We start from the raw sequence: 57,248 nt of genomic DNA on the forward strand, positions 1-57,248 counted from the left end.
GTTTATCTTTTAAGTATGAARTAGTTCTTTCACTTGGCTTATTTTCTAACGCTAGTTTTCTACAATTCTCAATTCGTTCACCTAAATTTGAAATTGATACATTCAAGTCAGAATACATTTTATCTTCTATATCCGCTTTTGCAAAAAACGGCAAAAATATCAATAAAAAACCCAAAAACAAAACATTTCTCATAGTTTACACCCATCAGAAATAGCTTTCCAAAATCTGTATTGCTTCCTATCAGAAGTGTGAATTACAGCCTGATATGTTGCTATATCATATATTTGCTTTAACTTAATCGTTTTAAGTTCACGGTTGGATTTTTTATTTAATCTTATACATCAAGGTTTTAAACACAGATATTCTCCTGATATAAACTTTAAATAAATTTCAATCAAACACATTGAATATAAAAGTACTACATTGCTCTCTAATTAATATATTTCATTAATGAAAAGTATATATTCAAGATCTCACATCAAAAACGACACCTACGATAGCTGGACACCTTTCCATTTAATATATCCTCCATGAATTTTGAAGATAATATGTTACTACACTTTAAAGGCGATTATTTATTAATAAATGCGAGTGCGATCGTAAATGCACTTTATTGCATAATTTGCCTATCAACCACCAGTTACCTGACCAACAAGCCACACTGTGTGGCTTGTTGCGTTTTCTACGCGCAACAAAACGTTGACTTACTTTGACAATCAAACTAAATTGATTTTCAAATATTTTGACTATCAAACAAATGGATTTTCTTTTATGTCTGCTTGCTCTCAAAGCCACCGATTTACCACACACAATCAACAAGGTGAAAAACGCACGTTTTATGTCCTTTTACTCACTCTTTTTACTATGGTGGCGGAAATCGTTGCAGGTACCCTTTACGGCTCCATGGCACTACTGGCTGACGGTTGGCACATGGGGACGCACGCGGCAGCCTTTTGCATCACCCTCTTTGCGTATCGGTATGCGAAAAACACGCGCACAGCGCTCGTTTCTCTTTTGGCACGGGTAAAGTCAGCGTGCTTGGTGGCTTTACCAGCGCGATTGCTTTAGGAATCGTCGCGTTGCTGATGGTGGTGGAATCTGTTCACCGCCTATTTAATCCTGAAAGTATTCAATTTAATGAAGCGATCTTGGTGGCGGTGGTTGGATTATCAGTGAATGTCGCCAGTATGTTCTTGCTGCATGATCACCATCATCACGACCACGGCGATCATCATCATGACCATCACCACGAAAATGAACATGAGCATGAGCACCATCACGACCACAATTTGCGTGCCGCTTATCTTCATGTACTGGCGGATGCCCTCACTTCAATCTTGGCTATTGTGGCTCTCATCATTGGGAAGTTCTATGGTTGGATTTGGCTCGATGCATTGATGGGCATCGTCGGTGCACTGGTGATCGGTAAATGGACCTTCGGACTGGTGAAACAGACCGCACCTATTTTACTTGATGAAAGCATTGAATCGAATTATCTCGAACAGCTTAACCAAACGTTAAGCCCTTATGCCACGGTGACCGATTTACATGTTTGGCGAATCAGCGCCCACCATTACGGCGCGATCATCAGCTTGGTGGATCACAGCGAAACCTCGTATGAGGAATATAAACACATGCTGGAAAAATTTGATAAGATTCACCACCTCACGTTGGAACTGCAACCGGCCAAGTAATGCGAAATTTAGAAAAACTCAATCAAACTCTGACTGAATTCTACGACAAGATGTCTTCGTGGGAGCAATCGGTGGTGAAAGAAACCGGTTACTCATTGGCGCAAATTCACACCATTGAAGTGCTCGGCTGTCACGGTGCGTTGCGAATGAAGGAACTGGCAGAAAAGCTTGGCATCACAACCGGTACGCTAACGGTGCAGATAGAAAAACTGGTCAAAGCAGAGTTGATTGAGCGCTGTGCACTTCCAGAGGATCGACGTGCCATCGTCGTCAAGCTAACAGAAGCGGGACAAGTGATTCATCGCCAGCATAATCAATTGCATCTTGATTTGGTTCGTGAGCTCACACGCCATATCGACGAAGAGCAGCAAGCGTTGCTGCTCTCTTGCCTTGAGAAGATGAATCAAGAGTTCTGAGGTTTTAACTCAACCGTATTCCCCTCAGGATCGGAGAGATAAATGGAACGGCCAAACCCTTGTGCGCCATAGCGATTGGCGAAATCTTCCACCTGCACCCCGTGAAGAGTCAGAAAATCGAGAATCTCTTGCTCATCTTTAGGGATGATTTGCAAACAGAAATGATCCAGATTTCGCCCTTCTTGCTCGGGTGCTCTGCCGCCTTGTTGCCCAAGCTTGCTGTCCACCGTGACCAGATCGATCAGTGCACTGCCTGCTCGCAACTGAGTTAAGCCAAACTCGGCCACTTCACGCTCAACAACACAGCCTAAAATATCGCAATAAAATGCTAACATCTTGGGCAGATCCACCACCCTCAGCACAATGTGATCAATCGCTTGCAATTGAATCAGCCTTGCCTTCTCCATGACGTTTCTCTCCTTTCGGTTATTTTTAGTTATAGCGTGTAATCGTTTTTCAGATCACTTTCCTGACTAAAGTACTCAACAAATTCGAACTGGAAACCATGATCTTCGAGATAGTAAACGCTCTTGCGATGTGGATGATCGCCACCCCAATGATCTAACGCGTAGCCCGCCAACGCGAGTCGCTCGACCACCGCATCCACATTGGGTACCACAATGCCAATGTGCTTTACCCCTGTGAAAGCCGTTGTCCAATTCGCGGCATCCCCCTCACCGCCAGTGCTGATGGCGATATAACTCTGTTCATCGCCAACATGGAACCACTCAATCGCGCGGCCAAACCAGTTGTCTAGCTTGCCCCCGCCACGTACTCGCCATTCGGGAATCGCACTGGTTAAGAAATGAATGGTTTTCTGCGCATCAACCACCGACATGTTGGCGTGTTCTACATAACTTTTCATCATTTTGCTCCTTGCACTTAACTAACAAGGAGCAGCCTAAAACCTCAAGTTAAATTGAGGTAAAGGGGGAAATTAAAGACGAAAACAGAAAAGAGAGCTTGATCACACAAAGATTCCCAAATGACGGATTTCGAGAAAGGAGAATTATCGGTTGAAGTCCCCCCTTAAAAGCCTCAGAATGTCGCACTTTTGGCCGATAGCGAAATCGTCGGCCCTGACTTTACCAACATAGAGAATCATACATGGGTTTTACCTCCTTAGGTCTGTCTGCACCAATCCTTAAAGCTATTCAGGAAAAAGGCTATGACACCCCTTCTCCCATCCAATTGCAGGCCATCCCTGCTATTTTAGAAGGCAAAGATGTCATGGCGGCGGCACAGACAGGAACAGGTAAAACTGCGGGCTTCACGCTGCCTATTCTTGAACGTCTGGCGAAGGGGCCACGTGTGCGTGCAAACCACATTCGTGCGCTTATCTTAACGCCGACCCGCGAATTAGCCGCGCAAGTACAAGAAAACGTCTTTATGTACAGCCGTCATTTGGATTTAAACAGTGCAGTGGTGTTTGGTGGTGTGAAAATCAACCCACAAATGCTGCGCCTGCGTAAAGGCGCTGATGTGTTGGTGGCAACACCAGGCCGCTTGATGGACTTGTACAGCCAAAATGCGGTGAAGTTTGATCAGCTTGAAGTGCTAGTACTGGACGAAGCCGACCGCATGTTGGATATGGGTTTCATTCGCGATATCCGCAAGATTTTGGCTTTGCTGCCAGCAAAACGCCAAAACCTGCTGTTCTCAGCCACGTTTTCTGACGAAATTCGCGAACTGGCAAAAGGCTTGGTGAATAACCCTATCGAGATATCGGTTAACCCAGCCAACTCGACGGCTCGCACCGTAGAGCAGAGCATCTACCCAGCAGACGTAAAGAAAAAGCCAGCGATGCTTGCAAAGCTGATTGAAGACGGTGACTGGCGACAAGTACTGGTGTTTACTCGCACCAAGCATGGCGCAAACCGCCTCGCGGCTTTCCTTACCGATCAAGGCCTGACTGCCGCTGCTATCCACGGCAACAAGAGCCAAGGTGCTCGTACCAAAGCGTTGGCGGATTTTAAATCAGGCGACGTTCGCGTATTGGTAGCAACCGACATCGCCGCGCGCGGTATCGATATTCCTCAGCTTCCTCAAGTCGTGAACTTTGAGCTTCCAAAAGTGGCGGAAGATTATGTACACCGTATTGGCCGTACTGGTCGCGCCGGTGAAACGGGTAAGGCAATTTCTCTAGTCTGTGCGCTCGAAGCGCCTGAACTGTTTGCCATTGAGCGTTTGATTCAAGAAGTGCTACCTCGTAAAGCACTGGAAGGTTACGCGCCAACCAACGCAGTACCAGAATCTAAACTGGATACGCGCCCAATTAAGCCGAAAAAACCGAAGAAGCCAAAGAAACCGAAAGCTCCGAATGCGGAAGCAACTGGTAGTGAGGCGAACAGCAAAGGCAGCCAAAAGGCGAAAGCGGCAGACAAACCTCAAGGGCAGAACCGTGGTAATGGTAATGGCAAAGCCAAACGTCAGTTCTCTGCGCCAAAAGAAGGTAACAATGATTCAGCCAACAAAGGTAAGAGACCAAATACAAAAGGCTCGAAACCTGCGAACAACGCAAATGGCAAAACACACGGCAAGCCAAACAACGCGAAAACTGGCAACAACAAGCCAGCTAATGGCAAGCCTTCGGCTCAACGTCGTAAGCCACGTCCACAAAGCGCTTAACGGTTAAAACGACAAGAGCCACACATTGTGGCTCTTCTCTTATTCCTCTCCGCGTCATCCCAGCTTACAAACCCTCAGCAGAAAAGCGTGCACTCCTTGCTTGTGATAAGCTGCAGTGCGTTTGCGACATCAACTCCGCCAAGGTAATCGCCGGATTTTCCATCACCAAACGCTGTAATTTGTCTTCCAGTGGTTCCAGCTTCTCGCTGTGTGAAGCCAACGCCAATTGCATTTTTTTGACCAAGTAGCTGGCTGAGTCCCCTTCCAAGCGCCTTACTTGATCATAAAACGCCTGCAGTGCCAAAGCTTCACCAGAAATTTGCCAATGGCGAGATCGACGAACGCGCTTAAGTTCACAACCATGATCCGCCGCCACGCTTTTCAAGTGCTTTGTCAGCTCCCCACCAATACGATGAATCAAGGACGGCAAAGCAATCACTACGAGTTGTTCATTCACGGGCTTAGCTTTCATGTTTTAGGATCCTTGATCGGCTCACAGTGGCACCATTATCGGCTTTGCTTCCACCACAAATACAAACCTTCAATATCTGCCGAGCACATCAAGGCCATGCATCGGCCAAGCTGTTCATCTGACCATTGCCACCATTGCATTTCCTGCAGCATCTCAATCTCTTGGGGAGAAAAGCGGAATTTGATGTGTTTAGCGGGGTTTGAACCCACAACCTCATAAGGTGCCACATCTTTGGTCACCACCGCGCGACTGGCGATTATCGCGCCATCTCCAAGCGTCACACCTGGCATGATCATCGCTTCCGAGCCAATCCATACATCGTGACCAATGCGCGTATCCCCAGCTCTTACAAAGCCATCTTTCGCTTCTGAAAAGTTAGGATTTTGTTGGTAGAAGAAAGGAAAAGTGCTGACCCAATCCGTTCTATGGCCTTGGTTTCCTGCCATCATGAACACCGCGCCTGAGCCAACTGAGCAAAAGCTACCGATGATCAGCTTGTCCACATCATTTCGCTCTGGATTAAGGTAACGCACGCAATCATCGAAACCGTGGCCATGATAATAGCCAGAGTAGTAGCTATGCCGCCCAACGATGATATTAGGATTGGTAATTTGCTCTTGGATTGGCTTACCCGAAAATGGGCTGTCAAAGTAGTTCATCTTGTTCTCGTTATTTCATCTCACTGCGGTATTCGCTAAGTTGGTAGCTTACCTTACCCGCTTCATTCAGCGTAAAAATCCAGACACTGTTGTCCGACTCAAACCGATATTGGTTTGCGGTTTCTAAAGGCTGTAACTGGCTAAGAAACTGCCCCATTTCTTTCTCTGCAATGAGAAACGAACCTTGAGAGGTATCGTTGTCCAGATCATTGGCCACTTCAATTTGCGTGGTCGACACAGGCAGAACATCTGGCAGCCACCCTCTTTCAAAGAGTTGATCCGCTTGAGCCTGTTGGTAATTGTCATAGTGGCTTTGAACTATATCAGAGCAGCCCGTTAAAACGAGGAGCAAAAGAAGAAAACGCGCTTTCATTGGTCTATCCATTTATTTCAGTGATAACAAGCGAGCAAAAATCGCTAAAACATTCAGCGAAATTGTATAAGAAAAACGACTTGGCGTTTGTACCGCTCTGTCAAAGATTGGTAAGAACTAAACTGCTTTTCTCTATTAGTAAGAAGGCGTACAGTGCCAACGCATTTAAAAACAATGAGGAAGATTAACATGGCGCTATTGTGTGAAACCGAGCGTTTGATTGTTCGCCATTTTGAGCTGAGTGACAGCGATTTCATCATCCAACTGCTCAACCAAGCGTCGTTTATTCGCTATATTGCTGATAAAAACGTGCGCACCACCGAAGATGCGATTCAATACCTCACCAACGGTCCCATCGCCAGCTACCAACACTACGGTTTTGGTTTAAGTATGGTAGCGCTCAAAGCATGTGGCACGCCTGTTGGTATGTGCGGCGTGCTAAAACGACCAGAGTTGGAACACCCAGATCTCGGCTACGCGTTTTTAGAAAAACATTGGCGCCAAGGCTACGCTGAAGAAGCGGCTAAAGCCTTATTGGCAAACGCTTTTGAACGTTATCTGTTGGAGCAGATTTTGGCCGTCACTCTACCAGACAACCAAGCCTCCAATGGGTTATTGCAAAAGCTCGGCTTTAGCCAACTTGGCACCAAAGAACTCTATGGTATGGAGAATAATTTGTACGGTATTGCGGGTGAGAGTCTGCGTTGAGCCATGCCATCATAACCATTTCATCTTATCCCCTTTAGAAAATTAGAGGGCTTAACGACATGCTTATGGCCTTCTGATTTGCTTGTCTTGCCAAGGAACAAAGATCACAATTATTTAACATTTATCCGCAAACACACTTCTGTCATCCATATTTAACGTGTGAGTAATATTTATAAATAAGAATAATCGCTCTAACCTAACTTATGGATAAGAAAGATGAAAATAACGCAGTGGAGTCTGATCCTTACAGGCTTAATCGCAATGCCTGCTCTGGCGGATACCGACGTTTACCTTACGAACAACTCTGATCAACCGTTGACCATTCAAGTCAAACACGATGGCAACGACTTACTCAAATATGGTGATGAGTGGCAACAGCATGTGCAAACTCTTGGCCCTTGGGAAACCAAATCAGTTCTTAGCTTTAACCGCTGGGACGGCGTGAAAACCAATCATACCTACCGCTTTGAAACCGTGGTCTCTAACCCGAAAGGCGAAAGTATTTCCCTCAATCAGGTAATGAGGGGGCACTGGTATAACTCTTCGATTCAATATGGGGTTAGCGCAGCCGACGTCAATTTGTCTCTTAAAGATGACCGCAATGTTCATCGCTCGCCGACGTTGGCGTTTGGTGAGCGTGAAGTGGAGTTAGCGTTTAAATCCTCGGCCACCGCTCGTTATGACGATCTTCACTACACCATCACACCAAACAAGGTCGATGAGGTGGTCGATGACAACGATCAGCATCTTAAGATCATGACTTACAACATCTGGGCTCTGCCTGCTATTGCGTCCCATATTGGTGAACGTTTTGAACTCATCCCAGACTATGTCAAAGGCTATGATTTGCTCGCATTACAAGAAGTTTTTGCCAATGGCCGCGATGCTTTTTTGCGTGAACTGGCCAAAGAGTACCCTTATCAAACCAAAATGTTGGATAAAAATGGCTTTAATATTTATGACGGCGGCGTGATCATTGTTAGCCGCTATCCGATTGTGAATCAGGCGCAGTTTGTCTTTCCTGATTGCACAGGTACCGATTGTTTTGCCGATAAAGGGGTAAACTACGCTGAAGTAATTAAAGGCGGTGAAGCCTATCATGTGTTTGCTACACACACCGCGTCATACGATACCGATACTGCGCGCGACTACCGCCAGCGTCAGTTCAAACAGATGCGCTCCCTCGCTCAGTCATTAAAGATTCCGGCCAATGAAACCGTGGTATACAGCGGCGACTTCAACGTCAATAAGCGTAAGTTCCCAGGCGACTATCAGCAGATGATCGCCAACTTAAGCGCGATTGAACCGCACTACTCAGGCTACACCGAATCAACATTTGATCCTCGTATCAACAATTTTGCAGGCGAGCCTCTCTCTGGTGGCGAGAACGTGGAATATCTCGACTACGTGATGGTGAGTAACGAGTACGCTGTGAAAGGCGACAACAACAACCGTGTAGACATCCCTCGCTCAACGGCAGAAAGCTTATGGAAACACTATAACCTTTCAGACCACTTCCCGGTTTCTACCGTGATCAAGCCATGATGCGTACCATCATCCTTGTTTTTGTCATCACCCTGTCCGCGCTTGCCGCGGGCATGGGTTTTATCACGCTGTTCTCTGGTAACGAGAGTAATGTCGCCACTTCTGCTCAACGAGTGGAGGCCACATCATCTCAGAGTGTAGACAACATTGATCATCAACCAACAGACACGATGGTTGCCACTAATGTAAATAGCGTTTCAGCGCGAAAGCAAACCGACAAAACATCGTCAAGCGAGTTACTGGCGGAAAGCCTCCAACAAGCTCAAGGTCGAGAATTGATTGCTGAACTTGACGCCTTTTGGCGCGAATGCCAACCAGAGAAACAATGCGAAGAACAATTGATGGCGGTATCGCCTTATCTCTCGGCAGAATTGTTTACGCTACTCTCTCAATACCCAGAATTGAACGCACAATGGCAACGCCATTTAGGCGATCTGCAATTTGACGAACAGCAAGCCTTAAGCGCTCGAATCGAACAACTTAAAGCACAAGCGAGGGAGATTTGGGGTGAGTTGGCAGATATTCTGTTTGCCGATGAGTTCGCGCTTTACGATTTCAGTCTCGACAGCGAATCCCTTAGCCAAAGCAAACCCGAAGAATTTGTAGCCAATTTTCAACGTTTGATGGTGCAGTGGCAAAACCGCGCACAATCGTTTGGGCTAGTGAGCGATAGTGCCAAATATGAACGAGGTATTTCGCTCATACCAAGTCATTTCAGCGATGCAGAGCAATCCACTATTCGCCAAACTTTGGAGCAAACTTATCTGTCCAAAGAAGAGCGTGCCAACCTTCAAACTCGTGAGCAAACGGTCGCCAAGCAACAGCAGCAAGTACAAGACTACCAAGCCGCCCTTGCTGAGCTGCAATCACGCCTTAACAAGCAAAGAGCCACCAGCCATGCAGAATGGCCAGAATCTGACTGGCAAAATTACTACCAACAGCAAGTCAGTGAATTTCGCCGCTCGTTTTTCTCTTCCTAAGCCAATCAAAAAGCAAAAAGGCACTTCGTAGCTTAACGTCGTGCCTTTTAACTCAACTGTAAGGGCTCTTATGAGCGCTTTGCCAAAGGCTTCCTTAAACCAATTCGGCTATGCCCCGCTGGGAAATCTTCAAAGCGTGTGAATTCTTCAAATCCCAAGCTTTGATAAAACTGCGGAGCCTGCCAACTTTGTGTCCAGAGCCACAAGCCAGATAGCGAATGTTGTTTCGCGTACTCTTCTGCTTGAGCCATCAGCTTTTTGCCCATTCCCGTGCCTCGGCATGCCTCATCAACCCAAAGCTCATCAATGTAGAGCCAATCCCAGAGTAAGTTCGCCGTTAACGCCGCGATGAGGTTGCCGTGCTCATCTTCCACCGTCCAGTTAAAACGTTCTTTTTGGTAAGGCGGTGCCAATTGCGTTTCGCTGTGAGATTCAAACCCAGCACTAAGTTGACGCTGCTTACCTTCATCTAAAGGACCTGTCGTGAAATCAATCTTCATCTTTTTCTCGTTTCTGTTTACCCGCTATTGAGCGCAGAGTATCGCACGGCAGCCGATGAAACCTTTAATTTTATTAATACCAAAATACTTGGAGTTGCAGGTAGGCGGCAAGTGCGTTCATCACCATGAGCATAGGCAGGCTATGTGATTAGCGGGAAGGAACGAAGCCAACACCGCGACAGCTTCAAGTAGGAAGGGGGATCACACTGTTAACTCAACTTGTTTTGCCCCAGCACCTCCCACTTTCATGTATGAAAACAATCGAAACATAGAAAACTTCATTCATATTGATTAGAATGGCACGACAAATTTGTGTTACTCCCATTGAGCAGCACAACAATCTGGATTTTTCTATGCCGCCCTGACTTTTGTTGGGGCGGTATTGCGTTTAGGAGGAATAAAATGTCCAACACTGAATCGATCTGCGTATCAACGCTAGACATGGATCGTATTAGCGCACTTCTTGAAAAGATGGCGAACTTATCACCAGAATTGGAGAAGCTGGAAAATGAGTTAGATAGAGCCAACGTGCTCGCGCCACAACAGATGCCCGACAACATCGTTACCATGAACTCAACGGTGCGTTTTACGTTTGTCGGCAGTGACAAAGTCATGGAGAAAACATTGGTCTATCCAGACCAAGTTCGTAACCCAGATGACGTTTCTATTTTTGCCCCAGTTGGCAGCGCGTTGCTTGGCCTTTCTGTCGGCCAGCAGCTCACATGGCCAATGCCCGGCGGCGCAGAAAAAACCATCGAAATTCTCGAAGTAACTTACCAGCCAGAGCGCATGGGCGAGTTTCATTTGTAATGCTTAAGACAAGAGCCGCAAAAGCGGCTCTTAATGGTAATGGTGTATGATTTTCGAGGTATCACATTACTTATCTTGACCAAATGGCTGTTGTACCGCTTTCAGTTGAATGAAGGCAAACTCGCCACGACGCTTTCACTGCCCCACCGAGAATCTCCCCTGAAGTGCATTCATCACTAGCACTCCGGCCCTGTTAGAGCGATAATCCCGCCCTTTGTGAGCACCCAGCTCAACGATAGCAATACAGAAGTAGAAAGACAGCGATGACAACTGAGCCAACAGTCATAATTGGACTGCACAATCCCAAAAGCCCCACCAATGTCGGCGCAGTGATGCGCGCAGCAGGTTGCTACAACGCCACTCAGGTGCGCTACAACGGCACCCGTTATAGCCGAGCGGCAAGGTTTCAGACCGATACACAAAATAGTCATGAGCGGATTGATTTAGTGGAGATGGAAGACCTCACTGCCAGCCTTGACGGCGATGTCGAGATTGTTTGTGTCGAGTTGGTGGTCGGCGCCACTGCGCTGCCGCATTTTGCCCATCCTGAAAAAGCCATTTATCTGTTTGGCCCGGAAGATGGTTCACTGCCACAAGAGGTGGTCGACAAAGCACATCATGTTGTTTATATCCCCACTCACGGCTGCATGAATCTCGCAGCGACAGTCAATGTGGTGATGTACGATCGCTTAGCAAAAACACTCGACTCGATAGACGACCACGCGCAAGTTATCGCCAATCGCGATAACAAAAACCGTTTGCGAGTTAAAGAGAACTTAGATTTATAAACTCGGCGGTGGCTTTATTGTCAGATTCATCTGAACACATCTCGTTTTTGGGGCTCATTAATCCACGACGGCTTAAGCCAGAGAAAACGTCTCATAAGTCATAAAAGACGCAATAAATACTATTTGATATGAAAGCATAATGATATCCTTCCAACTCATTGAATATTTAAGAGTTGGCGTTCGTGTTTCAACTCACAACGCTGTTTTAGTTTGGAATTATTAACCGTATATGGAAGTACACCAGCACCCAACTCGACCAGCCCAATATGTGGGAAGAAAGTCTATTTACCAAGCAGTAGGCGGCACGTACTTGGTTGATATGAATGGGCGTCTGTCCATCAACCACGTTCAACGATTACCAAACAAGTTAGCAGTCGTGTTTGGCAACTCGACGGTTGAAGTATCAGAACAAGATATAAAAGTAATTGGCCGCGTAGCGGTGACATTAAGAAAAGAATAACAAGTATTAATTTTAATAATAATTAAATCATCAAAAAAGGTTCGACATGTTTTCACAAGGCTATATGACATACTTCACGGTTGAGCAATGCGGTCTTTATCAATACAGCAAAGACGAATGTTTGGCGTTGGGGCTAGGAGAAACTTTTGACCACATCCTAAAGTGGGTCGACGGGCGTTCCCTTGCTGCAACTATTCCATGGGATCCAACCAAGACTAGAGACAATAAATCCAGAGTATATTGTAAACACCTTTACAAAGACCCAAAGACTGGACACTTTTTACTTGTTCTTTGGAAGTCTGATCAGCACAGTTCAGGCACCATGCTTGGTGTAGAAGAAAATGAGACCACTGGGTCTAAGAAAATTGTAAAAACTAGCTCTAACCACAAAGGTAAAAACGTAATTTGGGGCAGACCTTGCTACTACTGGATTATTCCTGAATACAATACCGTTGTTTCGATTAAGTTTGAACACTCTCTATGCGATGCTGACTTATTTAGAGAATTTGTTCGCTGTGCGATTACAAATCGTGTAAAGCATGACGGTCGTATAAAAATGTCAAATGACGGGCATACAGTTCTAACTCATTCGGCCGACAAAGAAACTAAATGTCTATATCGTTTCAATCTTAAAACTAAAAGTCTAGATTCAAGAGGAGCAAGTTTCCAAAAACTGGTAAGTCGAATCACACACATTGTAACAAGAGACACTATTTTAGTTTCGGGTAAAGACAATCGCTCCCATTGGGTCAATGATTTCAACAAATTGTTCCCTGTAGCTGCGAAAGGTAGCGCTGGCTTAAAAACCAAGAAAATAGAAGTTCGCTCTGAAGCTAAGCCAACTCCCAAAGAAGTGAAGGAGATTATTGAACAGTATGCCAAAGATCAGCGTAAAACCAGCGAGTGGAATAATGTTGGTTTTGTAACGGACACAGGGACATTTTGGGTTGATAAATATCGCTTGAGGGAAGAGATTCGTATAGATGGTGTAGCAGACTCATATCTGCCCGCAGACATGTTATACTCCTCGATAGCTGGCAACTTAAATCGCTATTTGAACCCTCTCGTAAAAGAGAAAAATCACCCCCCGAGAAGAGCGTAATATGGTACAATACATCTTTAAATATTCAGTTATTTTTGTATTGTTTTACTTTACATTCAGATATTTCAATGTCGTTGTATCCTACGATAGTTCTAAGGATTTCTTCAGTAATATGCTAGTAGTTTCTACTATGGTATTTACTCTTATGGCTATTTGGATAGCATACCTTTATCCAGACGCTTTAGATAAAATAAGAGATCAAGAAAAACTAGAAATTGCTGATTTTTCAGAGGCTAAGTCCAAACTAAAACGTTTAGAGTTCATTGTTGCTAGTGTACTAAAATCTGCTTCTGTATCTATTGTTATTATAGCAATTTACCTCGGAAAGGCTTTGTTTGAAAGCATCTCGTATGTATTTGTAATTAAAGAAGCAGGGTATTTATTAGCACCAACTATGATAACTTTGTTTTGGTTACAGTCTGAAGCAATATTTAGTGTTATGAAAGCAAACGTAACTTTTATTAATGAATTGCATACTCGGAAAGAACATAAAGAAGAAGACGAGGATATATAAACATCAATGAAGCTCCATTAAGGAGCTTCATTTCTACTTTCTGTTATTCTTCTTACTAATTCGTTTTGTATAACATTTCGAACAATGCCTTCACTTCCAATTAGAGCTTTAGCTAAATCATCTATTTCTTGATCAGGTTGCTCTCTTTGCACTACACCGTAAAACCTTAACAATCGACAAGTTATTATAGTAAACTCTCCTTTATTGGTTAATGGCCTATAAAAACTTCCCGGTACGACAGCGTTTATGTGCTCTCCATAAATGTCAAAGTGAGGATGAACAATTTTATAATCTCTACTATTAGTTGGAAAACGCCGGCGATTAGGGTTTTCTAGAACGTTTTTTGAACTCTTTGCGCCATTGCAATCTTTACACGCTACGCACAAGTTCCTAGGTTCAAACATAAACTGAACCTTATTATCTTTAGAGATTATATGTTCGATATCCCAAGCCATACCATGAGTCACTGGGTAAGTAACTGCACAGTATGGACACTTATATTCTTGTACGGATTTATAATTAGCCTTTATATTAGCCTTTATTTCAGTAAATTCTTCGCTGTTCCAATCTGTGCTACTTTTATTATCCCTCGCTTTAAACCCTTCAACTATTCTAGATTCTTCATTATTATACTCGATCGGAATTTCAATCATTATTAATAGCCTCTAAGACTCTTTCAATTGTTGTAATTAAAGAATAAACAGGATCTTCATCTTCTAACTTTTCTTTCAATGATATTAAAGTCATAGACCTATCTAAAACTTCTCTTCCGATATCTCCAGGTTTAGAAAGAGTGTTTAAAATATCCAAACTTTCATTGATTAAATACTCATTCTTGAAACCTGGCGACTTAAACAATGTAGCCAACTTATAATCAGAAGAGTAATTATATCGTTCTAAAGTATTAAATAGTTTATTTTCATCTAAGTCTAGAATATAACAATTACTTCCGGTTAACTTTGAAATCAATAATGGGGAGTGTGTTGCAATTAAAAAATGACAACCTGTATAGTTAGAAAATAAGCTCTCTAGTAATGGAATAAACTCTTCCTGCCACTCGGGGTGCAAACTTATTTCTGGCTCATCAATACAGATGAGAGAGCCATCTTCTATTTGACTTGCTATACCTAACAACATTAGTGCTAAACATTGCTCCCCAGAACTCGCACTCGTAAAATCAACAAACTTCCGATTATCATCCGCACGAGATAGCTTAAGACTTTTGATAGAAAATAAATTATTTTGGGATAAAACTTGTATAGCTTTAATATAACTATCTTCAAGTAAGTTTGTTTTTGATAGATTTATCGGAACACTATAAGTTGTCTTCCATTTATTACTTGAAGAAGTTAACGTTTTTATATTTCTGTAGATATCATCTATAGACTGCTCCCATCCCCTTTCATTAATGAGGTACTTATCGAATAATGGTGTATCTTTCTTTTTTAGCATCTCCGATACATTTGCTCTGGATAAGTTGTTAAAATCTAGTTTGAAGTTGGAACGATACGATACTAGAATCCTGTTTCCATAACCGAGGTAAGAAAGTGTTTTTTTTATTACTTCTACATTACTCTCAATGTTTTCTGGAACTTTAAACATACTATCTAGCACATTAGATATTAGTGATACAACTGAACTACTTCGCTTACTATTTTTCATTCCGATATATGAGTAAATGCTGTTTGAATGTGCAGTTTTAGAAGAGTTCAAAGGGAAACGATCAAATGGGCTCGTAGACAAACAAATCAACTTTCTCGGAAAGACATCATGGCGATTTTCTATATACTCCGGAGTTTTAAACACACTGGCCATTCTTGCTTCTATCCTTTGCATAGAACATTCCGTAGTACCTGTTTGATATTGGACTTGGTTGTTACTGTAATCCAAAGTTATTGCATTGAAACGCTTACTCCAGTTTTCGGGATGCTCCATTAAAAAATTGTCACTTACGAGAAAATTTGATGCTATAAACTCCAAAATGCGACTTTTACCAGCTCCATTTTTCCCAGTCATGACACTAATCAAGTTTTTTCTACCGGTGGTAGGTTGAGCTAACTCGTACTCGACTCCATCTAGAGTTACTTTATTTATCTGAAATATCATTGCTATTATCTTAACCAAAGTTTGTCACTGATCATATTCCATCTTTTTTAGTGAAACCATGAAGTAAAGCATTGTTTCGACGGTAGTGACGTACTTAAAGTGATCACAAACACAATGCGTTATCCCATTATGTCTATTCGGAAATTTAAAGACCGCAGTAAAAAGCGCTTGCTTTGTGAATGCCTACCACAACAAGGCAGTACTGGTAAACAAATACGTAAACACTTTATCTCCAAAGAGCGGCTACAGATTTTGAGCTGCATGTAAGGCTTGAGAACATATAGTTTTCAAGTTTTTCTTGCTAACTTTCATTTAACACATTCATTTTCCGAAATGACAAATACTTCGTGAAGCCAGTTGAAATGATAGCTTTATTATTGGGAGATATGCCAACGTGACCAACAACTATCACGTCCGAGCCATCGAGCTCACCAACATCTTTAATCTTAAAGTTTCTCAGTAGCTGATCTTTTAACTCTGGTCTAAGACTTATGCTGGGTTCCGTTCTGTAGTCACCATAGTTCAGCCAAAGGACTCCATTCTTATCTATATTCAAGTTGTTTATTGGACCCCAAAATATATATTCCTTTCCTGTGTGCTTATCACTTGCCTCTGATATAGGAACTAAGAAGTCTGAGAGTTGACCTTTAATAATTTCTCTTCCGCCATCCGTCACAATGTTAATCGTCTGTCCCTTATCCGCATAATTCGGGTTACGGCAGAGGTTTGTTAACAACGCCCTCAACGATTTGTTTAGTGGGAAACCTGAGCCAGAACCAACTCCAGATGCAGGTCTTGCTGTTACTCGTGTTGATTCTTCTTCACCGTGCTTGCCGTTGTCTTGAGATACATACAGTGAGTTGTTGTTGGCTTTATCTAGATCAACGCGAATATCAGAAGATAAATCCCCTTCTCCAGCAGATTCATCTTCACCATCAGGTTTCATTAACACCGTCGATGCGTCACAACCCGTAGCATGACGAGCACCAAAACAAGCCATACGGTCGATTTTTTCTGTTTTGTAGCCCTTCACAAACCAAGCTTTTTCTCCACAAACTTTGCAATCAATTAGTCCTCGATACTTACCCGGATCGTATTCATACATTTCTGTTGTACAATCTGAACCGTCTTCCCTATAGGCACAAACAAGCATACTCACCTCGGCACATAACACATACTGCTAGTTCTGATTTATCAGTAATTTGTGAGTTGGTCAATCCATAGTCGACGCTTTGAGATGTGGAGCGTACTCATTCTTGTTCGTCCACTATCGGCTTAAACATTGCAAAATCCACAACACCGAAATACTGTGTATAAAAACATGCCAATTTATATCCCTATGACGATACGAAACCTTAAAGACGGCAGTAAGAAACCATGGCTCTGTGAGTGCTACCCAAACGGTCGCACTGATAAACGTATTCGCAAGAAGTTTGCAACTAAAGGTGAAGCGACTACGTATGAACTTCACTTAATGAAAGAGGTGGATGATAAACCGTGGATGGGGAGCAAACCTGATAGCCGCCGTTTGTCTGACATCATTGCCCTATGGTATTCACACTATGGCTGCACATTAGTGAATGGTGATGTGGTCATTCAGAAGTTTCGCCATATGGTACAAGCGATGGGCAACCCTGTCGCATCTGCGTTCTCTTCTAAAATGTATTCCGATTTCCGCAGTAAAAGGATGTCAGGGGACTTGGTGTTTGTTGATGAATCGCCCTGGAATCGTGGCAAGCCGAGTGTATCGACACTCAACTCTGAGTTAGCTCGTTTTAAGGCGGTGTCTACGTTTTGCTGTCGGTTTGCTCTATTTTGCGGTAAGTGTACCTGTAAACGCTTCATACGGTAGGCGCGGAGGAATGGATTCCCGCGTGCGCGAGAATGACGACAAGTGATGTGACTCGGTATAGTTGCTGCTGTCAGTTTGCAATTGCTCAAACGGTACCGAGTTCCCTTCTTTTGACAGACCAGTGTTCTGCATTTAGGCACAGATATTTAGACTCAAAAAGTAAGCCAAGTAGCGCAACTCTGGGCTATACATTAACGAAGACCAGAAAAAACCGCCCCAATCATTAAGCCAACCTCAGGTACTTTGTTTGAAGAGAGCTACACGCTGTTTTGCTACATATTGAAGAACAAACTCGGTATTACCCTAGCATCTGTCGCCATTTACCCTTGTTGTCGTAAAAAAAGAGCCGCAAAAAGCGGCTCTAGATAGTTTGTAATTTTTGAAGTATCGGCTTACTTCTCTTTACCAAACACGTTGTTCTCTTGCTCAAGAACGCGGATGAACGTAGTGCGTTTGGTGAGCTCGCGAAGCTCTGCCGCGCCTACGTAGGTACAAGTTGAGCGCACGCCGCCAAGGATGTCTTGAATGGTGCTGTGGACACTGCCGCGGTATGGCAATAGTACGGTTTTTCCTTCCGCTGCGCGGTAGCCTGCAACGCCGCCAGAGTGCTTGTCCATCGCGCTCTTTGAAGACATGCCGTAGAACTTCATGTAGCTCTCGCCGTCTTTTAGAACGATTTCACCGCCTGATTCTTCGTGACCAGCGAGCATGCCGCCTAGCATCACGAAATCTGCACCACCGCCGAAGGCTTTCGCTACATCGCCTGCACACGCACAGCCACCGTCACCGATAATACGGCCACCAAGACCGTGCGCGGCATCGGCACACTCGATGATGGCAGAAAGCTGAGGGTAACCAACGCCTGTTTTCACGCGAGTAGTACACACAGAGCCAGGGCCAATGCCCACTTTAACAATGTCTGCACCAGCAAGGATCAGCTCTTCTACCATATCGCCAGTGACGACGTTACCTGCTGAGATCACTTTGTCTGGGAACGCGGCGCGAACTTGCTGAACGTATTGTACTAGGTGCTCTGAATAGCCGTTGGCGATATCGATACAGATGAAAATCAGCTCATCGGAAAGCGCCATGACATCTTTGGTTTTTTGGAAATCAGCTTCCGATGTGCCGGTTGAAACCATTACTTTGTTCAAGGTTTCGCTGTCAGCGTCTTTGACGAAATCGGCCCAATCTTGAACGGTGTAGTGTTTGTGGATGGCGGTCATTACACCATGCTGAGAAAGTGCTTTCGCCATGTCGAAGCTGCCCACAGAGTCCATATTGGCGGCAATGACAGGGACGCCAGACCATTGACGACCACTATGTTTGAATGTAAACTCGCGGGTTAAATTTACTTGAGAACGGCTTTTCAGGATAGAACGTTTCGGGCGAAACAGGACATCTTTAAAACCTAACTTAAGTTCTTGTTCGATACGCATTGTGTAATTCCTTGATTCATAACTTGTATGTGTCATCGCAGAGTGCGTAGTAACCAAGTTGGCAGACGAGGTTACTGTTCTTCGGACACAAAAAAACCGGAGCGTTGGCAGACGCTCCGGTTTTCAGCATTATAGGTCGCGATTTTTTTTCGACAAGTCTGATTTTTTAAATTTTTTTGTGCTACCATCGCAGAGATTCCATACCCACTCCCCTCGATTTTCCCCTTAGTTTCTTTTTTATCTTTTAATTCATGCCGTTAGTAAAGAAATCGTTCGCAAACGCTTGCGCAATGCTTTGGCTATTTGCTCACCCATGTCCGTTTTTTTCTCAAGATGTGACCTAAACAAGGTGGTCGCTGCCGATCAACCTTCTCACTTTTTTGTTAACCCGCCTAAACTTTTACTATGAAAAGCGGACTGTTTTTTGCTTAGTAAGGTATTAAGGAATAAACAAGGAACACGTTTGCCGCTCGGCAAATGAACAACAAAGGCAGTGTCGATAATGAAAAAACTCTCTTTAATCACTCTTGCATTCGTGACTACGCTTCCTGCTGCGGCATACGCAAAAGGGGAAATGGGCTCCATGTACACCAACGTGGGGGCAACGATGGTAAGCAACGGCAACGAGGAAGAACTCGCTTACTTTTTCCAAGTCGGCTACAACCACCGCATTACTGATTTTCTTTCCGCTGACGTGAGTTATAAAAAGGTAGAGACGGTAAACAACAGTGTGGCGGCCAACTCGAAAGATTTTGTACAAACTTATAACGCGTACGGCGTGGGCTTAAGGGTCGATCAACATCTTGGCGCGCTCAGTATCTACGGAAAAGCTGGGGCAAGTTACATTGAATCGGAGTTGACGAAGTGGGACACGGTGACGTCTGCGGAAAAAACCACCACGGATGACAGCTTTAAACCATATGCAAGTGCAGGGGTGAGCTTAGCCTCTCCGTTTGATCAACGCTTAACGCTAGATGCCGCTGTCACTTATCAGATGCTGCCGAATGATGAGCACGCCACCTCAGTGAGTGCTGGCGTGAAGTTCTCGTTCTAAGCCGTTTTCGTTCCAAGCGGCAGAACTTTCTGCCTGTTCAATGTGCTCAAACCACCATCGTGGATGGTTTGAGCGTATCCTCATTTGTCTCTGCCTCACCTTAACGCAGAGACAAATGGGGTAAACTCGTTGAAACATAAGCCGTCACAATGTAGCAGGATACGTTGCAGCGGGATAGGTTCAATCAGCGTTCAGCAACTGACGGATTTTGTCGAACAAGTCGGAAGCCAGTAAACCTATCTCCCCTTTTTCCGTCGCACAAATATCCGCCGCACAACTGTGTAAAAGCACGCCTAGCGATGCGGCTCTCAATAATGGCAGCTTCTGGGCTAATAACGCACCGATCACACCGGAAAGCACATCGCCCATTCCCCCAGTAGCCATGCCAGGGTTGCCAGCGTTACACACGAAAGTCTGTGTACCATCGCAAATCAGGGTTCCTGCCCCCTTAAGGACTACCACGCCTCCGTATTGGCTTTGCAGCACTGAAATCGCGGCAAATCGATCGGCTTCAACTTCATTGACGCTACAGCCTAGCAACCTTGCGGCTTCTCCCGGATGCGGGGTAATAATGCGCTGATCATTGTGGTTTGGGTAGCGCGCAAGCCAGTTCAAACCATCGGCATCTAACACCATTGGGCCTTGGTAATTGGCAATGTCGTTCCAACGTTTTTTTGCCCATTCATCGGTTCCTAAACCCGGCCCAACCACGAGTACATCGGCCCAATCGAGTTTCTTTTCGAGCTCTTTCTTGTCTTCGTTATAGCCCAGCGTCATCACTTCAGGGCAATGGATTTGCAGCGGCAATGCGGATTCTGGATGCGTCAGCGCGGCCATTAAACCTGCGCCACTGCGCGCGCAAGCCGTTGCCGCTAATGAGATTGCCCCAGACATGCCGCGGTTGCCCCCGAGCAACACAACACGTCCATGGTCACCTTTATGAGCGCAGCGGTCTCTGGTAAGTCGCCATTGAGCAATCTCATCACGCTCAATCGTCATCTTGAAACTCGGGACTAATTTGGAAAATTCAGCACCGACGCCAAGATCAGCAAAATGTATCAATCCGCAAAAGGCTCTCGCTTTTCCCGTGACGAGCCCTTGCTTGGTGCCAATGAAGGTGACGGTGTGATCGGCATGAATCGCGTCAGGAAGCGCTTGGCCAGTATCAGCACAAAGCCCGGACGGAATATCCACTGACACAATCGGTTTTCCCGCGAGGTTGACCATGTCTATGACCTTAGCCATCTCTTCACGAACAGCGCCTGCTAGGCCTGTACCCAGCAGAGCATCCACCACCAAATCGCAGTCTGAAAGTGCCGCGTTGAGGCTGGTGGTGTCAGATATCTCTCCTCCAGCATCTCGCCACGCTTGCTGTGCTTGTTTGGCTTCTCCGCTTAAACTCTCTGCATCACCACTTTGAATCAGCACCACATGCAAACCTTGCTGCAGAGCTAACCGAGCAACCACATAGCCATCACCGCCATTATTTCCCTTGCCACACACCACACATAAGCGTGATACCTCTGGATAATAGTTAAGAATCACAGCGAATGTGGCGCGCCCTGCCCTTTCCATCAGCTCATAGAGTGTCACGCCCGCGTTGGCGGCAGCGCCCACTTCCCCTTCTCTTACTTGCTTTGCGGTATACAGTGCTTTGCGTAAATCCATGGCAGATACCTTATTTTGCGCGTTACTGAAATCTCTACGATGACTATAGACGAAAAAGCCAAGGAAAACCTTGGCTTAAAAGAGAGTTTGCACAAACTACGCAACAAAATGCTATTGATGTTGCTGCGCCATGATCGCTTCTGCGGTGGCATCTTGTATGGAGAGAAACAGTGATTTCACTTGCCCTGTGGGTGTGCGCATCGGGTTAAGAGTCACGTTTTGATACATGAACTCCGCTTGCTGTGTCACTGGGCGAACGTTGCGGCAGCGAAACAGATACGGGCGCTGACGCCAGGTGATAAAGCTACGACAACCCAAGTTGTACACTGGCTTGGTTTTTAATTTAAACCACTCTTGGGGGATCTCTGGAAAGAGTTCAAAGATCGATTTGCCTATGGCGTCGTGCGCTTGTTTGCCACTGTGATGCGTCATAAATCCATTCCACACTTGCACATTGTAATCGGTATCCAACACGATCAACCCCATGTCGACGTTTTGTACCATGTCCACCATCCAGTGGAACTGTTCAAATTCTGCAGGAAGATTAAGCATTAGAAGTCCTCCATCAGATAGGCGAGTTTGTTGTCTAACAACGGCAGTGACTCATCAACAAACATAAACAGTAAGTCACAACGAATCGACGTATTTTCAATGGTATAACTCACTTCAAACGTCATGGTTTTGGTAAACGAACCGGTAGTATTTTCAATCACAGAATCAATTGAAATGTGCTGACCTAGCAAGACAGGAGAGCTTTGGAAAAAACGCACTTCCGCTTGCTGCCCTAAGCCATTGAGGAAAGACCCAACTAAGATATTGGAAACGTCCATAAGAAGCTCGAGCTCTTCCAGTTCTTCGCTGTCTGCCGGTACTTTCATCAGTTTTTTCAGGTCGGCAACACTGGAATCGCTGAGCAAGACGAGTGCCTCTCCCGCAATCCCTTCGCCACTGAAACCTTGGCATACACCGGAAACGTTGTCACTTTCCGCCAAATCGCGCAGTGCCATGTGCAGCTCGCTGAGCTCAAAGATATTCACGTTCGGTAGCGGCAGGTTTACAAACACATCAAAATGCCTTGCCAACGCATCTGCAGCGCGACCAATGGAAACGTTCGCCACTTCCATATAGATGTCACGGCGGCGCAAAATTGGCAATTCGATGGTTCTAGGCGTCACAACTTGAGGAACCGAAGCTGGCTCAACTAATTCTCTGAGTGTGGCTTTCAGTTCATCTTGGCCAATCGGCTTTTGAATAAATGCCTTGGCTCCCAACGCGAAAACGCGTTCTTTCGCTTTGGGTTGGATATCGCCGGAGACAACGATAACGGGCGTATTGTCGCCACGTTTTCGCATTTCTTCTAATGTTCCAAAGCCGTCCAACTCCGGCATGGTGAGATCAAGGAACATTAATTTAAATTGTTTTTGGCTCAGTTCTTCTAACGCGTTAAGACCATGCACTGCGAATGTAATATCCGCATTCAAAGAAGCAGGTAGTGAGCGAGCCATTTGCTTTCGAGCAAGCGCTGAGTCATCACAGATGAGTACAGGAAAAGACATTCAACCACCCTTTTGACAGGTATTCCACTGCAACAAGTTTAACAGATAGATACTAAATGACGTACGGAAACTGACGTATTTATTATTGTTGTTCGCTATAAGTATGAACGTTATTTAACGAGAATACGAAATAACTTCTAGGGTGGGAACGATTTTCTATGGCCTCGGTAACAAAAATCTTTTAAATAAGAATTAGTTAAGGAAAAGCGTTTAACTTTTGTTCGTTTTCCATACAAAAAGAGAAAGCGCCCAACGAATTAGGCGCTTTTGATTGAGAATGTATTAAAGAGTGTAGACAGGGAAAATGATCATTAGGCCAAAACGCATGACCACCGCAAACAGACACAAACCAATGCCAAGGCGATACCATTTAAACTCACTGATCGACATCGGAATGCGTTTGTAGAACATCGTTGCAATTCCTCGCCAATCTTGGCTGCGTTTTCCATACTGAATAACGCCTGTTAGCACAAAAAGTATGCCTAGCAACAGTATGGCTTTTTCAAGCATGTATAAACCCGCTTCCATGTGATCCCTCTCATCTACCGCTATTGTTACTGCTTGGTATCATAGTAGCGGTATGAGGCAAAGAGATCTCTTGGACTTAAGTCTTAGTTAACCTGATGAGCAAAATAAAGCCCAATAAACGTCAACATCGACCAAGCATGTTGCGTTACTTTAGTTCACCATAGCGTTCAAGAAACAGCACTGTCGCCGCGGTGCGCGAAGGCACTTTGAGTTTTTTCAACAAGCTCTTCATGTGCACTTTGACCGTCGATTCAGAGATAAACAATCGGTCTGCGATCTGCTTGTTGCGAAAACCACGCGCCACTTCTTGCAAGATCTGACGCTCGCGATCGGTCAGCTCATCGAAGACATCTGTATTTTCTTCACGCTGAAGCAGATATTTCGCGACAACGCTGCTGTAGGCTTTGTCGCCCAAATGCGCTTTCTCAAGCAACTCCACCAGCTCATCGGGCTCGGTATCTTTCAAAAGGTAACCATCCGCACCGGCTTTTACGATGGCTTCGATGTCAGCGGGGCTATCTGAAACGGTCAAGATAACGATACTTGCTTCACAGCCATCCGCTCGCAATGCTTTTAAGGTATCCAAACCAGACATGCCTTTCATGTTGAGATCCAACAAGATGAGGTCTAGTTCGTTTTCATGCGCTTTGGCAACAGCCTCTGTGCCATTGCTTGCTTCTGCGACTACTTCAAATTGCTCTTCGAAGCTCAATAGTTGGTTAATGCCACGACGCATCAGGGGATGATCGTCCACCAACATTACTCTACACACCGTCAAATTCGTGTTTCCTTAATACGTTGATATTTTAGCACTACAGCACAACCACTCTGTGGCGATGCGGTGACCGATAACGATCCGTTCAAACGCGCCGCTCGCTCTTGCATGATGGACATGCCGTAGTGATTCAATTTCTGGTTACACTGATCAAACCCTACCCCATCATCACTCACGGATACCGTGACCCACTCCCCTTCTTCACAACATTCGATCCGAATGTTGGCGGCTTTGGCGTGTTTAATGGCGTTGATGGTGGCTTCACGAATCAATTGCAACAAATGCACTTGTTGGTGAGCGTCCAGTTCCACCGACGAAAGATCATTGGTTAAATGAATCTCCGCTTCCGTTTGATCCCCTAGTTGCACCACCATTTCTTGTAGCGCTTGACCAAAGGTGCCTTCTTTAATCGTGAGTCGGAAAGTCGTCAGCAGTTCACGTAATTGGGTATATGCCGACGACAGCCCAGTATCTAATTCCGCAATCACTTGATTGGTGCGCGCTAACTGAGGCTCATCGTTCAACTTCGCGACGCTGCGTTTGAGCAATGATACCTGAATCTTGAGGTAAGAAAGAGATTGTGCCAACGAATCATGTAACTCACGCGCAATCGTTGCTCGTTCTTCCATCAAAAGCAGCTGTTCTGCTTGTCTTTGCGCCTGATTGTAGTAAACCGCGCGCGATAGGATTTGCACGAAGTTGTCGATCAACGCTTGATCTGGGCACGGCAAACCGCTGCACCAATGCAAATACCCTAAGTGTTGCCCATCGAGCGTTAACGCTTTTTGATTACAACGCCCGACGCATTTAGGACCTTCAGTGAGCACCAAGTTACGCTCGCCGATCTCTTCAATCTCTAATTTGGCGGACACAATGCCTTCGATACTCACAATGTGTCTCAAAATCGCTTGGAAGTTCTCTTGGCTGATGCGTGATGCCGTCAGCTCTTGAGAAGAATGGTACAGCACCTGAAGAGACTGATTGGCGTGTTGCAGTTTGTGCGTCTTCTCATTCACCGCTTGTTCCAAACCTCGGTAGAGTTTACCCAGATCAGCCGCCATATTGTTGAAGGTTCTGGTGAGAATACCCATTTCATTATCACTGGTGACATTGAGAGAAACATCAAACGAGCGCGATTGAATTTGCTCACTGGCCGTGACCATCGCCTTGAGTGGCGTAACCACTTCACGACGCACAAAGTGAACAACGAAAATGCTCACCAATAAAATCCCGCCCAAGCCTAAACCACCAACCCAAGCGAGCTTGATCAGTTTCTGCTCAGAAAAATGTTGCAGCTTAAAAACAAAAGCGTCAATTTGTGAAACAAAGCCAGCGACCAAAACCAAATAGCGCTCTCTATCTTTACTTTGCAGCACTTCTTTTAATTCGTGCCAACGCATGATCAAACGATAGTAGTCGTGGGTAATGTCATCAGGCACCGTCCAATTTTGCAGTGCTTTCATGGACGGCGAATATATCGAACGCTCAAACAAATAGATGTGAGAGGAATAATCCTGTGCATTGATTTGAATATCATGGGCTAAACGGTAACTTTGCATGCGCATAGAGCCTGCCACGTTAACCGCCTCTGCATCATTCAAGCTAGAAGCTAGGTTGATAATTGCAAAACTGGTTGTTGCAATAGATAGCAGCAAGATCAAGCCCATTGCCTTCGCAATCGTGCGTGTTACCGACTTTTTCACCGTTTTTAGCAATTTATAACCTCTTCACTAACAAAACGGCAGCGAAGCCTCTCCGTTTCACGTTTTTCTGTTAACAATATCAATATGTGATCACTCTCGCCGGAATTTATTGATCTAAAACAACATTGCCTCTCAATTACCCCCTAAGGGGTATTTATACAAATATGTCAAAAACTACAATTTATGTGCGCTTAAATGACAGTTTATTAATGAGAAATGTGAACTAACATTAAGTCATGTTTCTTAAACTCAGGATAGTACAGTGGTAGACCTTTCAAGAAGACGTTTATTTTCCAGAAAAAAAGTCGATGACGGCTTAATTCGTCTTCCCTGGTTGGCTGATCGCATACAGTTTACCGATCAATGCACTCGATGTGGTAAATGCGTTGAGCAATGTGAAACTCAAATCATTGTTAAAGGCGACGGAGGCTTTCCTACCGTCGATTTCTCTATTGATGAATGTACGTTTTGTTACCGTTGCGCAGAAATCTGTCCCGAGTCACTTTTTTTAGCGAAAGATGCGCAGCCTTGGCAAGCGAGGGCAATAATCAATGAGTCCTGTTTGTCGTACCACAACGTGGAATGTCGCAGTTGTGGCGAGATGTGTGAACCCATGGCTATCCAATTCAAATTGGAAATCGGCAAGGTAGCACAACCTCAGATAAACCTTGATGAATGTAGTGGATGTGGCGCTTGTGTTTCGGTTTGCCCCTCTTCATCCATCAATGTGAGCATAAACGAATAAAAGAATAATGAGAGAGAATTATGGCACTAAATGAAGTGCATATTTCAAGTTTAGTGGTACACGTGGCCCCTGAGCACTTAGGCACGATAAAGACGCAGATCGAAGCTATCGAGAACGCGGAAATTTATGGTGATAGCCCAGAAGGCAAAATCGTCGTGGTTCTGGAAACCGAAAACCAAGGTTTCGTTACCGATACCATTGAAACCATCAACAATTTACCGAACGTTCTCAGCACGGTTCTGGTTTACCACCAAATTGAAACCGATCTGGATGACACGGACGAAGACACTGGAACACAACATTCCCAAATCGAGGGTGAAGTATGAAAATGACAAGACGTGCGTTTGTGAAAGCAAACGCAGCTGCATCAGCGGCGGCAGTAGCTGGCATTACACTGCCTGCTTCAGCAGCAAACCTGATCGCTAGCTCAGACCAAACCAAAATCACATGGGACAAGGCTCCTTGTCGTTTCTGTGGTACAGGCTGTTCTGTACTCGTAGGTACTCAGAACGGTAAAGTCGTTGCAACACAAGGTGACCCTGAAGCACCAGTAAACAAAGGCTTGAACTGTATCAAAGGTTACTTCCTATCGAAGATCATGTACGGTCAGGACCGTCTGACTCAGCCACTTTTACGTATGAAAGATGGCAAATACGACAAAGAAGGTGACTTCACACCAGTGTCTTGGGATGTGGCATTCGACACCATGGCTGAGAAGTGGAAAGCTTCTCTGGCGAAGAAAGGCCCAACAAGCATCGGTATGTTTGGTTCTGGCCAGTGGACAGTAATGGAAGGTTACGCGGCGGCGAAAATGATGAAAGCGGGTTTCCGCTCGAACAACATCGACCCGAACGCTCGTCACTGTATGGCATCTGCAGTGGTCGGTTTTATGCGTACCTTTGGTATCGATGAACCAATGGGTTGTTACGATGACTTCGAACACGCAGATTCTTTCGTGCTTTGGGGTTCGAACATGGCAGAAATGCACCCTGTTCTTTGGACTCGTATCACTGACCGCCGACTAAGCCACCCACATGTTAAAGTAAACGTACTTTCTACTTACTACCACCGTTCTTTTGAACTGGCTGACAGCGGCTACATTTTCCATCCACAATCTGATTTGGCAATCGCAAACTTCATCGCAAACTACATCATCCAAAACGATGCTGTAAATTGGGATTTCGTTAACAAGCATACCAACTTCAAACAAGCGACTACCGATATCGGTTACGGCTTGCGTGACGATGACCCGCTGCAGAAACAAGCGAAAAACCCGAACTCTGGCGATATGACGTCAATCTCATTCGAAGAGTACAAAAAATCGGTTGCACCATACACAGTTGAAAAAGCCTCAGAGATGTCTGGCGTTGTGCAAGACAAGCTGATTGAACTTGCAAAACAGTATGCGGATCCGAACACCAAAGTGATGTCACTTTGGACAATGGGTATGAACCAACATACTCGTGGTGTGTGGATGAACAGCCTTGTTTACAACATCCACCTACTAACCGGAAAAATCGCAACTCCGGGCAACAGCCCATTCTCGTTGACTGGCCAGCCATCTGCTTGTGGTACCGCTCGTGAAGTAGGTACATTTGCCCACCGTCTGCCTGCAGACATGGTCGTTGCGAATCCAAAACACCGCGCAATCGCTGAGAAAATTTGGAAACTGCCTGAAGGCACCATTCCACCAAAACCAGGTTTCCACGCGGTTCTTCAAGACCGCATGCTGCACGACGGTGTACTGAACTGTTACTGGGTTCAGTGTAACAACAATATGCAAGCTGGCCCGAACATCAATGGTGAACGTCTACCAGGTTACCGCAACCCAGAAAACTTCATCGTCGTGTCTGACCCATACCCAACGGCGACAGCGCAAGCGGCTGACCTAATCCTTCCTACAGCAATGTGGATCGAAAAAGAAGGGGCTTACGGTAACGCCGAGCGCCGTACTCAAGCTTGGTACCAACAAGTTGGCACAGTCGGTGAAGCGAAATCTGACTTGTGGCAGGTCATGGAGTTCTCTAAACGCTTCAAGATGGAAGAAGTGTGGCCAGAAGAGCTTCTAGCGAAAGCGCCTCAGTACCGTGGTAAAACCATGTACGACATGCTGTTCGCTAACGGGCAAGTGGATAAGTTCCCATTGTCAGAAGCTCGCCAGCTTAACGATGATTCACACCACTTTGGCTTCTACGTACAGAAAGGTCTGTTCGAAGAATACGCTGAGTTTGGCCGCGGCCATGGTCACGACCTAGCACCATACGATGTTTACCACACTGTTCGCGGGTTACGTTGGCCAGTGGTTGACGGCAAAGAAACACTTTGGCGTTACAAAGAAGGCTCGGATCCATATGCGAAGAAAGGCTCTGGCTGGGACTTCTACGGCAAACCTGATGGCAAAGCACTGATCATCTCAGCCCCTTACGAGGCGCCACCTGAGTCTCCAGATGCTGAATACGACATGTGGCTATGTACTGGCCGTGTTCTTGAACACTGGCACACCGGCACCATGACTCGTCGTGTTCCTGAGCTTTACAAAGCGGTTCCAGACGCGGTGTGTTACATCCACCCAGAAGATGCGAAAGCACGCGGTCTGCGCCGTGGTGACGAGGTTCTTATCTCGAACAAACGTGGTGAAGTACGTGTTCGTGTCGAAACTCGTGGCCGTAACCGTCCACCTCAAGGCTTGGTATTCGTACCATTCTTTGATGCACGAATTCTGATTAACAAGTTGATCCTTGATGCGACTGACCCGCTGTCTAAACAGACAGACTTCAAGAAATGTCCCGTTAAGATCACCAAAGTTGCCTAACAGACCGAAATGCACAGGCTGCTCTTAGATATTAAGGGCAGCTTGAAAAGAATTAAGCCATCAGGCGGAGATTACATGATGAAAAAACTATTAATGGCACTGTTATCTGTAAGTGCACTTTCATTGGGGACATTGGTAGCAGGTGTTGCACAAGCTGAGCTGGATAACCCAGGCGGCATCGGTGGTTTAGAATCACTACGTGGTGCAACCAACCTTGAAGACACGCGTCCTGCAGATGATTTTAAGAAGTTCCCTCGTGAACAAGCGCTAGACAGTGATTACATCTATCAGCCACCATTGATTCCACACAATATTCGTGGCTACGAAGTAACACTCAACGCGAACAAATGTTTGGCGTGTCATAGCTGGAAAAACGCTAAAGAAATGGGCGCAACCAAAATCAGTGTGACTCACTTTGTAAACCGTGAAGACGCTGTATTGGCTGACGTATCACCTCGTCGTTACTTCTGTTTGCAGTGCCACGTTCCTCAAGCGAATGCTAAACCGCTTGTAGAGAACGATTTCGAGCGCGTTGATTCACTGCGCAAGTAATAGCCAACAACAGAATCAAAGAGGCTATCTATGAAATTACTTAAAGCGTTTTGGAAGCGACTAAGCACTCCTAGTAAAGCAGCAGCAGGCATTTTGCTGTTCATGGGATTTGCTGGTGGTCTTCTATTCTGGGGCGCATTCAACACGGGTATGGAGGCGACTAACTCAGAAGAATTCTGTTCTGGTTGTCACGCTCCAATTGTTGCGGAAATCCAGGAAACAATTCACTACTCTAACCGTTCTGGTGTTCGTGCGATTTGTTCCGACTGTCACGTCCCTCATGAGTGGACAGATAAGATCGTCCGTAAAGTGCAAGCATCAAAAGAGTTGTTTGCCCACTTCATCGGTACTATCGATACCCCTGAGAAATTCCAAGAGCGTCGTGCTCACCTTGCTGAGCGTGAATGGGCTCGCTTGAAAAAGAATGACTCATTGGAATGTCGTAACTGTCACGAGTTTGAATACATGGACTTCTCTGAACAAGGTGCGCGCAGTGCAAAACAGCACTCGACGGCACTCGCTTCTGGCGAAAAAACCTGTGTAGACTGCCACAAAGGTATCGCTCACAAACTGCCTGACATGCACGGCGTTGAAGGCTGGCAATAAGGAGAACAAGCATGAGTACACTGGAATCGGTTATTTGGCATGTTCTTGGTTATAGCGCTATGCCTGTCATTATTCTAACTGGGTTTGCTGGCGTTGCCGCCGTCTCACTCTGGTTATTGTCTTTGGGTAAAGACAAAGACATCTAAGAATTCGTCAACTCTTTTGCCTATTTTGTTGATGACAAAACCCCAGATGGCTTCCCATCTGGGGTTTTCTTTTTGGCTCAAGGCGTTAAAAAGAAGCAAACAAAGTAACTATACCCAAGTAACTTCAAGAGACTGGATTTAGCGTCTTATGCTCTGGTTCACTTCAAAAGTTCATCTTGCCTATTTTCGACAATCCACAGTTTGTAGAAATCGCTGTAGCCTGTTTTACGCACTTGAATACCTTGGACTTGCTGGGCTTTGGTGATTTCTTCTCGCCCAACAAACAAAGGCAAACAACGGTGGCTTTGGTACAACGCTCGCTCAATAGTTTGCAGTGAAGACAAAGGTTCAGACTGTTCCACGGCCAACGCAATCTCTGCTTTGTGCGATTGCCACCGTTCCTCATTGAGTGCAAAGCGAAGACCCGATGCGATGAGCAACCATTCGTACAATCCGTATTCAAGAGGCGCTTCAATCACCTCTTCAATAAACAATACATCAGCGATGTCGCGTACGCTTTCTGGTCTACTGATTTCTGTTAGCTCAACGACGTCTAGTTCCAATCCAGTTGAGCGAATCGTGTCATGTAACCACGCGGCAATATCGGCGAGATATGGAATGGTCCATTTGGGCTCAGCCAGTACTAATTTGCCAGACAAAGAGGGAGGCGCGATAAACGCCTCCTTTTGTAACCGTGATTGATGAGCAGACAGCTGAAAATCGACACCATCAACCGCGTTTTGCCGTTCAAAATGCACTTTGGCTCGCTCAAGAAAATGGTACAACTGTTGCCATGTGTCTGATGAGATGCCACTTTGCTGACGGCGATGGTAGGTTAAGTAAGAGAAAGCGCTAATTTGAGTGACCTCTTTATCACCCTCTTCGTTATTGAAACTCATCGCGTTGAACAAAGACTCTTGAGCATGGGACAGCGTTACTTTGTGTAATAACGCTTTTTCCGCAAAATATTCGTTATGGCGCATCAAAATGAGTCGGTCGCGATTCCAACGCTCGATGCGAAACGGTCCGGTGCCAACAAAATAGCAATGGCTCTGATCGCACTTAACAGAGTCAGGACAGACAATGGCAGAATGAGGCATCGCAAGAAGATAAGGAAAAAGTTGATTCGCATGCCTTAGTGATATTTCAATTTGTGTCGCACTCTTCGCCAAGACCTGTTCCATCTATTCATACAGATGCAATACCGGCCCTTGTGAATGACTTAGTCGCTCTAGGCTCCACGCGACATGCTGCGCAGAAAGTATTTTTCCATCATGACGCACAATATCGGGCCTCAACCATATGTGCAGTTTTCTTCCTTCTATGTGCCAAGCGTGCGCAAGTGAAGGTTTCAGTTCTCCGTACTCATCCTGTTTAAACAAGGTATCGTATACGCTTTTGATCACCTGTAGCTCTGCCAAACGCATGGTGCAGAGTGGATCTAGCGTATCGACCCAAGGATATTGGGTGATTAATAATTGATTGTTCTCTTCATTCGCTTGATTTTGTCTTTCTGTCGCTTGTGTCAGAGCGCGAATCGTGGCTTGTCCATAGACCTCAAGCAAACGGGTGATGAGTGCAAATCGACCATGCTTTAACTCTTCGGCTATGACATCACACAATGCCTCATCAAATGAAGAAACCACTTTTAGTTGGCTCGTGCGACTGCGGCCGACTGAAGGTTGCCACTCAATCCATCCCGATTCAGAAAGGTTCTTCATCACAATGGAGGTGTTTCTTCTTGAAGTCGACAGTGTTTTTTCCAAGTCGTCGATATTGACAGAGTGGCAGGTGTACAACTCATATCGCGACAGCAGTTGATGAAATCGTCTTAAATTTATTTCGCTCACAATAGCTTTTTATGTTTTGCCAATGGATGAAAGATGACCATAAAGCCTGTCAGTGTCTGCTCCCACTTTATGCAGACTCATCAAAACATTGGGTAATTTATAGTTATTAAAATAGCACAGAGACTCCAACTAGATGGAGCCTCTGTGAAAGTGGGTACGGTAGATAATAGCAGTCCCCTACAGTAAGAACATTGATCGACTAGCGTCTTTGTTCAAAAAGAAAAGCCCTTTTACCCAAATCAGGTAAACACACGTGCAGTGTCGCTCATTCCGAGCAACGAAAATAGGAATAATTAATAGAAAAAGATGCGCGATTTATGCAGGTGCATGCCAACGTAGAGTTATCAACCACCACAAAAGTACTTGAGTGTCTTTCAAAGGTGACAAGAAGAAAAAGCGCACTGCCGGTTTTACATGCAGTGCGCTGAGGTTAGAACCAAGGTTACTCTGTGATCGGTAGTACCTGCTTGACATACTGTCCTGGAGCAATGTCGATAACAGGATTGGCTTCAGAGCCTTGTCGATATGGAAGGACTTTTTCATCAGGGTTAAACTGCGCTAACCATTGATCCCAATGCGTCCACCAAGAGCCTTCTTTATGCTGTGCATTGGAGAGCCACTCGTCGGCTGACTCATCGAGATTGTCGTTCACCCAGAAGCCGTACTTGTTCTTAGCCGGTGGGTTAACAATACCCGCAATATGACCTGATTCACCTAGTACAAAGGTTTTATTGCCGCCCATATTAAGCGCGCCTCGATAAGTGCCTTGCCACAACGCGATATGGTCTTCTTTGGTTGAAATAAAGTAACTCGGTATACGGATCTTATCGAGATCAATCCAAACACCACCAATTTTCACGCCTTTGTCTTGAACAAGTTTGTTGTTCAAATAGAGCTCACGCAGCATAAAATTGTGGGTTGCCGCCGCCACATTGGTACTGTCGCTATTCCAATACAACAAATCAAAGTCAACAGGGCTGCTGCCTTTTAAGTAGTTGTCGACGTAATAGTTCCAGTAGAGGCTGTTTTCACGTAGCAGACTGAACGTCACACTTAACGAACGACCATCCATGTAACCTTTGGCGTTATTTTGCAGCTCAATGGCACTGATGATGGTGTCATTAATGTACGCACCCACTTCGCCTGGTTGGGAGAAATCGAGTAGCGTTGTAAAGAAGGTCGCTGACTTTATGCGCTTTTTCATGCGCTTCGCAGCATAGTAACCAACCGTACACGCCAATACAGTGCCACCAATGCAGTAACCCGCTGCGTTAATCTGCTCTTGACCCGTAATTTCTTCAATCGCAGTCACAGCCTTGACGACGCCTTCGGTCACATAATCCCCGAACTCGACATTGGCTTGCGCTTTACCCGGGTTTTTCCACGACATCATAAACACGCTGTGGCCTTGTTCTAGCAGCCAGCGAACCATGGAGTTTTTGGCTGTGAGATCAAGGATATAGTATTTATTAATGAAAGGAGGAACGATCAAAAGCGGAGTTGCGTTCACTTGCTCTGTCAACGGGCGATATTGAATCAATTCAAACAGATCATTTTGGAAAACGATGTCACCCGCCGTTGTCGCAATATCTTCACCGATGCGAAACGCATTATTGCTGGTCATGCGAATTTTGAGAATGTCTGCACTCGACTCAACGTCTTCTCTGAGCAGTTCCATCCCCGCGAGTAAGTTTTCACCATTTTTTTCGATCGTCAATTTCAATAACTCTGGGTTGGTCGCGATGAAGTTTGATGGAGAAAGTGCGTTAATGGCTTGACGAGAGAAAAAGCTAATGCGCTCTTTGGTTTTTTCATCCAGACCTTCTATGGCGTCAATGGTATCCATATAGGTCTTGCTGAATAAAAGGTAAGACTGTTTGATAAAGCTATACATAGCTTCGGACTGCCACGCTTCGTTTGAGAAACGCTTATCCCCTTTGTCCGCTTCAATGATACTTTGAGTATTGCCAGATAGCGCAACATTCTGCCAAATTTGCAGTTGTTGCTCCCACCACTGCGTTTGCAGTTGCAGAATGGCTTGTGGTTGATTCGCCGCTTTTTCAAAGAATTTCGCGGTATCCTCAAAGTTCACTTCTTGCATTGCCTTGTTTAAAGGAGAATTGACGGCTGCCTTGCCAACTTCAAAATCCTGCCACCACTGTTGATTGGTCTCTTGGAGCTTAACAAGATAGTCCGAAAAGAAGTGCTGTAACATAATGGTACTCCCTGATTCGGAAAAAAACGCCGCCTATTGGCGGCGTAATAGTGGGACTAGTTACGCTGGGGTAACAGTCTTAAGGTTTTCCGAAGTTAGCTTCTCAACGTCATCTTTAAACTCTTTAGCAATCGCTTGAAGTTTATTGCTGTCGTCTAGCATCTGCTGAGAAAGCTTAGTCAGTACATTCAGTTGTTGACCGTTAAAAGAAGCCAATGACGTCACATCTTTCACTTCAGATGCTGCTTTCATTTGCGCTAGACCCATTTCGCTGTATGTGCGAATAGCGTTTAGCTGAAGCTCAGTCAGTACTTCAACATTTTTTGTCACAAGCTTGTTGAACTTGAAGTATGGCTGAAGATTTTTTTCTGTTTGGTCACTGAAAGTTTTGAAAAAATCCGTATACATGGTGTGTCTCCTAACAATTGTAGATGTTGTTTAATCCGTATTATTTAACTGCTTTCACAATCACTGCCGTTCCCATACCGCCACCAACACATAGTGACGCAACGCCATACTGACCGTTTTGTTTTTGAAGCTCATGAATTAACGTCACGAGAATTCGGTTACCAGACGCACCTAGCGGATGCCCTAATGCGATTGCGCCACCGTTCGGGTTCGCTTTGTCTTGAATCGATGCTACTGACACTTGGTGTTTATCGGCAAGTTGATGAATCACACCTAGTGCTTGGGCGGCAAAGGCTTCATTCAACTCATACACATCAATGTCTGCTGTACTCAGTTGTGCTTTTTCAAGCGCTTTGCTAACAGCCTCTACGGGACCTAATCCCATGATTTTGGGGTCAAGGCCAGACTGTGCGTAACTCACCACTTCTGCGATAGGTTGCAAACCGTATTCTTTCACCGCTTGCTCGGATGCCAGAATCACGGCACTCGCCCCATCATTAATACCAGAAGCATTGCCCGCAGTGACCGTGCCTTCTTTATCAAAAGCTGGGCGTAACCCTTTTAGCGCTTCAAGCGTTGCGTTGGCTTTTGGATATTCATCAGTATCAAACGTTACTGTTTGGCGACGTACGGTCACTTCAACGGGCACAATTTCGTCTTTAAATTTGCCAGCTTCTATCGCCGCTACGGCTTTCTGTTGACTCGCCAATGCATATTCATCTTGCTGATCACGCGTGATGCCCACTTCTTTCGCGACATATTCTGCTGTAACGCCCATATGGTATTGATTGAAAACATCAGTCAAACCATCAGCAATCAGCAAATCTTGCAGTGCCATATGACCCATCTTGTTGCCATCACGAACGTTTGCAGGCACTGTAAAAGGGATTTGTGACATCACTTCGACACCAGCTGCCACCACCACTTTTGCGTCACCACTGCGAATATGAGAAACGCCATCCATAACGGTTTTCATGCCACTGCCACACACCATATTGAGGGTGTAAGCAGGCACTTCTGCTGGGATGCCTGCTAGGATTGCGGCTTGACGACCAATGCCCATACCTTGTGCAGCACTCACCACATTACCCACGATCACTTCATCAATCAGTGAAGCATCCACTTTGGCTTGTTCAATTGCACCTTTGATGGCGACAGATGCCAATTCACCAGCCGCTACCGTTTTCAACGAGCCGCCAAAAGCGCCAATCGGGGTGCGTTTGGCCGCAACAATAAATACTTTTTCCATCTCAACATCCCTTTAATGCATGTATAAGCCGCCGTTTACCGACAGTGTTTCACCCGTAATGTATGCGCCTGCATCGCTCACCAAGAAAGCAACCGCTTTGGCGATTTCTTCTGGTGTTGCCAGTCTTTGCATAGGAATTTGAGATTTGATGCCTTCGAGCACTTCATCGCGCATTTGCTCGACCATCGGTGTAGCGGTATAACCTGGAGCAACGACATTGACCGTCACACCACTGCGGGCACCTTCGTAAGCGAGGGCTTTGGAAAAGCCGATCATGCCAGCTTTAGCCGCAGAATAGTTAGCTTGGCCAAACTGACCTTTAAGGCCATTTACAGAAGAAATATTGATCACTCGCCCCCCCCCTTTTTCGCACATGGCGGCAAAGAGCGGTTGAGTCACGTTGAACACACTGTTGAGGTTAGTATTAATGACATCAAACCAAGATTTCGGGGTCATTTTCTTAAACACCCCATCACGAGTAATACCGGCATTATTGACGACGACGTCGATCGTCCCCTCTTCTTCCAGTAATTTACTCAAGCGGTCGGCACACTCTTCTGTATTCGTCACATCCAGTTCAAATAAGCGGACCTGATCTTCGGTAAAGCCTTTTTCATTAAACCAATCTAACGCACATTGATGATTTCCCGTGTAATAAGTAGCAATTAAACGGTAACCATTTTCAACAAGTTGGGAAGAAATTGCAGAACCAATCCCGCCTTTTGATCCAGTGATCAAAGCGACTTTTTTCATCTAAGAACTCCATTCTTAACAGCAAAAATTTAGCGCACATCCATTGGCAAATAATTACCAACTGACAAATTAAATATTATTCAGTGTGTCTTCGTTGACACTTATCTATATATTTAAGCTAACTTAGAAATGTGACATTTCAAATAAAATTTGAAAAATTGCGCGTAAGGTTGAGCTAGATCCCATAAGGAATGAAATGTTATAAAAAGGTTAACAATTTAAATAAGCAATTTAAAACAACAACTTATGATGACTCGACTTTGAGATATGCAATTGTAAGCATTTGTTAGGAAAGGAGTTTTCTCTTTTTTGCGTGTTACATAACAGATATGAACAGAAACTCAGACATTATACTTAAGTATAAATAAATCAATAAGCACAGTGCTATTTAATGATAAACAACAAAATTAAGTTCTCTTTCATGCTAATGGAACATATATATATTTCCATTTTTTCTCGCATAAAATAAAAGCCACAATTATCTGTGGCTTTTATTTTTAGTCTTGTTGGTTTATTCCAAAGTTATTATTAACTTCGAATAAAGATGCTGCTCTTTTATGGTGCAGTGTCCACTTGTACTGGTAAATAGTGCTCCGGTTTTAGATGCAGCCATTCTGGCAACACGGTACCGATCGAGATAGACGACCATGTACCCGATAGCACACCAATAAACATCGCGGTCGAGAAGCCTTCCAATGCATTACCGCCCATAAACCATAGTGCGGCAATCGTAATTAAGGTGGTTCCCGATGTCACCATTGTGCGCGAGAAGGTTCCTAATACCGCTTGGTCGTTAATGTTTTCCGTGGTTTCATTCTGTTTGGCAATCAGCAATTCTCGTATCCGGTCCGCAATGATAATTGAGTCGTTCAATGAATAACCAAGGATAGCGAGTATGGCGGCAAATACCGTTAGGTTGAACTCCATTTGTGTGATCGCAAAAAAACCCAACACAAGCACCACATCGTGAAGCAGTGCGAGTAGAGAACCACTCGCTAAGCGCCATTCAAAACGGAAACAAAGATACCCGAGAATACACAAGATGCTGATCAACAACGCCATACCGCCTTGATCAACAAGATCTTGGCCAACTTGCGAGCCGACTACGCTGTTGCTGATGGTGGTGACATGATGGGACACACCCTCTAACACTTGCTGAATGTTTGGCGCTTGAGTTTCCCCTTCAGGCAGGGAGTAACGAATAATCCATCTCCCCTCTTCACCCGATTTAGTGACCGTTGTTGACTCGCCTAATACGGGTTTCAATTGATCCAGAAGTTGGTGATTGGTTAACCCTGTGTCCAACTTGACTTCGGTCACCATACCGCCAGTAAAGTCCAAACCTAAATTTAAGCCACGCAGGCCCAATGCCACTAAAGAGACCACCATCAACGCCAAGGAAATCACGCTGGTTAGGTAGCGGATAGCGCGGATGTGTTTTTTCATAAATTCAACCATGATTATACCCTCACATTACGACGACTATCTTTACCCCACACCAAATTGATCATGGCGCGTGATGCAAATACCCCGGTAAACATACTGGTTAATAAGCCGAGTCCTAGCGTCAAAGCGAAGCCTTGAATCGGACCATTACCAATCGCATACAAAACAACGGCGGTGATCATCGTGGTGATGTTTGCATCCAAAATGGTGGCAAACGCGCTGTCAAAGCCGCTATCAATCGCTTGTGCCATGCTTCTTCCTTCACGCATCTTATCTTTGATTCGCTCAAAAATAATCACGTTCGTATCCACGGCCATACCAACAGTCAACACTAAGCCTGCGATCCCTGGTAAGGTTAATACGGCACCCGGTAACAAGGCGATTAGGCCAAGCAAACAGAGCATGTTTGCAACAAGTGCAACGTTTGCAACCCAACCTAAACGGCGATACCACAACGCCATAAACGTCAGTGTTAAGCCCATACCGAGAGCAAGTGCCGCAAAGCCATTTTGGATGTTTTCAGCCCCCAATGACGCGCCAATGGTACGCTCTTCAACAATCGAAACTGGCGCAGTCAACGAACCAGCACGAAGCAACAACGCAAGTTGTTGCGCTTCATCCATGCTACCTGCCCCAGTAATACGGAACTGACTGCCTAATTGTGACTGAATGGTGGCAACACTGATCACACGCTCACTACGAGCAATGTCACCATTTTCTTGAGTGGTGTATTCACGATAAACGGTCGCCATTGGTTTACCAATGTGAGTGCCGGAAAAATCGCTCATCTTCTTACCACCAGCGTGATCCAAAGAGATGTTGACTTCCGACATACCCATCTTGTCGACACCTGCTCGTGCATTGACAATATGTTCACCCGTTAACACCGGTCTCTTCTCAAGCACGACGGAACGGCCATCGGCGTCTTGCAACACTAAATCATCACCACTTCTGGCATCACTTGGCGATTTGACGGAATAGAATGCTAGGCTTGCCGTTGCACCGATCACATTCTTCGCTTGCGCAGGGTCTTGCACGCCTGGCAGTTCAATACGAATGCTGTGAGCGCCTTGACGTTGAACCAACGCTTCAGTAATACCAAGCTCTTCAATTCGACCACGCATGATCTTCAAGTTTTGCTGAAGAGTTGTGGTTTGAAATTCCGCAGCATAAGCATCCGAAGGTTTCACTTCCAATGAGTCGGAATGAGTGCGAACTTGCCAGTTAGGATAGTTGCTGCGTAGATAGTTGCTCACTTTTTCCAACGCCACCGCATTATCGCTTTGTACGGCCAGTTGGGCAGTGCCAGTATTGCGAACCTGAACACCACGAAGTTTTTCCGTGCGCAGCATTGCACGAATTTCATCTGATAAAACATCACGTTGTTCGTCGAACGCTTTATCTACATCGACGTTAAGTAAAAATTGCACACCACCGCGTAAGTCTAGACCCAACTTGATAGGGTTGAATCCCATATCAGAAAGCCATTGCGGTGCCACAGAAACATAAGAAAAGCTGATGTTGGCATCATCACCAAGAGTGTTGTCTAAAATTTTTCTCGCTTGGCTTTGCGCATTTTCATCAGAGAAAACTAAGGTCGTCACGCCTTCTTTTTCTGTCACCTTGTCGACTGAAACCGATTGATGCTCAAGCAAGCCTTTTAGCTGTACAACGTCGTAATGCTCGCTTGTCGGCCCTTTGGCATTATTCTGATAAGAAATTTGGATTGAAGGCTGTTCACCAAACCATGTTGGAATTGCGCTTAACGTTAAAATAACCAGTGTCGTCATCAACACCACGTATTTCCAAGCGGAATAGTGGTTAAGCAACTTCTGCGCTGCTTTATGTTTTTTTGTCATAGAGTTCCCCTCCGTCGCAAAAGACAGAGTTAATACAGTCAAAATAAAATGTGTTTTTGTTGGACTGAGTTACGAGAACTGACTATTGAGTGCCACATACATGGCATTGGTTTCTTTCCAACCCGCTAAGCGATGATTGGCAACGTAGTGATACTGAGTCTGTAGAGCTTTACGAGCTATGGCACAGAAAACATTGACATGAACGTTCGGTAGCGCATCTGGGCTTGCGTGCCCATCGCCAAACATCAAAGGCGTTGTGTCGGATGCGTTTTCTTCTCGCTGAGATACGTTCCAGCGACCAGCGTTGAGAATACCTGCAGCGTCTGTTTTGAAGTGGGATTCTGATACTGGCAGTGGTGAAGAGTCTGATTCTTCGTGCTGGGTTGTTTCTTGTGTTGTGGGGCCAATTTGGTGTTTGAGCACCGTAAATTGACCATTTGCTGCATGATTACGCTGATTGCTCTCTGCAATAGATGCAATCACTTCCACTGGCATCATCACCAATGTAAGTAGTAAAGCAAATAATCGCAGTAAGCTGTTGTGCATAACTCTTCTCTGAAGATCAAAAAGAGCAGGCAAGTTTGCCTGCTCTCGCATAGTATGCCCGGATGTGATTTAGCTCAACTAAAAAGTTCTAAAAGTTAACCCTATAAAAGCCTACCGACCAATAAGGTACGTTAATTATCGATAAAAGATCTCACCTGTTTGAACGTCGAGGTAAATCTTGTTTTCTTGGGCTAAACCGCCACAGTAGATGAAGTAGACATCCCTATTTTGAAACGTCACCGATCGCACCCAACCGCCTAGCTCCTCAAAATCCTCTGGTTTGCAAGTACCATCGTTCAGCAACATCTGCGTGTATTTTCGATAAACGTCGCGGTGCTCTTTTAAATCATCAGACTTAACAAGATAACCATCTAAGATCTCCAAGCGCTCCATTTCTTCGATGATCGGTTTCGCATCAGAGAGCTTTGTCATGTCGACCCACTCCGCCCTTTCTTCACCACCCTCTTCGTAAACTAGATAGTCGGAAATTCTTCCCCAGCCATTTTGCTTTTCCAGAATGGTGATCTTCTCGCCTTTATACAACGCATCTATAATCAGCGCTTGCGGATCCGGTTTATTCCTCACGTCAATTCGGCGCTCAATAACGTAATAGTCGGTGATTTCAGGCTCGGGGGCTGGCAGTTCCATGATTGGCTGTGGTTTCTCGGGAACAATTGGCTCCTCTACCGCTTTAACGTTTTCTTCGCTACCTGGCTGCATAAAGAAAACGTAGTAACCTGCCCCACCACCAATCAGCAGTAAAACAACAATCAATATGATCATGATTTTCTTCATGAATTCTTACCACCCTTCTTATGACTCAATGGTTTGGGCTTGCTAAACGGATGTCTATATTGCCAGTTATTTGAGTATCGTTCTAATTAAGCACACAAATAGTTCTCACAAAATCACATATACTGTATAGCACAGCCCACCATTTACTCTCGATTATGGTTAAGTGTGCTCTGATAGCATTATCATTGATGGTGTTTTCTATCCCTCTCACTGCAGCGAGTCAGTGTAATCCGCATGGCTGGAAAACATTGCAGGACAACCAAATCGAACTTGAAGGCTATTACAATACAAGAGCCACGCAATACAACACGTTACTCGCCATCCATAAACAACGTCGGCTACTCTCACAACAATTTAGCTTAGATGAGTTAGTCCAGTTGTGGAACCATGCGGACAGAGTCCACTATCGTGAATTTGAGCAGCAGATACGCAGCGCGCGGCAATACGCCAACGCCGTCAGCTCTCTCAAAGATCAGTTGATTGAGAAAAAAACGCAAGCACTAAACATAGGAAGCCAGTGGTCCTCCATGGCCAACGCCTGTAAACAAGCTAAGAGAACCGCCAACTTTAATTCCGCGCTATGGTATAGCGCCTCGTCCAACGATCTGGCTAACGACTTCTCTCATTTAGAACAAAAATTCACCCAGCTCGGAAAAATCTATGAGAAAGAAGCACACCAACTAGAGACTGCACAACTCTATGCTGAGCAGGCAAAGTAACTTAGAAGATCACCGACCCAAATATGCACAAAATTTAAGCAATCAGATGCAAAATAGCGACGCAGCTCACAATAATCCTTTACTTATGCTGAATTTTTGAGTAATTTACTATTCATAAATTTTCATAAAACATAACAATTGGCTGGTGAAAATGCAAAACGACATGGTTTTCAAGTGGTTGAGTCACATGGATAGTCAAAACGTTACAAAGAGCAAGTTACTTTCAGTAGTTAGGCACGTCAAAGAGTATGGATCAATTAACGATCTCGAGTTATGTAAGATCTTTGGCGAGACTATTTGGAGTGATGGGGGCGAATATCATTCAGCTGCTTTCTCATTCCGAATTGATCAACAAACCGGCAATTGCGAGATCTCTCAAATTCGCAGCTATTAAGAAAGAGTTACTAAAGCGGAGCCCAAAAGGCTCCGTTTTTTATTGCTCTATCGATGCCGTCATCACTGTGGTTCGACAATCAACTCAGTTAACTTAATGAATAGATCGGCACTCGTTGTGACTCTTTTACCTTGCGGATAGCCAAATGCGTATGGATATCCTTAACGTTTTGTAGACGTTGTAGCTTACGAGTAAAAAGCTCATAACCTTCCAGATCCCTCGCCACCACTTCCAGCAAATAATCATACGCGCCAGACACCACATGACAACTGACCACTTCATCCATGGCCACAATAGCTTGCTCAAAATCGTCAATCGAAGCGACTTGATGATTGTTTAAACTCACTTCGACAAACACACTCATAGCAATCCCAACTCGTTCACGAGCCACAGAAGCGTGATAGCCACGAATAATTTTATCTTTCTCTAGCCTCTTAATGCGACGTGCACAAGGCGAGGGAGAGAGCCCTACCTCCTCGGCAATTTCCGCAGCCGTCAATTGGGCATTTTTTTGCAGCAATTCCAAAATTCGTTTATCAATCCTATCCATCTTCCTGCCATTTACCATCATTAAACCAAGAGAAATTAGTAATTTTTGGCATTTACAAAACAAATAAAGGCATATTTTGCCAAAAAACATTACTAACAATAGCCGATAATTAACATTTGTTTAACTTATTTCTTCGCAAGGTATTTTATGTTGCTTGGGTATCTGGCTATTGGTGTCACCTTACTACTTTGGTCGGGCTTTTTTCTCTCTCTAAAAGGTGGAGCAATCTCTGCATTACAGCCTGCGGATATCGCATTTACTCGCTTTGTTGTTCCTATGATTTGCCTGTTGCCAATTGTCGTTAGAGCACGCCGAAGCGTCGCTTCTGTGCCATTTCGTTATTGGCTCGGCATGTTTATAGGAAGCGGCTTGCCTTATTTGCTTGTGGCAGGAACTGCGATGCAGTTCGTTCCTGTATCCCACGGCAGCGCGCTCGTGCCAGGTACTCTTCCCCTATTTGTCACTGGTATTGCTGTCTTGCTCTTTAAGCAACCGTTAAGCCAACACCGTATTATCGGTCTTAGCTTGGTGGTCGTTGGGATTGGTTTATTTCTTGTCCCTCATTTGGGGCTTTACCAAAATCAGCTTAACGCCAACGGTCAGGAAACCACAGGGCATTTCTTGTTCTTAGCTGGCAGTTTTATGTGGGCAGTATTTACCATTTGCGCTCGAGTCGCTAACCTCAATCCTCTTGTTGCATCTGGTGTGATCGCTTTCGCTTCGATGCTGTTACTAGCCATATTGGTTAATTTGGGTATGCTGGATAGCTATCTCCTTAACACACCAATCCGCCAATGGCCTTGGTATGAACTCTTTGGACATCTGCTTGTTCAGGGTATTGGAGCAGGTTTGTTAGCCGCGTTCACTTACCTATACGCTGTTAAGGTTCTCGGCGCAGAGCGCAGTGCGGCATTTGGCAGTGCGACCCCGGTATTAGCAACTCTCTTAGCGATTCCTATTTTTGGCGAGTATCCAGATCCCCTAACTTGGATTGCCCTGTTCGTGGTCAGCTGCGGAAGTCTCATTGCAAGTAATGTATTTATGCGACATGACGCATCAATGGATTACCGACCACCACAGCACCATCAAGTCAAGCCATCAAGTGAAAGGTCGGTGCCTTAGCTATTAGCTGTTAGCAGTTAGTTCTAGGCTTCGTAACAGCTCACGAAACATAACAAAAGTCACTCGCATCGCAGTGATGGCCTTTGTATATCAGGTTCCGAGGTTTATAGTTTAGGAAGTTGATTTTGATAGTGAAGAAAGATGCCTTCGACTTACACCAAGGATGATATCCCCCGCTTTATAAAACCGGGGATGCGACTCAATGCGACCTTTGAATTTGGCCCAAAAGACTCATTAACCTTGCCTGCATTTTTTGTTGGCCTAAAAGCCGGTCAGTATTTGATCATCGACTTAGCGGATAAAGAAGAACTGCACCTGCGGAAACTCGACAACGTTGATGTGATTTTACGCGGGATCGCGGATACAGAACTTGGCCATGTGGTTGCCTTTAAAACCAGCGTATTATCGACCATCAGCAAACCCGACTTCTTGCTGTTTCTTCGCTTTCCGGCCACGTTGGCAACCAAACCCATTCGTGAGCACGAACGGTATAAGATCGATCTTGCATGTACCCTCAATCACAATGGCAACTTGTATGAAGGCCGTATGAGTGATTTTTCACTCTCTGGTTGTGCTTTCTTCACGCTTGTCGAACCCGAATTTAAAAAAGGCGACATCGTGAAGCTTGAATCCACCCTGAATCGTTTTCTTTCAGCAGACAACGGAGCAAAAGTGGCCAGCATTCGTAAACTTGCCAATGGTTGGTCAATCGGAATTAAGTTCGAGAAGTCGGTTTTACTTAGCCAAGAGCTGAAAAGAGAGCTACTTGAACTCTCTTTTCATGCCGGATTATTAGGCTAATGTTCTACCCAATAGTGCGCTTTGAAGTGCAATAACTCATCATGCAACTCTTGCTCTTTGATGGGTTTTACAATCACTCGATTGGCTCCTGCCGACAGAAACTCATGTTTGGTACTTTCCTGTGCATCGGCGGTACACGCATAAATAGGCGTTCCTAGTTTCAGTGTTTCCCGAATTTCGCGAGTGGCCTCTATACCCCCCATCTTAGGCAATTGGTTATCCATTAGAATCAAATCGAATGCATGCTCTTTTAATTTCTCTAGGGCTTGAGTGCCATCTTGTACCCACTCAACACTCATTTGATACTTCTGGCAAAATGCTTTTAGAATAAAGGCATTCGTATGATTATCCTCCACCAACAAGACCTTTAGTCCCTGACCAAACAACTGCTCCGGTTTAGCGTTTATTGGTGCTTTCTGCTCCTCGCACTCTCCTTTTTCTACAGGAATAGAAAGGTTGAAGATTGAGCCTTTGCCAAGCTCACTGTGCACCGAGATTTCGCCTTCCAGCATCTCGACAAGGTTCTTAACAATAGTCAATCCGAGCCCGCTACCGCCATATTCCCTTGTCGACAATGAGTCCGCCTGAACAAACGGTTCGAAAATACTTTCTAACTTACTTTCGTCAATACCAATGCCCGTATCACTGACTTGTATCGATAAAATGGAGTGCTCCGAGCGCGCAAACTGCTCAAGCTTAAAGGAAACCTCAATTCGGCCCGTAGGGGTAAATTTCACCGCATTGCTGATCAGGTTAAACATAATTTGATTCAACCTGACTTGGTCAGTGTGCAATTGGCAATCGAGTGGGATCTGGTTATGGATTTCGAAACTCACCCCTTTTTCACGGCAAATTGGCCGATAAATATTCTCCAAAGTATTGAGGGTATCGTAAAAGTTAAAGTCGCGTTTTTTGATATTGAACTTGCCTTGCTCAATCTTAGAGAAGTCTAGAATATCATTTAACACTGCCAGTAAATGTTCTCCGCTATTACACAGCACATCCACTTGTTTTAAGTTCTCTGCATCGTTCACCGAACGTTTTAGAAGCTGAGCAATGCCTAGAATACCGTTGAGTGGTGTTCTAATCTCGTGACTCATCTTGGCGAGGAAATCAGCTCTGGTTTTGGCAGACTGTTCTGCTTCACGCCTAGCAAGGTTACTTTGCTTCTCCGCATCAATCAGGGTTGTAATATCTTGACCTTGCACAATGATGCCGCTGATGCCGTTTTCCACCACAATGGGAGATAAGTTCCAGCGAAAAATTTTCTCTCCGATTGGCACATTAATGCCCGTCAACGTTGCCCCTTGAGCGGCCATTTTCAAGTGCGGTGATAGCTTAAGTTTAAACAGTTGAAATAACGGATTAGAGAAATCCTGAGGTGAGGCGTGTTCAATGCCTAACTCTTTCATTGCAGCAGGGTTCATCTGAATCAGAAGAGCACTTTCCGACCAAACCATCATCGGAGAGAGAGCAAAATTGAACAAATCTTGGAACGAGCGACGTTGCGACTCCAACTGCTCAAAGGTGTTTTCCAAGGTGTCGCCAATATGCGCAAATTCTAAGATGTCTGAACCATTGAAGCGCTCATACTTTTCCCCCGTCCCAGCAAAGCGGCTATAAGCCATCAGTGACTCTAGTGCATTGGCAACTCGATTTTGGATCCAAGAGCGAATGGCTAAGGAAAGCATCAACATCAGCACGACAGAGGTGGCCAACCCCAAATAGTGTTGTCTTTGAAGCGAAGCGACATGGCTATTTTCTTGGATCGCGAGAATACTGACTAAGGTATCAGTGGAATTGATCTCAATGGGCGTTTGGCTAATCAAGCAATCATCAAATGCGCTCGGCTCATCACGCATGGCAAGCAAGTTGTCTAAATCATACGGCTCATTGCCACTCAAAGAATGAGAAATCACCCTATCCCCAACGAGCATGACGATATTGTCACTGTTGCTGCCAGACTCCAGCATTTCGACCAATGGGAAGTTATTGTCCAATACCACTGAAATGTAATACTGACCCAGCACTTCACCCGTTGTCGTATCGATAACAGGAGAGCGTCTCACCAACATATTGCGTAGCCCCATCAGGGTATGCAATGACATAAAATGCCAGTTGTTGCCAAACAGGACACTTTGCGAAATTTTTTCCAACAGCACTTCATTAACGCCGTAAAAATGCGCATTGCCGTCATCCCACAGCAGCCCCTCTCCAGTGGTTAAAAAGCGAAACTCTGGCGTATGAGTGGGATCGGCCTGATCCATGCTCAGGAAATAGTACTCCAGCGTCTCGTCGTCCCCATCGAGGAAAAAACGTCGTATCGCCTCATTTTTTGAATTGCTGTCATGATGAATTTGCAAAATAGAGAGGTGATTATTAAACAGACTCTTAACCAACGCTGAGGTCTGCTGTTTGGTGAGCATCACTTCCTGCTTGATGATTTTATTACTGAAGTAGTAACTCTGAATAAAGATACCAATGGTAATAAGTCCGAGCACCAAGAAAATGATGCGCGTAATCAGCGTTGCTAAAGATTGATGCTTGCGTGGCAACTGTTCGTTTGTCATGGCTGATCTGAATATCTAAACGCGCGTTTTTTCAATAGTTCGATGTGTTCTGGCGAATCCTCTTTTGTCACCACTTCAAAGTCGCCAGAAAAGACGGTCGGGACGGTTCTTCCTTCAATGTCCCATTTGATCGCCTCAGCCATAGCGATTCCTGTATCATCGTTCATGCGCATAACTGTCAAATCAAGATCACCTGCCGCGATCGCGTCAAGCTCAGCAGAACCACCACCCCATCCATTGATCTTGATGTTTGTGCGACCCAGAGATTTCAATGCATCAATGGCACCAAGGGCCACATCGGTAGAACAGGCGTAGATAAAATCCACATCAGGATAGCGCTCTAAACTGTTTATTGCGGACTCATAGCCTGAGGCTTTGGTCGCTTTGGTGTAAAAAGAGCTTTTTAGGGCAAATCGGTCACTGTGATTCATCTGATGTATAAAGGTGTCACCTCGAGCATCACTCACATAACCTTCTGAAAAGTAGAGAACCGAGTAATTTGCACCTTGTGGGTAGAGCTGTTTAAACTTATCGGCCAGCGCAATACTCCCTTCTGCATGGTCAAAGCCGACGTAGAGAAATGGCTGTCTTTTGTCCCAGGCTTGAACTGGTGTGGTGATATTTTGCAGGATCAGCTTGGTTTCAGAAGAGTCTAATACATGCTCAATGAACTTGCGGTGGCGCGTCGTATCGAGCGTAAAAATGAGGTAATCCGATTTGCTCTTTAACGCTTCCATCAAGGAAACGCTTTGCTGCTTAACATCGGCATTTGGCCGCGTGAAAACCTGATTGATTTGGTAACTGATCTGCAGCTTATCCATGCGTTTCTCAAACGCGGAAAGATTCCTTACCCAGTAATCGGAAATCTGCTGACCAGGAAATACCACTGAAATTCGTATCGGCTTGGATTGATGACGCTTTAAAGGCACAGGCGCATTCCTAACCACCTGAGACAGTTCTCGTGTGAGCACGCCTTGTTGAGGAAATTTTTCCAAAAATTCTTGATAAGCCCAGTACCCACTGAGGACTTCTGACGTATGTGAGCTTACATGAAAACTTGCTGACGCTAATAAACAAGTTAGTAATATCTTTTTCATTTAATTATCTTTTTTGTTTTTTCTGTGTAGCCTGACCGTGTAAAGAGTATCGCGAATTGTAAGCCGATACCAGATTGGATTTCAGTTGGGTTTCAAAACTTTTGCGTTTTTGACACTTAGTGTTATCAATAAACAAAACCGCCAAATATTGACGGTTTTGCTCAGCGGCTCTCACCCATAAATTTGCTTAGAAAGTGAACGCTAAATTACCCGATACACCAAATTGGTTTTCACCTGCATAGCTACCCGCAATATCGAGGCTAACGACATCAAAGGGACTAATACCAATACCTGCTGTGAAAGCGTTTTCGACCGTATCTTCTAGGTCAATTTCGTAACCCGCGCGTAGCTGAGCCCAGCCCCATGCATTGCCTTCAACCCCGAAACGCACAAATTGGGTTTCATCATCAAGCGACTTAAAACGCTCTTGTTTGGTCAAATCCAAATCCATCGCAGCGGTAAAGAAATCTGAGCGGTAAGCCACGCCAGCAGAAACTTGTGTATTCAGCTTATACACATCCTGCTTTTGGCCATTTTTGTCTTTCAAATCGATCTCTTGGCTCAATAAATCTTTCACCGCAAGCGCAACCTGAAATTTGTCCTTTAACCACACCACGCCGAAATCCAAGTTAAAAGCACTTTCTTTATGCTCGCTCTCTTCGTAATCGTCCAACTCAAAGTCAGCCACAGTTGGAACAACATAGTAGGTAGTCAGTTGTTGGATTTTGGGTGTGACACCAAAAGAGATTCGTTGCTCTTTAATCTCGAACTCTTTTGCCAAAGCCACACCGTACTCGACATAACCGAAAGCCGCCATCGTCACCGACGAGTTTTTGTATCGAGTTTCAGTATCTGTGGCTTGATTGCCAGTATCCACGTAGTCAGCGATGTTTGGCCTCGCTATCAACTCCAAATAGCCACGTGCAAATAGGTTGGTTGAGAATCGTTTGGTGGGAATCGCCACTGCCAATCCTAAGCTACTGCTTGCGGTAAGAGGAGCATTTCCTTGAAGATCATCAAGATAACGGTTTAACTGGTCAATTTGGCCTGGAGAAGGTATGGGGGCCGCCTCAAATTCGTCAATTGAGTCTTGGAGATCATCAATGGTTGCCAAGCTTTCGTCACTGTCTCGAACATTGACACCAATAGCGGGTAAAAGCAGGCCAAAATCATCATGTTCTTCAAAACTGGCGACCAAAGCGGGATTATAGAAGGGGGCGGTAAGATAATCAGCGGAGGCGACACCGGTATTTCCCATACCACTACCGCGTCCATCTGCAACATGATTCGCCGCCAAAGAAGGGAGCGCCATCATAGACAAACCAACTGCCACTGCAATTTTGTTCAGACGTTGCATTGTATTCAATCCTTGTAGTTATTTGCCGTCTAAATATTAGTAAAGACTTAACAAAATTACATTCAGATTAATGATATCAATCGCAAAATTTATCTAATTGCAGTAATAGATCACCTTTTACTAGGCGCTCTTTATCTTGTTTGCGCAAAGTTTTGATGTGGCGCTCTAGTTTCAGCGCCATACTTTTGCTGCCCACAGGTACACTCCAAACCAATTCTAATGGGCCTTTGCCTTTCAGCGCTTTTGCCCCTTTGCCTTGTTGGTGCATACAAAAGCGTCTCTCTACATTATTGCTGATGCCGCAATAGAGCGCGTTAAGTCGTGTCCTGATCAGATAAACGGACCAATCAGGGCACGGTGTAGGAAGAGACATTAGAGAAGTGAGTTCACAAGTGACTTCAGTTCAGCAAGCTCTTGCTTCAATGCCTCCACTTCTGCTTCTAAATGAGCAACACGCTCATCATCAAACTGCGCAGCACTGGATGGTGTCATTAGAGCCGAACCTTGAAATGCATCGAGATCCACTTCACCACAGAACTGATGCATATAACGTGATTCACGCTTACCAGGCTCAATAGGTAGCTTAACCACAAGCTGACCACGCTCTTCGCTCGCCAACTTATCTAATGCGGTTTCGACTTCTTTAACATCTGCGAAAGTCGCCAAACGATTGGAGCGCGTTCTCAACTCTCCCGGTGTTTGTGGCCCACGCAGCAGCATACAACAAACAATGCCTTTTTCTTGCGCAGACAACTTGAGATCACCAAATTCCGTATTGCAGAATCGATGTTGATATTTGCTCACACGGCTATTAAAGCCACTTTCATCACTGACTAGACGACGAGAAATCAGTTGGTCGACAGCATCAAGAACTTCGGATTCCGACAAGGACATCACAGGCTCGCGATTACTCTTCTGATTACAAGCATTGGTCAGTGCATTTAAGCTCAATGGATATTGGTCTGGCGTCGTGACTTCTTTTTCGATTAAACAACCAATGACACGGGCTTCAATGGGGGTCAACTCAGTTCTCATGTTGCTTCTCCTTATAAATTTTCTTGCTTCACCATAGCACGTTTCTAACCCCATATTGCAACGGGTTAATGCTCGGGTATGAGAGTGAACTTGGTCAATTTGCCATTTTCATCCACAACGACAATTTTGGAACGATTCAATTCGACTTCGATGGTTTCGAGTTTCACTCGTTCATCGATGTAAGCAGATTTGAGCTTGAAGCTGGTTTTGGGGCACTCTTTGGGCACTTGCTCATCGAAGATTTGCTCATCAAGTTGGGAACCATCGGACTTCATACTACTTGTCTATCATGCAGGTTTACTAAGTTGGCGCAGATAATATCTCTTTATGGGTCAGAAAGACAATTGCCTCGCTTTGAAGTGGCTTTTTCTTGACCAGACAAGCATTCGATTGATCTAAAGACTGTTATGAGTATGTATGATGTGCTTTAATCTCTGCAGGGTATGTTCGAGAATCACTTCAAGATGCTGATAAGAATGATCAAACACGCATCCTGAAGTTATTTTGCAATTTATCATTCACTTTTATTGAAGGTAAGGGACCTATGAATACCGTATTTGAAATTGTTTCTCAGGCGCGCCGCAAGAACAAATTGAAACGTGAACTACTAGACAATGAAAAGAAAGTTCGCGATAACCGTAAGCGTGTTGAGCTACTTGAGAACCTGCTGGACTACATCAAGCCAAACATGTCTCAAGATGAGATCATGACCATTATTAAAAACATGAAAGCCGATTACGAAGATCGTGTTGATGACCACATCATCAAAAGTGCAGAGATTTCTAAAGCACGCCGTGACATCAGCCGTCGTATTCGCGAACTAACCGAAGAAGACAAGCAAGCAAGTGGCAAGAAATAAGCCACCGCTTTAGCGATAACATCTAAGCCTCGCCATTTGCGGGGCTTTTTCTTTGTCGCGTTTTGCTACCCCCAAAAGGTATTCATCCCCAATGAATACCTTTCCTAACTATTAGGTTATTAATTTGTCTTGCGCTAGACTAGCGATGGGTTCTGATGCAAACATTCGATATGACAACTTCTAACACTTCTCTCGCTCGCCAACTTTTTACCATGACATGGCCAATGTTATTTGGTGTGCTCTCTTTAATGAGCTTTCAATTGGTTGACAGTGCCTTCATCGGGCAATTAGGTATACTTCCATTGGCCGCACAAGGATTTACCCTACCGCTACAGATGGTCATCATCGGTATTCAAGTGGGTTTAGGTATTGCGACGACTGCCGTCATCTCCAAAGCACTAGGTGCGGAAAAACTTCAGTACGCTCGTCAACTCGCAGGGCTTATTTTGCTCATTGGTGCCGTAGGCGTCGCACTGGTCTGTGTGATCATCTGGTTTTTACGGCATGTGATTTTGTCCCTACTTGGGGCACCTGAAAGTGTCTATGCCGTCATCGACGCATATTGGCCCTATTGGCTTATCAGCGCTTGGGTCGGCGCTATGCTCTATTTTTTCTACAGTATCTGCCGCTCGAATGGCAACACTATGCTGCCAGGCACCATGATGATGCTCACCAGCGGCTTAAACCTAGTTCTAGATCCACTCTTTATTTTTACTTTCGATCTCGGTATCAATGGCGCCGCCCTGGCAACCATTGTGGCTTTTGGTGTCGGGATTATGATCGTCGCTCCGAAAGTACATCGCCACTCATGGGTCAGCTTTGATCGTCATGATCTGGATGTCGTTAACAGTGTGAAAGCCGTTGGCCACATTATGGGACCGGCGATGATCAGCCAGTTGCTCCCGCCCCTCTCTTCGATGCTGGCGACCAAACTCATCGCGGGTTTTGGCACAGCCGCAATTGCATCATGGGCGCTAGGATCTCGTTTTGAATTCTTCACACTGGTCTCCGTTTTGGCCCTAACGATGTCCATGCCTCCAATGATCGGCCGACTTCTCGGTGCAAAGAACTTTGCAGATATTCGTAGCTTGGTCTCCATTGCTTGTCGCTTTATTCTGTTTTTTCAAACCAGCTTAGCCATTATCAGTCTATTCGTGTCTGCTTGGTTGTCTTCTTTGATGACCAGCGATAACCAAGTTGAAGAGATCCTCAATCTTCATCTAACCATTATCCCTATCAGCCTTGGAGCTTTGGGCATCTGCATGTTGATGGTTTCTATTTGCAACGCGCTAGGACGCTCCTACACTGCGCTGCGTATTTCCGCATTGCGCTTATTTGCCTTTTTCCTTCCTGCGCTTTGGTTAGGCGCAGAGCTAGGCGGAATCCAAGGTCTCTTTATTGGCGCTGCGATTGGCAATGTTTTGGCAGGGCTTGTTGCATGGCTAACGTATCGCTCAGCCATCAATCAGTTAGCCGAGTTAGAATCACTCCGCTCTTGATAAGAAGTGGCCAACCCCATAGGTTGGCCACTTTAAAAATAGGCGAGACGCCTAAGCTATTTTCAGTTCACTAAACAGGTCATAAAGCTGGTTAGATTTGTATGGTTTGGGTAGGTAGGCGTCCATCCCGGCCTCAAAGCAGCTTTGAATATCCTCTTCAAGCACACTTGCTGTTAAGGCGATAATTGGCGTTTTTCCATTGCCTTGTTCTGTTTCCCAACGTCGGATTTCTCTTGTTGCTGTAATACCATCCATCACGGGCATCATACAGTCCATTAAGACCGCATCAAATTTTCCTCCTTGAGTGATGGCATCAAGTGCTTCTTGCCCATTACTGGTAATCAAATAGTCAAACCCGGCCTTTTCTAAGAAAAAACTGGCAATTTTTTGATTCATTAGATTGTCTTCCGCAATCAGGATTCGGCGATGGTTGCGGCCGTATGATGCGCTAACTCGAGTGTCGAAATGAACTTCCTGTTTGGTTGGTATTCTCGCACTTGAGAAAGCGGAGGGATGTGACATGTTTTGCGCCAGGCTCTCAATGCACGCTTTGAATCGTTTCCCTAAGAATGGCTGAGTCAAAAGAGCATGAACTCGTTCGATGTTGATATGACTGCTGAACAAGTGATGCTGGCATACCACGACACGTTGAAGAGGGATCACCTGCTCAAGTTGCTCTAAGTCTCGAGTCGCATTTTGGTGCAGGCTGTGGCAATAGAAAACCACATCAAAATCGGGCTTCAATAACTGAACTTGCTCCACCCCTTCCGCGATCGTCAACTCAATACCACATAACCGGCATTCATTAATAAGTTGGTTGGTATAACCATAGTTATCCGCGATCAACAAGCCTTTTTTAATCGCTGGTGAACGCCAGTTTTCGGTATCGAGAGTTTCCACTGGGATCGTAAATGAAAAGCAGCTTCCTAAACCTTTTGTTGACGTGGCCGTTAACTCGCCTCCCATCATGGCAACCAACTGACGGCAAATCGCTAAACCTAAGCCCGTTCCACCAAATTGCCGCGTGATGCTGTCATCTTCTTGCGTAAACGGCTCGAAAATCGTTTCTAGTTTTGCTTGATCGATACCAATACCAGTATCCGTCACTTTGAAGGTCAGATAGCCTTGGTGATCGTGATCATCTGCTTGATAGTTGACGAATGTCGAGATGTAGCCCTCTTTGGTGAACTTGATTGCATTGCCGACTAAGTTGGTCAGAACTTGTTTGATTCGGTGATCATCCGCCATTACTTTGGCAGGAATATCCTCTCCCATCGTGATGTGCAGTTCGATGTTTTTGCTTGTCGCCTTCGATTGAAACAGAGTCATGGCTTGGTAGACCGTTTCTCGAATATCCGCTTCCTGAAGCGAAATGTTCAAGTTACCCGATTCAATCTTGGATAGATCAAGGATATCGTTCAACAAGATGAGCAGAGATTGTGAAGAGGTATCAATATCCCCTAAAATCTCCTTTTGTTGGCTACTAAGTTCACTTTGAGACAAGATTTCAGTCATTCCGATAATCCCGTTCAAAGGCGTGCGAATTTCATGAGACATATTGGCTAAAAAGACCGATTTCGCTCGGTTAGCAGAAATGGCCGACTCTTTCGCATGGATAATCTCCACCATCTGCTGCTGCTTCTCATCAATAATTTGGTTTATCTGTTTGGCAAATACGGTGAACTCGTCATTGCCGTCAGGGATTACTCGTGTTTGCTGACTTTGCTCATCCTCTTTAGTCAAACTTTGTAACGCATTCAAAATAGCATTGAGCTTATTGTAAACCCTTAGCCATGTGGACGTACCCAACATAAACAACACGAATAGCATGGCAAATACCGCACCTGTCATGCCCGTGAAATACCATTGTTGATGCTCTATTTGACTGCGCAGGCTGGTTTCCGCTTGAATCGAAAAACTATTGATCAACAACAGTAGCGTTTGCAAACGATAATCTAGCTCAACACTGTACGCTTTAAGCTGATCCAAAGAGAGCGTTCCTGCGGCAATGCTGTCTCGATATTGCACACTGCTTTGATAACGTTCCGATGAAAAAAACTGCAATAGCTTTTCAACTTGATGATGACTTGCGCCTAAATCAAGAAAGCGCTCAAGCGCTTGTTGTTGTCTTTCAATTGCCTGATAAAACGCAGCATAGTCAACGCTGTACGTTCCTTGTGTTTGTAATTTGTACGTGAGCAGCGCTTCTTTTTGCGCCCAATAGGAAAGGGAGATGAGCTGAGTAATGAGCTTTTGCGTCGTTTCGGCATCATTAAGAGACAAATGAAGATGCTCATTTTCGATGGCCTCCAACATCTCACGCAAAACATCAAACCCCCACTCTGATGAAATCAATCTTTCTTGCGCTGGTTGACTTTTTATTTCCGACAACGCTTCAATTAAATCGTTTTTTAACCCACTTAATTCCGATGAAACATCCAGCGAGTACATAAACTGGTTGAATGAGTCACTTTGCGATAACTCATCCAAATAACGCATTTCTCCTTGAACCCCCTGATAAATCCTAAAAGCCGTTTCAGCAATCCCATTTTGTATGTGTATTCGACTGATGGTTTTATCAAGAGAGTCTAACTGACGACGGTTATTTAATAACTCCTGCACTGTAAAACCCAATATAAAAATAGCGGGTAGCAGCGAAAGCAGGGCGAGACGAGTTTTTATAGAAATCTTCATCATATTTGTTTCGTCCTTGCAAGCATTGGGACCTAGCCTATTCTTAATATTAGACCAATTTCATAGCAACAAAATAAAAGTTAATTAAATCGCGGGAAACCGGTGAAACGGTGTGAGGTTAATGCCTAAATTCAGTCTGTTGGTGATCGTTGTTGTATTAATTAGTGTGCTCTCATCCTTATCTGTGAGAGCCTCAGAGCAGTACATCATTTTTTCGCTCAACCCTCAGCTACCCACC

The 57,248-nt window shown here is 45.0% G+C and carries 57 protein-coding genes and 4 pseudogenes (1 of these 61 running past the window's edge); 26 read left to right on the forward strand and 35 right to left on the reverse strand.

Going from position 1 to position 57,248, the window contains the following annotated elements:
• Window positions 1-193 (reverse strand): annotated as a pseudogene (locus CIK04_RS33395) (hypothetical protein); the annotation flags it as partial.
• Window positions 194-772: 579 nt separating this feature from the next.
• On the opposite strand from CIK04_RS33395, the pseudogene dmeF reads away from it, so the two are divergent.
• Together dmeF and CIK04_RS14870 are read left to right on the forward strand one after the other, a co-directional pair.
• Window positions 773-1,695 (forward strand): annotated as a pseudogene (gene dmeF / locus CIK04_RS14865) (CDF family Co(II)/Ni(II) efflux transporter DmeF).
• Window positions 1,695-2,111: a MarR family winged helix-turn-helix transcriptional regulator gene (locus CIK04_RS14870; RefSeq protein WP_011081548.1), complete on the forward strand. Its 417-nt coding sequence runs from the start codon at window positions 1,695-1,697 to the stop codon at window positions 2,109-2,111. Before dmeF ends, CIK04_RS14870 begins: the two are co-directional and overlap by 1 nt.
• Here CIK04_RS14870 and CIK04_RS14875 read toward each other — a convergent pair.
• On the reverse strand, window positions 2,099-2,518 hold the full coding sequence (locus CIK04_RS14875; RefSeq protein ID WP_097352187.1) for a VOC family protein: 420 nt from the start codon (window positions 2,516-2,518) through the stop codon (window positions 2,099-2,101). The two genes, CIK04_RS14870 and CIK04_RS14875, sit on opposite strands and share 13 nt — an antisense overlap.
• 29 nt (window positions 2,519-2,547) lie before the next feature.
• Window positions 2,548-2,976: a VOC family protein gene (locus CIK04_RS14880; RefSeq protein WP_038969505.1), complete on the reverse strand. Its 429-nt coding sequence runs from the start codon at window positions 2,974-2,976 to the stop codon at window positions 2,548-2,550.
• A gap of 242 nt (window positions 2,977-3,218) precedes the next feature.
• Here CIK04_RS14880 and CIK04_RS14885 point away from each other — a divergent pair, with 242 nt between their 5' ends.
• Entirely contained in the window at window positions 3,219-4,739 is a 1,521-nt protein-coding gene (locus CIK04_RS14885; protein ID WP_097352188.1) for a DEAD/DEAH box helicase, read from the forward strand.
• Window positions 4,740-4,803: 64 nt separating this feature from the next.
• Here the strand turns inward: CIK04_RS14885 and CIK04_RS14890 are convergent, their stop codons facing one another.
• From CIK04_RS14890 to CIK04_RS14900, 3 genes are read right to left on the reverse strand one after another with little or no spacing between them, the layout of a single operon-like run.
• Window positions 4,804-5,211, reverse strand: coding sequence for a ribosome recycling factor family protein (locus CIK04_RS14890; RefSeq protein WP_039537365.1), 408 nt, complete (start codon window positions 5,209-5,211; stop codon window positions 4,804-4,806).
• Between the two features lie 35 nt (window positions 5,212-5,246).
• Window positions 5,247-5,870, reverse strand: coding sequence for a type B chloramphenicol O-acetyltransferase (gene catB / locus CIK04_RS14895; protein WP_097352189.1), 624 nt, complete (start codon window positions 5,868-5,870; stop codon window positions 5,247-5,249).
• 10 nt (window positions 5,871-5,880) lie between these two features.
• Window positions 5,881-6,255, reverse strand: coding sequence for a hypothetical protein (locus tag CIK04_RS14900; protein ID WP_097352190.1), 375 nt, complete (start codon window positions 6,253-6,255; stop codon window positions 5,881-5,883).
• A gap of 177 nt (window positions 6,256-6,432) precedes the next feature.
• On the opposite strand from CIK04_RS14900, the gene CIK04_RS14905 reads away from it, so the two are divergent.
• From CIK04_RS14905 to CIK04_RS14915, 3 genes are all read left to right on the forward strand, one after another.
• Window positions 6,433-6,951, forward strand: a complete 519-nt coding sequence (locus CIK04_RS14905) for a GNAT family N-acetyltransferase (protein WP_176463349.1) — start codon at window positions 6,433-6,435, stop codon at window positions 6,949-6,951.
• A gap of 216 nt (window positions 6,952-7,167) precedes the next feature.
• Window positions 7,168-8,496, forward strand: coding sequence for a sphingomyelin phosphodiesterase (locus CIK04_RS14910; RefSeq protein WP_097352192.1), 1,329 nt, complete (start codon window positions 7,168-7,170; stop codon window positions 8,494-8,496).
• Window positions 8,493-9,476 carry a chromosome partitioning protein ParA gene (locus CIK04_RS14915; RefSeq protein ID WP_097352193.1) on the forward strand — a complete coding sequence of 328 codons (984 nt, stop codon included), beginning with the start codon at window positions 8,493-8,495 and terminating at the stop codon, window positions 9,474-9,476. The genes CIK04_RS14910 and CIK04_RS14915 overlap by 4 nt, the downstream gene beginning before the upstream one ends.
• Before the next feature lie 68 nt (window positions 9,477-9,544).
• Here CIK04_RS14915 and CIK04_RS14920 read toward each other — a convergent pair whose 3' ends face one another.
• Window positions 9,545-9,976: an N-acetyltransferase gene (locus CIK04_RS14920; protein WP_097352194.1), complete on the reverse strand. Its 432-nt coding sequence runs from the start codon at window positions 9,974-9,976 to the stop codon at window positions 9,545-9,547.
• Between the two features lie 402 nt (window positions 9,977-10,378).
• Between CIK04_RS14920 and rnk the strand changes: the two genes are divergently transcribed.
• The 5 genes from rnk (at window position 10,379) to CIK04_RS14945 (ending at window position 13,650) form a co-directional block, all read left to right on the forward strand.
• Window positions 10,379-10,786, forward strand: a complete 408-nt coding sequence (rnk, locus tag CIK04_RS14925; protein WP_011081559.1) for a nucleoside diphosphate kinase regulator — start codon at window positions 10,379-10,381, stop codon at window positions 10,784-10,786.
• Window positions 10,787-11,049: 263 nt separating this feature from the next.
• Entirely contained in the window at window positions 11,050-11,574 is a 525-nt protein-coding gene (locus CIK04_RS14930; protein WP_097352195.1) for an RNA methyltransferase, read from the forward strand.
• A 229-nt stretch (window positions 11,575-11,803) separates the two neighbouring features.
• On the forward strand, window positions 11,804-12,034 hold the full coding sequence (locus CIK04_RS14935; protein WP_081370724.1) for a bacteriocin: 231 nt from the start codon (window positions 11,804-11,806) through the stop codon (window positions 12,032-12,034).
• A gap of 46 nt (window positions 12,035-12,080) precedes the next feature.
• Window positions 12,081-13,136, forward strand: coding sequence for a hypothetical protein (locus CIK04_RS14940; protein ID WP_097352196.1), 1,056 nt, complete (start codon window positions 12,081-12,083; stop codon window positions 13,134-13,136).
• A gap of 145 nt (window positions 13,137-13,281) precedes the next feature.
• Window positions 13,282-13,650, forward strand: coding sequence for a hypothetical protein (locus CIK04_RS14945; protein WP_072604578.1), 369 nt, complete (start codon window positions 13,282-13,284; stop codon window positions 13,648-13,650).
• A gap of 17 nt (window positions 13,651-13,667) precedes the next feature.
• Here the strand turns inward: CIK04_RS14945 and CIK04_RS14950 are convergent, their stop codons facing one another.
• From CIK04_RS14950 to CIK04_RS14960, 3 genes are all read right to left on the reverse strand, one after another.
• Complete coding sequence (locus tag CIK04_RS14950; protein WP_232708579.1) at window positions 13,668-14,303, reverse strand: HNH endonuclease; 636 nt, start codon at window positions 14,301-14,303, stop codon at window positions 13,668-13,670.
• Window positions 14,296-15,756: an ATP-binding protein gene (locus CIK04_RS14955; protein WP_097352198.1), complete on the reverse strand. Its 1,461-nt coding sequence runs from the start codon at window positions 15,754-15,756 to the stop codon at window positions 14,296-14,298. Before CIK04_RS14955 ends, CIK04_RS14950 begins: the two co-directional genes overlap by 8 nt.
• 301 nt (window positions 15,757-16,057) lie before the next feature.
• Entirely contained in the window at window positions 16,058-16,909 is an 852-nt protein-coding gene (locus CIK04_RS14960) for a hypothetical protein (protein ID WP_072604515.1), read from the reverse strand.
• Window positions 16,910-17,095: 186 nt separating this feature from the next.
• On the opposite strand from CIK04_RS14960, the pseudogene CIK04_RS14965 reads away from it, so the two are divergent.
• Together CIK04_RS14965 and CIK04_RS33400 are read left to right on the forward strand one after the other, a co-directional pair.
• A pseudogene (locus CIK04_RS14965) lies at window positions 17,096-17,542 on the forward strand (site-specific integrase); the annotation flags it as partial.
• A 285-nt stretch (window positions 17,543-17,827) separates the two neighbouring features.
• Window positions 17,828-17,920: pseudogene (locus tag CIK04_RS33400) on the forward strand (integrase); the annotation flags it as partial.
• Window positions 17,921-18,000: 80 nt separating this feature from the next.
• Here CIK04_RS33400 and CIK04_RS14975 read toward each other — a convergent pair.
• Window positions 18,001-19,047, reverse strand: coding sequence for a GMP reductase (locus CIK04_RS14975; RefSeq protein ID WP_097352199.1), 1,047 nt, complete (start codon window positions 19,045-19,047; stop codon window positions 18,001-18,003).
• 502 nt (window positions 19,048-19,549) lie between these two features.
• Between CIK04_RS14975 and CIK04_RS14980 the strand changes: the two genes are divergently transcribed.
• Window positions 19,550-20,101 (forward strand): outer membrane beta-barrel protein, encoded by a 552-nt coding sequence (locus CIK04_RS14980; RefSeq protein WP_039447203.1) that lies wholly within the window; start codon window positions 19,550-19,552, stop codon window positions 20,099-20,101.
• A 180-nt stretch (window positions 20,102-20,281) separates the two neighbouring features.
• On the opposite strand, the gene CIK04_RS14985 is transcribed toward CIK04_RS14980, so the two are convergent.
• From CIK04_RS14985 to narQ, 6 genes are all read right to left on the reverse strand, one after another.
• A complete protein-coding gene (locus tag CIK04_RS14985; RefSeq protein ID WP_097352200.1) occupies window positions 20,282-21,769 on the reverse strand; it encodes an NAD(P)H-hydrate dehydratase in 1,488 nt (495 codons plus the stop codon).
• Between the two features lie 111 nt (window positions 21,770-21,880).
• Window positions 21,881-22,321 (reverse strand): PAS domain-containing protein, encoded by a 441-nt coding sequence (locus CIK04_RS14990; RefSeq protein WP_011081647.1) that lies wholly within the window; start codon window positions 22,319-22,321, stop codon window positions 21,881-21,883.
• Entirely contained in the window at window positions 22,321-23,325 is a 1,005-nt protein-coding gene (locus tag CIK04_RS14995; RefSeq protein ID WP_017421676.1) for a response regulator, read from the reverse strand. The genes CIK04_RS14990 and CIK04_RS14995 overlap by 1 nt, the downstream gene beginning before the upstream one ends.
• A 282-nt stretch (window positions 23,326-23,607) precedes the next feature.
• A complete protein-coding gene (locus tag CIK04_RS15000; protein WP_011081649.1) occupies window positions 23,608-23,853 on the reverse strand; it encodes a hypothetical protein in 246 nt (81 codons plus the stop codon).
• 145 nt (window positions 23,854-23,998) lie between these two features.
• Window positions 23,999-24,631 (reverse strand): response regulator, encoded by a 633-nt coding sequence (locus CIK04_RS15005; RefSeq protein ID WP_017421675.1) that lies wholly within the window; start codon window positions 24,629-24,631, stop codon window positions 23,999-24,001.
• Complete coding sequence (narQ, locus tag CIK04_RS15010; RefSeq protein WP_097352201.1) at window positions 24,628-26,343, reverse strand: nitrate/nitrite two-component system sensor histidine kinase NarQ; 1,716 nt, start codon at window positions 26,341-26,343, stop codon at window positions 24,628-24,630. Before narQ ends, CIK04_RS15005 begins: the two co-directional genes overlap by 4 nt.
• Before the next feature lie 250 nt (window positions 26,344-26,593).
• On the opposite strand from narQ, the gene napF reads away from it, so the two are divergent.
• The 6 genes from napF to CIK04_RS15040 all read left to right on the forward strand — a co-directional run bounded on the left by napF (window position 26,594) and on the right by CIK04_RS15040 (window position 31,192).
• Entirely contained in the window at window positions 26,594-27,076 is a 483-nt protein-coding gene (napF, locus tag CIK04_RS15015) for a ferredoxin-type protein NapF (protein WP_128824627.1), read from the forward strand.
• A gap of 20 nt (window positions 27,077-27,096) precedes the next feature.
• The gene (locus CIK04_RS15020) at window positions 27,097-27,402 is read left to right on the forward strand and encodes a chaperone NapD (RefSeq protein WP_011152448.1); all 306 of its coding nucleotides are present in this window, start codon (window positions 27,097-27,099) and stop codon (window positions 27,400-27,402) included.
• A complete protein-coding gene (gene napA, locus CIK04_RS15025; protein ID WP_097352202.1) occupies window positions 27,399-29,888 on the forward strand; it encodes a periplasmic nitrate reductase subunit alpha in 2,490 nt (829 codons plus the stop codon). Before CIK04_RS15020 ends, napA begins: the two co-directional genes overlap by 4 nt.
• Before the next feature lie 78 nt (window positions 29,889-29,966).
• A complete protein-coding gene (locus CIK04_RS15030; protein WP_026050682.1) occupies window positions 29,967-30,440 on the forward strand; it encodes a nitrate reductase cytochrome c-type subunit in 474 nt (157 codons plus the stop codon).
• A 30-nt stretch (window positions 30,441-30,470) separates the two neighbouring features.
• Complete coding sequence (locus CIK04_RS15035) at window positions 30,471-31,046, forward strand: cytochrome c3 family protein (RefSeq protein ID WP_011081656.1); 576 nt, start codon at window positions 30,471-30,473, stop codon at window positions 31,044-31,046.
• 11 nt (window positions 31,047-31,057) lie between these two features.
• Window positions 31,058-31,192 (forward strand): TIGR02808 family protein, encoded by a 135-nt coding sequence (locus tag CIK04_RS15040; RefSeq protein WP_011152451.1) that lies wholly within the window; start codon window positions 31,058-31,060, stop codon window positions 31,190-31,192.
• Between the two features lie 158 nt (window positions 31,193-31,350).
• On the opposite strand, the gene CIK04_RS33405 is transcribed toward CIK04_RS15040, so the two are convergent.
• The 10 genes from CIK04_RS33405 to CIK04_RS15085 form a co-directional block, all read right to left on the reverse strand.
• On the reverse strand, window positions 31,351-32,364 hold the full coding sequence (locus CIK04_RS33405) for an ABC transporter substrate-binding protein (protein ID WP_325205722.1): 1,014 nt from the start codon (window positions 32,362-32,364) through the stop codon (window positions 31,351-31,353).
• Between the two features lie 12 nt (window positions 32,365-32,376).
• Window positions 32,377-33,042 carry an SgrR family transcriptional regulator gene (locus CIK04_RS33410; protein WP_232708588.1) on the reverse strand — a complete coding sequence of 222 codons (666 nt, stop codon included), beginning with the start codon at window positions 33,040-33,042 and terminating at the stop codon, window positions 32,377-32,379.
• Window positions 33,043-33,484: 442 nt separating this feature from the next.
• On the reverse strand, window positions 33,485-35,257 hold the full coding sequence (gene phaC, locus CIK04_RS15050; protein WP_017421668.1) for a class I poly(R)-hydroxyalkanoic acid synthase: 1,773 nt from the start codon (window positions 35,255-35,257) through the stop codon (window positions 33,485-33,487).
• A 60-nt stretch (window positions 35,258-35,317) separates the two neighbouring features.
• Entirely contained in the window at window positions 35,318-35,665 is a 348-nt protein-coding gene (locus CIK04_RS15055; protein WP_011081668.1) for a phasin family protein, read from the reverse strand.
• A 40-nt stretch (window positions 35,666-35,705) separates the two neighbouring features.
• Window positions 35,706-36,914, reverse strand: coding sequence for an acetyl-CoA C-acetyltransferase (locus tag CIK04_RS15060; RefSeq protein WP_097352203.1), 1,209 nt, complete (start codon window positions 36,912-36,914; stop codon window positions 35,706-35,708).
• 12 nt (window positions 36,915-36,926) lie between these two features.
• Window positions 36,927-37,667, reverse strand: coding sequence for an SDR family oxidoreductase (locus CIK04_RS15065; protein WP_097352204.1), 741 nt, complete (start codon window positions 37,665-37,667; stop codon window positions 36,927-36,929).
• Window positions 37,668-38,222: 555 nt separating this feature from the next.
• Window positions 38,223-39,125, reverse strand: coding sequence for a protein translocase subunit SecF (secF, locus tag CIK04_RS15070; RefSeq protein ID WP_017421667.1), 903 nt, complete (start codon window positions 39,123-39,125; stop codon window positions 38,223-38,225).
• 2 nt (window positions 39,126-39,127) lie between these two features.
• Window positions 39,128-40,972, reverse strand: coding sequence for a protein translocase subunit SecD (secD, locus tag CIK04_RS15075; protein ID WP_097352205.1), 1,845 nt, complete (start codon window positions 40,970-40,972; stop codon window positions 39,128-39,130).
• A 69-nt stretch (window positions 40,973-41,041) separates the two neighbouring features.
• The gene (locus CIK04_RS15080) at window positions 41,042-41,518 is read right to left on the reverse strand and encodes a hypothetical protein (protein ID WP_039537312.1); all 477 of its coding nucleotides are present in this window, start codon (window positions 41,516-41,518) and stop codon (window positions 41,042-41,044) included.
• 135 nt (window positions 41,519-41,653) lie between these two features.
• Complete coding sequence (locus CIK04_RS15085) at window positions 41,654-42,313, reverse strand: SH3 domain-containing protein (protein ID WP_045590407.1); 660 nt, start codon at window positions 42,311-42,313, stop codon at window positions 41,654-41,656.
• A 188-nt stretch (window positions 42,314-42,501) separates the two neighbouring features.
• On the opposite strand from CIK04_RS15085, the gene CIK04_RS15090 reads away from it, so the two are divergent.
• Window positions 42,502-43,032: a hypothetical protein gene (locus CIK04_RS15090; protein ID WP_017421663.1), complete on the forward strand. Its 531-nt coding sequence runs from the start codon at window positions 42,502-42,504 to the stop codon at window positions 43,030-43,032.
• A gap of 482 nt (window positions 43,033-43,514) precedes the next feature.
• Here CIK04_RS15090 and CIK04_RS15105 read toward each other — a convergent pair whose 3' ends face one another.
• The gene (locus tag CIK04_RS15105; RefSeq protein WP_011081676.1) at window positions 43,515-43,976 is read right to left on the reverse strand and encodes an Lrp/AsnC family transcriptional regulator; all 462 of its coding nucleotides are present in this window, start codon (window positions 43,974-43,976) and stop codon (window positions 43,515-43,517) included.
• A 147-nt stretch (window positions 43,977-44,123) separates the two neighbouring features.
• Between CIK04_RS15105 and CIK04_RS15110 the strand changes: the two genes are divergently transcribed.
• Window positions 44,124-45,098: a DMT family transporter gene (locus CIK04_RS15110; RefSeq protein ID WP_072609513.1), complete on the forward strand. Its 975-nt coding sequence runs from the start codon at window positions 44,124-44,126 to the stop codon at window positions 45,096-45,098.
• Window positions 45,099-45,239: 141 nt separating this feature from the next.
• Window positions 45,240-45,899: a PilZ domain-containing protein gene (locus CIK04_RS15115; protein WP_017421659.1), complete on the forward strand. Its 660-nt coding sequence runs from the start codon at window positions 45,240-45,242 to the stop codon at window positions 45,897-45,899.
• Here the strand turns inward: CIK04_RS15115 and luxQ are convergent.
• From luxQ to CIK04_RS15145, 6 genes are all read right to left on the reverse strand, one after another.
• Window positions 45,896-48,469: a quorum-sensing autoinducer 2 sensor kinase/phosphatase LuxQ gene (gene luxQ, locus CIK04_RS15120; RefSeq protein WP_046028660.1), complete on the reverse strand. Its 2,574-nt coding sequence runs from the start codon at window positions 48,467-48,469 to the stop codon at window positions 45,896-45,898. The genes CIK04_RS15115 and luxQ overlap by 4 nt on opposite strands.
• Window positions 48,466-49,566, reverse strand: a complete 1,101-nt coding sequence (locus tag CIK04_RS15125) for an autoinducer 2-binding periplasmic protein LuxP (RefSeq protein WP_039546931.1) — start codon at window positions 49,564-49,566, stop codon at window positions 48,466-48,468. Before CIK04_RS15125 ends, luxQ begins: the two co-directional genes overlap by 4 nt.
• 187 nt (window positions 49,567-49,753) lie before the next feature.
• Entirely contained in the window at window positions 49,754-50,923 is a 1,170-nt protein-coding gene (gene traF, locus CIK04_RS15130; protein WP_176463350.1) for a conjugal transfer protein TraF, read from the reverse strand.
• A gap of 76 nt (window positions 50,924-50,999) precedes the next feature.
• On the reverse strand, window positions 51,000-51,296 hold the full coding sequence (locus CIK04_RS15135) for a GIY-YIG nuclease family protein (RefSeq protein WP_017421655.1): 297 nt from the start codon (window positions 51,294-51,296) through the stop codon (window positions 51,000-51,002).
• Window positions 51,296-51,958 (reverse strand): YceH family protein, encoded by a 663-nt coding sequence (locus CIK04_RS15140; RefSeq protein WP_097352207.1) that lies wholly within the window; start codon window positions 51,956-51,958, stop codon window positions 51,296-51,298. The genes CIK04_RS15135 and CIK04_RS15140 overlap by 1 nt, the downstream gene beginning before the upstream one ends.
• A 65-nt stretch (window positions 51,959-52,023) precedes the next feature.
• Window positions 52,024-52,233, reverse strand: coding sequence for a hypothetical protein (locus CIK04_RS15145; RefSeq protein WP_017421653.1), 210 nt, complete (start codon window positions 52,231-52,233; stop codon window positions 52,024-52,026).
• A gap of 269 nt (window positions 52,234-52,502) precedes the next feature.
• Between CIK04_RS15145 and CIK04_RS15150 the strand changes: the two genes are divergently transcribed.
• Window positions 52,503-52,817: a DUF496 family protein gene (locus CIK04_RS15150; RefSeq protein WP_011081685.1), complete on the forward strand. Its 315-nt coding sequence runs from the start codon at window positions 52,503-52,505 to the stop codon at window positions 52,815-52,817.
• Window positions 52,818-52,987: 170 nt separating this feature from the next.
• Window positions 52,988-54,316 (forward strand): MATE family efflux transporter, encoded by a 1,329-nt coding sequence (locus CIK04_RS15155; RefSeq protein WP_017421637.1) that lies wholly within the window; start codon window positions 52,988-52,990, stop codon window positions 54,314-54,316.
• Window positions 54,317-54,367: 51 nt separating this feature from the next.
• Here the strand turns inward: CIK04_RS15155 and CIK04_RS15160 are convergent, their stop codons facing one another.
• Entirely contained in the window at window positions 54,368-57,013 is a 2,646-nt protein-coding gene (locus tag CIK04_RS15160) for an ATP-binding protein (RefSeq protein ID WP_097352208.1), read from the reverse strand.
• A gap of 118 nt (window positions 57,014-57,131) precedes the next feature.
• Here CIK04_RS15160 and CIK04_RS15165 point away from each other — a divergent pair, with 118 nt between their 5' ends.
• Window positions 57,132-57,248: the 5' portion of a hypothetical protein gene (locus tag CIK04_RS15165; RefSeq protein ID WP_225459864.1), read on the forward strand. The gene runs 333 nt beyond the window's last position; 117 of the gene's 450 nt are visible here — the first part of the coding sequence; its start codon is at window positions 57,132-57,134; its stop codon lies off the right edge, out of view.

This window comes from Vibrio sp. 03_296, assembly GCF_002265885.1.

Excerpts from the sequence above, each read along its gene's own strand:
- CIK04_RS14955 (WP_097352198.1), bottom strand. The coding sequence starts at position 15,756 with ATGATATTTCAGATAAATAAAGTAACTCTAGATGGAGTCGAGTACGAG.
- luxQ (WP_046028660.1), bottom strand. The coding sequence starts at position 48,469 with ATGACAAACGAACAGTTGCCACGCAAGCATCAATCTTTAGCAACGCTG.
- CIK04_RS15060 (WP_097352203.1), bottom strand. The coding sequence starts at position 36,914 with ATGGAAAAAGTATTTATTGTTGCGGCCAAACGCACCCCGATTGGCGCT.
- CIK04_RS14935 (WP_081370724.1), top strand. The coding sequence starts at position 11,804 with ATGGAAGTACACCAGCACCCAACTCGACCAGCCCAATATGTGGGAAGA.
- CIK04_RS15055 (WP_011081668.1), bottom strand. The coding sequence starts at position 35,665 with ATGTATACGGATTTTTTCAAAACTTTCAGTGACCAAACAGAAAAAAAT.
- CIK04_RS14995 (WP_017421676.1), bottom strand. The coding sequence starts at position 23,325 with ATGTCTTTTCCTGTACTCATCTGTGATGACTCAGCGCTTGCTCGAAAG.
- CIK04_RS15080 (WP_039537312.1), bottom strand. The coding sequence starts at position 41,518 with ATGCACAACAGCTTACTGCGATTATTTGCTTTACTACTTACATTGGTG.
- CIK04_RS14875 (WP_097352187.1), bottom strand. The coding sequence starts at position 2,518 with ATGGAGAAGGCAAGGCTGATTCAATTGCAAGCGATTGATCACATTGTG.
- CIK04_RS14950 (WP_232708579.1), bottom strand. The coding sequence starts at position 14,303 with ATGATTGAAATTCCGATCGAGTATAATAATGAAGAATCTAGAATAGTT.
- CIK04_RS14985 (WP_097352200.1), bottom strand. The coding sequence starts at position 21,769 with ATGGATTTACGCAAAGCACTGTATACCGCAAAGCAAGTAAGAGAAGGG.
- CIK04_RS14990 (WP_011081647.1), bottom strand. The coding sequence starts at position 22,321 with ATGCTTAATCTTCCTGCAGAATTTGAACAGTTCCACTGGATGGTGGAC.
- CIK04_RS15065 (WP_097352204.1), bottom strand. The coding sequence starts at position 37,667 with ATGAAAAAAGTCGCTTTGATCACTGGATCAAAAGGCGGGATTGGTTCT.
- CIK04_RS14900 (WP_097352190.1), bottom strand. The coding sequence starts at position 6,255 with ATGGATAGACCAATGAAAGCGCGTTTTCTTCTTTTGCTCCTCGTTTTA.
- CIK04_RS15030 (WP_026050682.1), top strand. The coding sequence starts at position 29,967 with ATGAAAAAACTATTAATGGCACTGTTATCTGTAAGTGCACTTTCATTG.
- CIK04_RS15135 (WP_017421655.1), bottom strand. The coding sequence starts at position 51,296 with ATGTCTCTTCCTACACCGTGCCCTGATTGGTCCGTTTATCTGATCAGG.
- catB (WP_097352189.1), bottom strand. The coding sequence starts at position 5,870 with ATGAACTACTTTGACAGCCCATTTTCGGGTAAGCCAATCCAAGAGCAA.
- traF (WP_176463350.1), bottom strand. The coding sequence starts at position 50,923 with ATGCAACGTCTGAACAAAATTGCAGTGGCAGTTGGTTTGTCTATGATG.
- CIK04_RS15115 (WP_017421659.1), top strand. The coding sequence starts at position 45,240 with ATGCCTTCGACTTACACCAAGGATGATATCCCCCGCTTTATAAAACCG.
- CIK04_RS14910 (WP_097352192.1), top strand. The coding sequence starts at position 7,168 with ATGAAAATAACGCAGTGGAGTCTGATCCTTACAGGCTTAATCGCAATG.
- CIK04_RS15040 (WP_011152451.1), top strand. The coding sequence starts at position 31,058 with ATGAGTACACTGGAATCGGTTATTTGGCATGTTCTTGGTTATAGCGCT.
- CIK04_RS15085 (WP_045590407.1), bottom strand. The coding sequence starts at position 42,313 with ATGAAGAAAATCATGATCATATTGATTGTTGTTTTACTGCTGATTGGT.
- CIK04_RS15110 (WP_072609513.1), top strand. The coding sequence starts at position 44,124 with ATGTTGCTTGGGTATCTGGCTATTGGTGTCACCTTACTACTTTGGTCG.
- CIK04_RS14930 (WP_097352195.1), top strand. The coding sequence starts at position 11,050 with ATGACAACTGAGCCAACAGTCATAATTGGACTGCACAATCCCAAAAGC.
- CIK04_RS14920 (WP_097352194.1), bottom strand. The coding sequence starts at position 9,976 with ATGAAGATTGATTTCACGACAGGTCCTTTAGATGAAGGTAAGCAGCGT.
- CIK04_RS15145 (WP_017421653.1), bottom strand. The coding sequence starts at position 52,233 with ATGAAGTCCGATGGTTCCCAACTTGATGAGCAAATCTTCGATGAGCAA.
- CIK04_RS14890 (WP_039537365.1), bottom strand. The coding sequence starts at position 5,211 with ATGAAAGCTAAGCCCGTGAATGAACAACTCGTAGTGATTGCTTTGCCG.
- CIK04_RS15035 (WP_011081656.1), top strand. The coding sequence starts at position 30,471 with ATGAAATTACTTAAAGCGTTTTGGAAGCGACTAAGCACTCCTAGTAAA.
- CIK04_RS15160 (WP_097352208.1), bottom strand. The coding sequence starts at position 57,013 with ATGATGAAGATTTCTATAAAAACTCGTCTCGCCCTGCTTTCGCTGCTA.
- CIK04_RS15000 (WP_011081649.1), bottom strand. The coding sequence starts at position 23,853 with ATGGAAGCGGGTTTATACATGCTTGAAAAAGCCATACTGTTGCTAGGC.
- CIK04_RS15125 (WP_039546931.1), bottom strand. The coding sequence starts at position 49,566 with ATGAAAAAGATATTACTAACTTGTTTATTAGCGTCAGCAAGTTTTCAT.
- CIK04_RS14915 (WP_097352193.1), top strand. The coding sequence starts at position 8,493 with ATGATGCGTACCATCATCCTTGTTTTTGTCATCACCCTGTCCGCGCTT.
- CIK04_RS15150 (WP_011081685.1), top strand. The coding sequence starts at position 52,503 with ATGAATACCGTATTTGAAATTGTTTCTCAGGCGCGCCGCAAGAACAAA.
- CIK04_RS15140 (WP_097352207.1), bottom strand. The coding sequence starts at position 51,958 with ATGAGAACTGAGTTGACCCCCATTGAAGCCCGTGTCATTGGTTGTTTA.
- CIK04_RS14945 (WP_072604578.1), top strand. The coding sequence starts at position 13,282 with ATGGCTATTTGGATAGCATACCTTTATCCAGACGCTTTAGATAAAATA.
- CIK04_RS14980 (WP_039447203.1), top strand. The coding sequence starts at position 19,550 with ATGAAAAAACTCTCTTTAATCACTCTTGCATTCGTGACTACGCTTCCT.
- secD (WP_097352205.1), bottom strand. The coding sequence starts at position 40,972 with ATGACAAAAAAACATAAAGCAGCGCAGAAGTTGCTTAACCACTATTCC.
- CIK04_RS14940 (WP_097352196.1), top strand. The coding sequence starts at position 12,081 with ATGTTTTCACAAGGCTATATGACATACTTCACGGTTGAGCAATGCGGT.
- CIK04_RS15020 (WP_011152448.1), top strand. The coding sequence starts at position 27,097 with ATGGCACTAAATGAAGTGCATATTTCAAGTTTAGTGGTACACGTGGCC.
- CIK04_RS14905 (WP_176463349.1), top strand. The coding sequence starts at position 6,433 with ATGGCGCTATTGTGTGAAACCGAGCGTTTGATTGTTCGCCATTTTGAG.
- CIK04_RS15090 (WP_017421663.1), top strand. The coding sequence starts at position 42,502 with ATGGTGTTTTCTATCCCTCTCACTGCAGCGAGTCAGTGTAATCCGCAT.
- CIK04_RS14880 (WP_038969505.1), bottom strand. The coding sequence starts at position 2,976 with ATGAAAAGTTATGTAGAACACGCCAACATGTCGGTGGTTGATGCGCAG.
- CIK04_RS14975 (WP_097352199.1), bottom strand. The coding sequence starts at position 19,047 with ATGCGTATCGAACAAGAACTTAAGTTAGGTTTTAAAGATGTCCTGTTT.
- rnk (WP_011081559.1), top strand. The coding sequence starts at position 10,379 with ATGTCCAACACTGAATCGATCTGCGTATCAACGCTAGACATGGATCGT.
- CIK04_RS14960 (WP_072604515.1), bottom strand. The coding sequence starts at position 16,909 with ATGCTTGTTTGTGCCTATAGGGAAGACGGTTCAGATTGTACAACAGAA.
- napA (WP_097352202.1), top strand. The coding sequence starts at position 27,399 with ATGAAAATGACAAGACGTGCGTTTGTGAAAGCAAACGCAGCTGCATCA.
- CIK04_RS14870 (WP_011081548.1), top strand. The coding sequence starts at position 1,695 with ATGCGAAATTTAGAAAAACTCAATCAAACTCTGACTGAATTCTACGAC.
- secF (WP_017421667.1), bottom strand. The coding sequence starts at position 39,125 with ATGGTTGAATTTATGAAAAAACACATCCGCGCTATCCGCTACCTAACC.
- phaC (WP_017421668.1), bottom strand. The coding sequence starts at position 35,257 with ATGTTACAGCACTTCTTTTCGGACTATCTTGTTAAGCTCCAAGAGACC.
- CIK04_RS14885 (WP_097352188.1), top strand. The coding sequence starts at position 3,219 with ATGGGTTTTACCTCCTTAGGTCTGTCTGCACCAATCCTTAAAGCTATT.
- CIK04_RS15155 (WP_017421637.1), top strand. The coding sequence starts at position 52,988 with ATGACAACTTCTAACACTTCTCTCGCTCGCCAACTTTTTACCATGACA.
- CIK04_RS15105 (WP_011081676.1), bottom strand. The coding sequence starts at position 43,976 with ATGGATAGGATTGATAAACGAATTTTGGAATTGCTGCAAAAAAATGCC.